Annotated in this window: 53 protein-coding genes (1 of these 53 running past the window's edge); 20 read left to right on the top strand and 33 right to left on the bottom strand. The window is 64.8% G+C overall.

Features of this window, described 5'->3' with window-relative positions:
- The 4 genes from ACPGXI_RS00265 to ctaD all read right to left on the bottom strand — a co-directional run.
- Window positions 1-821 carry the 5' portion of an NUDIX hydrolase gene (locus ACPGXI_RS00265; protein ID WP_526648609.1) on the bottom strand. It extends 118 nt beyond the left edge of the window, so only the first 821 of its 939 coding nucleotides appear in the window; its start codon is at window positions 819-821; its stop codon lies beyond the left edge, outside the window.
- 23 nt (window positions 822-844) lie between these two features.
- On the bottom strand, window positions 845-1,699 hold the full coding sequence (locus ACPGXI_RS00260; protein WP_526648607.1) for an ABC transporter ATP-binding protein: 855 nt from the start codon (window positions 1,697-1,699) through the stop codon (window positions 845-847).
- Between the two features lie 73 nt (window positions 1,700-1,772).
- Window positions 1,773-2,993 (bottom strand): phosphoserine phosphatase SerB, encoded by a 1,221-nt coding sequence (serB, locus tag ACPGXI_RS00255; RefSeq protein WP_526648808.1) that lies wholly within the window; start codon window positions 2,991-2,993, stop codon window positions 1,773-1,775.
- Window positions 2,994-3,026: 33 nt separating this feature from the next.
- Window positions 3,027-4,772 carry an aa3-type cytochrome oxidase subunit I gene (ctaD, locus tag ACPGXI_RS00250; RefSeq protein ID WP_526648806.1) on the bottom strand — a complete coding sequence of 582 codons (1,746 nt, stop codon included), beginning with the start codon at window positions 4,770-4,772 and terminating at the stop codon, window positions 3,027-3,029.
- Between the two features lie 221 nt (window positions 4,773-4,993).
- Between ctaD and ACPGXI_RS00245 the strand changes: the two genes are divergently transcribed.
- The 3 genes from ACPGXI_RS00245 (at window position 4,994) to ACPGXI_RS00235 (ending at window position 7,497) form a co-directional block, all read left to right on the top strand.
- The gene (locus ACPGXI_RS00245; protein WP_526648605.1) at window positions 4,994-6,136 is read left to right on the top strand and encodes an iron-siderophore ABC transporter substrate-binding protein; all 1,143 of its coding nucleotides are present in this window, start codon (window positions 4,994-4,996) and stop codon (window positions 6,134-6,136) included.
- Between the two features lie 62 nt (window positions 6,137-6,198).
- A complete protein-coding gene (locus ACPGXI_RS00240) occupies window positions 6,199-7,248 on the top strand; it encodes an NAD(P)-dependent alcohol dehydrogenase (protein WP_526648603.1) in 1,050 nt (349 codons plus the stop codon).
- Window positions 7,249-7,341: 93 nt separating this feature from the next.
- Window positions 7,342-7,497, top strand: coding sequence for a hypothetical protein (locus tag ACPGXI_RS00235; protein WP_526648830.1), 156 nt, complete (start codon window positions 7,342-7,344; stop codon window positions 7,495-7,497).
- Between the two features lie 453 nt (window positions 7,498-7,950).
- Here ACPGXI_RS00235 and ACPGXI_RS00230 read toward each other — a convergent pair whose 3' ends face one another.
- From ACPGXI_RS00230 to ACPGXI_RS00215, 4 genes are all read right to left on the bottom strand, one after another.
- Window positions 7,951-8,244 (bottom strand): putative quinol monooxygenase, encoded by a 294-nt coding sequence (locus tag ACPGXI_RS00230; protein ID WP_526648602.1) that lies wholly within the window; start codon window positions 8,242-8,244, stop codon window positions 7,951-7,953.
- Window positions 8,245-8,381: 137 nt separating this feature from the next.
- Entirely contained in the window at window positions 8,382-9,344 is a 963-nt protein-coding gene (gene nrdF, locus ACPGXI_RS00225; RefSeq protein WP_526648804.1) for a class 1b ribonucleoside-diphosphate reductase subunit beta, read from the bottom strand.
- 95 nt (window positions 9,345-9,439) lie between these two features.
- Window positions 9,440-11,026 carry a flavin-containing monooxygenase gene (locus tag ACPGXI_RS00220; protein WP_526648600.1) on the bottom strand — a complete coding sequence of 529 codons (1,587 nt, stop codon included), beginning with the start codon at window positions 11,024-11,026 and terminating at the stop codon, window positions 9,440-9,442.
- Window positions 11,027-11,084: 58 nt separating this feature from the next.
- A complete protein-coding gene (locus ACPGXI_RS00215) occupies window positions 11,085-11,825 on the bottom strand; it encodes a TetR/AcrR family transcriptional regulator (RefSeq protein ID WP_526648598.1) in 741 nt (246 codons plus the stop codon).
- Window positions 11,826-11,987: 162 nt separating this feature from the next.
- Here ACPGXI_RS00215 and ACPGXI_RS00210 point away from each other — a divergent pair, with 162 nt between their 5' ends.
- Complete coding sequence (locus tag ACPGXI_RS00210; RefSeq protein ID WP_526648596.1) at window positions 11,988-13,172, top strand: geranylgeranyl reductase family protein; 1,185 nt, start codon at window positions 11,988-11,990, stop codon at window positions 13,170-13,172.
- Between the two features lie 334 nt (window positions 13,173-13,506).
- Entirely contained in the window at window positions 13,507-14,103 is a 597-nt protein-coding gene (locus ACPGXI_RS00205) for a hypothetical protein (RefSeq protein WP_526648594.1), read from the top strand.
- Here ACPGXI_RS00205 and ACPGXI_RS00200 read toward each other — a convergent pair whose 3' ends face one another.
- A complete protein-coding gene (locus tag ACPGXI_RS00200) occupies window positions 14,104-14,808 on the bottom strand; it encodes a hypothetical protein (protein ID WP_526648592.1) in 705 nt (234 codons plus the stop codon).
- Between the two features lie 229 nt (window positions 14,809-15,037).
- Between ACPGXI_RS00200 and ACPGXI_RS00195 the strand changes: the two genes are divergently transcribed.
- The gene (locus tag ACPGXI_RS00195; protein ID WP_526648590.1) at window positions 15,038-15,460 is read left to right on the top strand and encodes a hypothetical protein; all 423 of its coding nucleotides are present in this window, start codon (window positions 15,038-15,040) and stop codon (window positions 15,458-15,460) included.
- A gap of 4 nt (window positions 15,461-15,464) precedes the next feature.
- Window positions 15,465-15,797 (top strand): hypothetical protein, encoded by a 333-nt coding sequence (locus ACPGXI_RS00190; protein ID WP_526648588.1) that lies wholly within the window; start codon window positions 15,465-15,467, stop codon window positions 15,795-15,797.
- Between the two features lie 87 nt (window positions 15,798-15,884).
- Here ACPGXI_RS00190 and nrdE read toward each other — a convergent pair whose 3' ends face one another.
- The 4 genes from nrdE to ACPGXI_RS00170 all read right to left on the bottom strand — a co-directional run bounded on the left by nrdE (window position 15,885) and on the right by ACPGXI_RS00170 (window position 19,925).
- Window positions 15,885-18,053 carry a class 1b ribonucleoside-diphosphate reductase subunit alpha gene (gene nrdE / locus ACPGXI_RS00185; RefSeq protein WP_526648586.1) on the bottom strand — a complete coding sequence of 723 codons (2,169 nt, stop codon included), beginning with the start codon at window positions 18,051-18,053 and terminating at the stop codon, window positions 15,885-15,887.
- A complete protein-coding gene (gene nrdI, locus ACPGXI_RS00180) occupies window positions 18,020-18,463 on the bottom strand; it encodes a class Ib ribonucleoside-diphosphate reductase assembly flavoprotein NrdI (RefSeq protein WP_526648584.1) in 444 nt (147 codons plus the stop codon). Before nrdI ends, nrdE begins: the two co-directional genes overlap by 34 nt.
- A 75-nt stretch (window positions 18,464-18,538) precedes the next feature.
- A complete protein-coding gene (gene nrdH / locus ACPGXI_RS00175; RefSeq protein ID WP_526648582.1) occupies window positions 18,539-18,799 on the bottom strand; it encodes a glutaredoxin-like protein NrdH in 261 nt (86 codons plus the stop codon).
- Between the two features lie 547 nt (window positions 18,800-19,346).
- Window positions 19,347-19,925 carry an NADPH-dependent FMN reductase gene (locus ACPGXI_RS00170; RefSeq protein WP_526648580.1) on the bottom strand — a complete coding sequence of 193 codons (579 nt, stop codon included), beginning with the start codon at window positions 19,923-19,925 and terminating at the stop codon, window positions 19,347-19,349.
- Between the two features lie 113 nt (window positions 19,926-20,038).
- On the opposite strand from ACPGXI_RS00170, the gene ACPGXI_RS00165 reads away from it, so the two are divergent.
- Window positions 20,039-21,205, top strand: coding sequence for an AAA family ATPase (locus ACPGXI_RS00165; RefSeq protein WP_526648578.1), 1,167 nt, complete (start codon window positions 20,039-20,041; stop codon window positions 21,203-21,205).
- Window positions 21,206-21,208: 3 nt separating this feature from the next.
- Here the strand turns inward: ACPGXI_RS00165 and ACPGXI_RS00160 are convergent, their stop codons facing one another.
- Together ACPGXI_RS00160 and ACPGXI_RS00155 are read right to left on the bottom strand one after the other, a co-directional pair.
- Window positions 21,209-22,084, bottom strand: coding sequence for an SDR family oxidoreductase (locus ACPGXI_RS00160; RefSeq protein ID WP_526648576.1), 876 nt, complete (start codon window positions 22,082-22,084; stop codon window positions 21,209-21,211).
- A gap of 10 nt (window positions 22,085-22,094) precedes the next feature.
- Window positions 22,095-22,730, bottom strand: a complete 636-nt coding sequence (locus tag ACPGXI_RS00155; RefSeq protein ID WP_526648574.1) for a TetR/AcrR family transcriptional regulator — start codon at window positions 22,728-22,730, stop codon at window positions 22,095-22,097.
- A 120-nt stretch (window positions 22,731-22,850) separates the two neighbouring features.
- Here ACPGXI_RS00155 and ACPGXI_RS00150 point away from each other — a divergent pair, with 120 nt between their 5' ends.
- The 4 genes from ACPGXI_RS00150 to ACPGXI_RS00135 all read left to right on the top strand — a co-directional run bounded on the left by ACPGXI_RS00150 (window position 22,851) and on the right by ACPGXI_RS00135 (window position 28,685).
- Entirely contained in the window at window positions 22,851-24,332 is a 1,482-nt protein-coding gene (locus tag ACPGXI_RS00150) for a cytochrome P450 (RefSeq protein ID WP_526648802.1), read from the top strand.
- A gap of 150 nt (window positions 24,333-24,482) precedes the next feature.
- Window positions 24,483-26,036: a molybdopterin-dependent oxidoreductase gene (locus ACPGXI_RS00145; RefSeq protein WP_526648572.1), complete on the top strand. Its 1,554-nt coding sequence runs from the start codon at window positions 24,483-24,485 to the stop codon at window positions 26,034-26,036.
- Between the two features lie 202 nt (window positions 26,037-26,238).
- Window positions 26,239-28,545: a carbon starvation CstA family protein gene (locus tag ACPGXI_RS00140; RefSeq protein WP_526648570.1), complete on the top strand. Its 2,307-nt coding sequence runs from the start codon at window positions 26,239-26,241 to the stop codon at window positions 28,543-28,545.
- The gene (locus ACPGXI_RS00135; RefSeq protein ID WP_526648568.1) at window positions 28,479-28,685 is read left to right on the top strand and encodes a YbdD/YjiX family protein; all 207 of its coding nucleotides are present in this window, start codon (window positions 28,479-28,481) and stop codon (window positions 28,683-28,685) included. Before ACPGXI_RS00140 ends, ACPGXI_RS00135 begins: the two co-directional genes overlap by 67 nt.
- A gap of 75 nt (window positions 28,686-28,760) precedes the next feature.
- On the opposite strand, the gene ACPGXI_RS00130 is transcribed toward ACPGXI_RS00135, so the two are convergent.
- Window positions 28,761-29,807 carry a TIGR03857 family LLM class F420-dependent oxidoreductase gene (locus ACPGXI_RS00130; RefSeq protein ID WP_526648800.1) on the bottom strand — a complete coding sequence of 349 codons (1,047 nt, stop codon included), beginning with the start codon at window positions 29,805-29,807 and terminating at the stop codon, window positions 28,761-28,763.
- 162 nt (window positions 29,808-29,969) lie between these two features.
- Between ACPGXI_RS00130 and mig the strand changes: the two genes are divergently transcribed.
- Window positions 29,970-31,622 carry a medium-chain acyl-CoA ligase Mig gene (mig, locus tag ACPGXI_RS00125; RefSeq protein WP_526648566.1) on the top strand — a complete coding sequence of 551 codons (1,653 nt, stop codon included), beginning with the start codon at window positions 29,970-29,972 and terminating at the stop codon, window positions 31,620-31,622.
- A gap of 16 nt (window positions 31,623-31,638) precedes the next feature.
- Here the strand turns inward: mig and ACPGXI_RS00120 are convergent, their stop codons facing one another.
- Entirely contained in the window at window positions 31,639-33,840 is a 2,202-nt protein-coding gene (locus ACPGXI_RS00120) for a molybdopterin-containing oxidoreductase family protein (RefSeq protein ID WP_526648564.1), read from the bottom strand.
- Between the two features lie 44 nt (window positions 33,841-33,884).
- On the opposite strand from ACPGXI_RS00120, the gene ACPGXI_RS00115 reads away from it, so the two are divergent.
- Complete coding sequence (locus ACPGXI_RS00115) at window positions 33,885-34,259, top strand: NYN domain-containing protein (protein WP_526648562.1); 375 nt, start codon at window positions 33,885-33,887, stop codon at window positions 34,257-34,259.
- Between the two features lie 29 nt (window positions 34,260-34,288).
- Here the strand turns inward: ACPGXI_RS00115 and ACPGXI_RS00110 are convergent, their stop codons facing one another.
- The 5 genes from ACPGXI_RS00110 to fabG form a co-directional block, all read right to left on the bottom strand.
- Window positions 34,289-35,050: an enoyl-CoA hydratase/isomerase family protein gene (locus tag ACPGXI_RS00110; protein ID WP_526648560.1), complete on the bottom strand. Its 762-nt coding sequence runs from the start codon at window positions 35,048-35,050 to the stop codon at window positions 34,289-34,291.
- A gap of 105 nt (window positions 35,051-35,155) precedes the next feature.
- Window positions 35,156-35,824, bottom strand: coding sequence for a GntR family transcriptional regulator (locus ACPGXI_RS00105; protein WP_526648558.1), 669 nt, complete (start codon window positions 35,822-35,824; stop codon window positions 35,156-35,158).
- Between the two features lie 4 nt (window positions 35,825-35,828).
- The gene (locus ACPGXI_RS00100; RefSeq protein ID WP_526648556.1) at window positions 35,829-37,022 is read right to left on the bottom strand and encodes an acyl-CoA dehydrogenase family protein; all 1,194 of its coding nucleotides are present in this window, start codon (window positions 37,020-37,022) and stop codon (window positions 35,829-35,831) included.
- A 31-nt stretch (window positions 37,023-37,053) separates the two neighbouring features.
- A complete protein-coding gene (locus tag ACPGXI_RS00095) occupies window positions 37,054-38,295 on the bottom strand; it encodes a thiolase family protein (RefSeq protein ID WP_526648554.1) in 1,242 nt (413 codons plus the stop codon).
- Entirely contained in the window at window positions 38,292-39,026 is a 735-nt protein-coding gene (gene fabG / locus ACPGXI_RS00090; RefSeq protein ID WP_526648552.1) for a 3-oxoacyl-ACP reductase FabG, read from the bottom strand. Before fabG ends, ACPGXI_RS00095 begins: the two co-directional genes overlap by 4 nt.
- Window positions 39,027-39,126: 100 nt before the next feature.
- On the opposite strand from fabG, the gene ACPGXI_RS00085 reads away from it, so the two are divergent.
- Both ACPGXI_RS00085 and ACPGXI_RS00080 read left to right on the top strand, forming a co-directional pair.
- Window positions 39,127-40,302, top strand: a complete 1,176-nt coding sequence (locus ACPGXI_RS00085) for an acyl-CoA dehydrogenase family protein (protein WP_526648550.1) — start codon at window positions 39,127-39,129, stop codon at window positions 40,300-40,302.
- Window positions 40,299-41,120 (top strand): mycofactocin-coupled SDR family oxidoreductase, encoded by an 822-nt coding sequence (locus tag ACPGXI_RS00080; RefSeq protein WP_526648548.1) that lies wholly within the window; start codon window positions 40,299-40,301, stop codon window positions 41,118-41,120. The genes ACPGXI_RS00085 and ACPGXI_RS00080 overlap by 4 nt, the downstream gene beginning before the upstream one ends.
- Before the next feature lie 51 nt (window positions 41,121-41,171).
- On the opposite strand, the gene ACPGXI_RS00075 is transcribed toward ACPGXI_RS00080, so the two are convergent.
- A complete protein-coding gene (locus ACPGXI_RS00075) occupies window positions 41,172-41,624 on the bottom strand; it encodes a MaoC family dehydratase (RefSeq protein ID WP_526648546.1) in 453 nt (150 codons plus the stop codon).
- A 186-nt stretch (window positions 41,625-41,810) separates the two neighbouring features.
- Complete coding sequence (locus ACPGXI_RS00070) at window positions 41,811-42,605, bottom strand: hypothetical protein (RefSeq protein WP_526648544.1); 795 nt, start codon at window positions 42,603-42,605, stop codon at window positions 41,811-41,813.
- A 213-nt stretch (window positions 42,606-42,818) separates the two neighbouring features.
- Between ACPGXI_RS00070 and ACPGXI_RS00065 the strand changes: the two genes are divergently transcribed.
- Complete coding sequence (locus ACPGXI_RS00065) at window positions 42,819-44,051, top strand: acyl-CoA dehydrogenase family protein (protein ID WP_526648542.1); 1,233 nt, start codon at window positions 42,819-42,821, stop codon at window positions 44,049-44,051.
- On the top strand, window positions 44,052-45,194 hold the full coding sequence (locus ACPGXI_RS00060; protein ID WP_526648540.1) for an acyl-CoA dehydrogenase family protein: 1,143 nt from the start codon (window positions 44,052-44,054) through the stop codon (window positions 45,192-45,194).
- A 28-nt stretch (window positions 45,195-45,222) separates the two neighbouring features.
- Here the strand turns inward: ACPGXI_RS00060 and ACPGXI_RS00055 are convergent, their stop codons facing one another.
- Entirely contained in the window at window positions 45,223-46,107 is an 885-nt protein-coding gene (locus ACPGXI_RS00055; RefSeq protein WP_526648538.1) for a universal stress protein, read from the bottom strand.
- 247 nt (window positions 46,108-46,354) lie between these two features.
- Here ACPGXI_RS00055 and idi point away from each other — a divergent pair, with 247 nt between their 5' ends.
- The gene (gene idi, locus ACPGXI_RS00050; protein WP_526648536.1) at window positions 46,355-46,915 is read left to right on the top strand and encodes an isopentenyl-diphosphate Delta-isomerase; all 561 of its coding nucleotides are present in this window, start codon (window positions 46,355-46,357) and stop codon (window positions 46,913-46,915) included.
- On the opposite strand, the gene ACPGXI_RS00045 is transcribed toward idi, so the two are convergent.
- From ACPGXI_RS00045 to ACPGXI_RS00010, 8 genes are all read right to left on the bottom strand, one after another.
- Entirely contained in the window at window positions 46,897-47,898 is a 1,002-nt protein-coding gene (locus ACPGXI_RS00045) for a DUF5914 domain-containing protein (RefSeq protein WP_526648535.1), read from the bottom strand. The genes idi and ACPGXI_RS00045 overlap by 19 nt on opposite strands.
- Complete coding sequence (locus tag ACPGXI_RS00040; RefSeq protein WP_526648533.1) at window positions 47,895-49,427, bottom strand: FAD-dependent oxidoreductase; 1,533 nt, start codon at window positions 49,425-49,427, stop codon at window positions 47,895-47,897. Before ACPGXI_RS00040 ends, ACPGXI_RS00045 begins: the two co-directional genes overlap by 4 nt.
- Window positions 49,424-49,771: a lycopene cyclase domain-containing protein gene (locus tag ACPGXI_RS00035; RefSeq protein WP_526648531.1), complete on the bottom strand. Its 348-nt coding sequence runs from the start codon at window positions 49,769-49,771 to the stop codon at window positions 49,424-49,426. Before ACPGXI_RS00035 ends, ACPGXI_RS00040 begins: the two co-directional genes overlap by 4 nt.
- Complete coding sequence (locus ACPGXI_RS00030) at window positions 49,768-50,112, bottom strand: lycopene cyclase domain-containing protein (RefSeq protein WP_526648529.1); 345 nt, start codon at window positions 50,110-50,112, stop codon at window positions 49,768-49,770. The genes ACPGXI_RS00035 and ACPGXI_RS00030 overlap by 4 nt, the downstream gene beginning before the upstream one ends.
- Before the next feature lie 2 nt (window positions 50,113-50,114).
- Window positions 50,115-51,059 carry a phytoene/squalene synthase family protein gene (locus tag ACPGXI_RS00025; protein ID WP_526648527.1) on the bottom strand — a complete coding sequence of 315 codons (945 nt, stop codon included), beginning with the start codon at window positions 51,057-51,059 and terminating at the stop codon, window positions 50,115-50,117.
- Complete coding sequence (gene crtI, locus ACPGXI_RS00020; protein ID WP_526648525.1) at window positions 51,056-52,564, bottom strand: phytoene desaturase family protein; 1,509 nt, start codon at window positions 52,562-52,564, stop codon at window positions 51,056-51,058. The genes ACPGXI_RS00025 and crtI overlap by 4 nt, the downstream gene beginning before the upstream one ends.
- Window positions 52,564-53,652: a polyprenyl synthetase family protein gene (locus ACPGXI_RS00015; protein ID WP_526648798.1), complete on the bottom strand. Its 1,089-nt coding sequence runs from the start codon at window positions 53,650-53,652 to the stop codon at window positions 52,564-52,566. The genes crtI and ACPGXI_RS00015 overlap by 1 nt, the downstream gene beginning before the upstream one ends.
- Window positions 53,653-53,893: 241 nt before the next feature.
- Window positions 53,894-56,161 carry an MMPL family transporter gene (locus tag ACPGXI_RS00010; RefSeq protein ID WP_526648523.1) on the bottom strand — a complete coding sequence of 756 codons (2,268 nt, stop codon included), beginning with the start codon at window positions 56,159-56,161 and terminating at the stop codon, window positions 53,894-53,896.
- A 221-nt stretch (window positions 56,162-56,382) separates the two neighbouring features.
- Here ACPGXI_RS00010 and ACPGXI_RS00005 point away from each other — a divergent pair, with 221 nt between their 5' ends.
- Complete coding sequence (locus ACPGXI_RS00005) at window positions 56,383-57,651, top strand: Tm-1-like ATP-binding domain-containing protein (RefSeq protein WP_526648521.1); 1,269 nt, start codon at window positions 56,383-56,385, stop codon at window positions 57,649-57,651.
- Window positions 57,652-57,671 lie beyond the last annotated feature (20 nt).

The following is a 57,671-nucleotide window of genomic DNA, read 5'->3' as shown; positions in this document are numbered from 1 at the left end:
TGCGGCTCGACTTTGGAGATCTTGCGCTCCACGGTCAGCACCTCGGACACCGTGTGACCGTTGAGCGAGTCGAGTTGGGTCCACGTCGGCGGTAGCAGGAAGCTACGGCCCTCGGCGAAATCATCGAGCCCGACCTGCGGGGTCACCCAGTCGGCCTTGTCGGTTTCGGTGTTGTCGCCGTCGGCGCGCTGCCCCAGCGGGAGTGCCCCAACGAAGAAGAATGTGTCGTAGCGGCGGGTGCGCTCTTCTTTCGGCGTCACCCAGTTGGCCCAGGGACGCAACAGGTCTGCGCGCAGCATCAGCTTCTCCGAGCGCAGGAACTCTCCGAACGACAGTGTGTTGTTCGCCAGGGCCGCGCGCTCGTCGCCGTACACCGAGGCATCATCAACAAGCAGGTCCGAGTCGTCGGCGGCGCCGGCGAACAGCACCCCTGACTCTTCGAACGTCTCCCGGGCCGCCGCGCACACCAACGCCTCGGCGAGTTCAGCCTCCACGCCGAGCCGGCCGGCCCACCACTGCCGGTCCGGCCCGTGCCAGGCGACGTCGGCGTTGCGGTCCCGGTCGTCGACGCCTCCGCCGGGGAACACCATTACACCGGCCACGAACTCCATGGCCGAGTGACGGCGCATCAGGAAAACTTCGAGGCTCTGGTCTTCATGTGGCTGGTCTTCATGTGGCTGGTCTTCATGTGCCTGGTCTTCATGTGCCTGAGCTTCATGTGCCTGGTCTTCGTGTGCCGTCTGTCCGTGTGCCTTGTCACGGATCAACATCACGGTCGCGGCCGGTCGCGGAGGCAAGGGCGGCGGCGTCGACTCTGTCATTTCCGTCTCCTATGTCGACTCGGTCATTTCCGTCTTCTGTGCGCAGCGCGACTGCGAGTGCGCCGGGCGAAGTAGCGCCCGTCGGTGACCTCCAGCGCGATCGACTGTCCGAATGCCTTGGACAGGTTTTCCCCGGTCAGCACGTCGGTCAGCAGACCAGAATCCAGCACGTTGCCCTCCGAGAGAATCAGGCAGTGCGAGAACCCCGGCGGGATCTCCTCGACGTGGTGGGTGACCAGCACCATCGCCGGGGAATCCGGATCGGCCGCCAGATCACCGAGCCGCGCGACGAGTTCTTCCCGGCCGCCCAGATCGAGTCCGGCAGCGGGCTCGTCGAGCAGCAGCAGTTCCGGGTCGGTCATCAGCGACCGCGCGATCAGCACCCGCTTGCGTTCACCTTCGGACAGAGTGCCGTAGACCCGCTCGGCGAGGTGCTCGGCCCCCACGCTTTCCAGCATGTCGAGTGCTTGGTTGTAGTCCATCTCGTCGTAGCGCTCGCGCCACCGGCCGAGCACGGCATAGCCCGCCGACACGACCAGGTCCCGCACCACCTCGTCGTCGGGCACCCGCTGCGAAAGCGCCGAACTGCTCAGCCCGACCCGCGCCCGCAGTTCGGCCATGTCCACCCGGCCCAGCTGCTCTCCAAGCACGTAGGCGGTGCCCGAGGACGGATGTTCCATTGCCGCCGCGATGCGCAGCAGTGACGTCTTACCCGCGCCGTTGGGCCCAATGACGACCCACCGCTCATCAAGTTCCACCGACCAGGTGACGGGCCCGACCAAGGTCCGGCCCCCGCGCTGCAGGGTGATCTTCGCGAAGTCGATCAGCAGGTCGGGATCGGCGGCTTCTACCTCTTCGTCGGACCTGTCCACTCGCACCCGCCCATCGTAGTCAGGTGGTTTCGGTGCAGTTCGTCACGCTCACCGTGACCAACTACTCCGAAATCGCCGATTAGTCGCGTATGTCAACCCGTCGCACCATGCCGTCGATGGCGTCGGCCGCCTCGATCTCGCCCCGGGTGACGCCCAGGATGAACAGCACCGTGTCGAGGTAGGGGTAGCTCAACGATGCGTCGGCCACCTCGCGCAGCGCAGGCTTGGCGTTGAACGCCACCCCGAGACCCGCTGCCGAGAGCATGTCGATGTCGTTGGCGCCGTCCCCGACCGCCACGGTCTGCTCCATCGGCACCCCGGCTTGTTCTGCGAAATCGCGCAAAGCCTTGGCTTTTCCCGGCCGGTCGACAACATTGCCGATGACCCTGCCGGTCAGCTTTCCGTCGACGATCTCCAATTCGTTGGCAGCCACGAAATCCATCATCAGGTCGTGCGCCAGAGGCTCGATAACCTGCCGGAATCCGCCGGACACGATGCCGCAGTGATAACCCAACCGGCGCAATGTGCGCAGGGTGGTACGGGCTCCCGGGGTGAGTTCGATCTGCTCGGCCACCTCGTCGAGCACCTTAGAGGGCAGACCTTCGAGTGTGGCGACCCGCCGGTGTAGCGACTCAGCGAAGTCGATCTCGCCACGCATGGCCGCCGCGGTGACCTCGGCCACCGCGGCCTGCGCGCCAGCGTGCGCGGCCAGCATCTCGATGACCTCTCCCTGAATCAGCGTGGAGTCGACGTCGAAGACGATCAGCCGTTTGGCGCGTCGCGACAGACTGTAATCCTCGATCGCGATGTCGACGCTTTCCTCGACGGCCACCCGGGCCAGCACCGTTTGCAACTGGTCGCATGTGCCCGGCGGCACCGACACGCGCAGTTCCAGGCCCGTCACTGGATAATCCGAAACCCCCCGGATGACGTCGATGTTCACCCCCAAGGTGGCCGCTTCCCGGGCCACCACGCCGAAGGCTTCGGCGGTGATCGGGCGGCCGAGCACCACGATGGTGTGCGTCGAGGGCTGCCGCATCACCGGAATACCGTCAGTACCCTCGATGCTCACATCGAGTCCCACCCCGTGGATGGCCGACTCGACCTCCGCGCGAAGTTTCGCTCCACCCGCGACCTCGGCCGGGCCGGCAACGAGCACGCCCAATGTCAACCGACCGCGGATGACCACCTGCTCGACGTTGAGAAGATCCACCCGGTTGCGGGACAGCACTTCGAACAGGGCCGAGGTGACACCTGGCTGATCACGGCCGGTGACCGTAATCAGCAGCGACGATCTGATGCGCTCACCCCCGGGTACCGCCCAACCGCACCGTCAGCTGCGGACGCTTCCGCCATCGAGCCGGGCCAGATCGCCGTCTTCATGCCCATGGGCACGGCCGACGTGCGCCTCGGAACGCATCCGTTCGACCATATGGGGATAGTGCAGCTCGAAGGCTGGACGCTCCGACCGGATCCTCGGCAGCTCGGTGAAGTTGTGCCGTGGCGGAGGGCAGCTCGTGGCCCACTCCAGCGAATTGCCGTAACCCCACGGATCATCGACGGTGACGACCTCGCCATAGCGCCAACTCTTGAAAACGTTCCACAGGAACGGCAGCGTCGACACGCCCAGAATGAACGCCCCGATCGTCGAGACGATGTTCAGCGTGGTGAAGCCGTCGCTGGGAAGGTAGTCCGCGTAGCGGCGAGGCATGCCTTCGTCGCCGAGCCAGTGCTGCACCAGGAAGGTGACGTGGAAGCCGATGAAAGTCAGCCAGAAGTGCAGCTTGCCCAAGCGTTCATCGAGCAGACGGCCGGTCATCTTCGGGAACCAGAAGTAGATGCCCGCGTAGGTGGCGAACACGATCGTGCCGAACAGCACGTAGTGGAAGTGCGCGACGACGAAGTAGCTTTCCGTCACGTGGAAGTCCAGCGGCGGGCTGGCCAGCAGCACACCCGACAACCCGCCGAGCAGGAACGTCGCGATGAACCCGACGGAGAACAACATCGGCGTCTCGAACGTCAACTGGCCCTTCCACATCGTGCCTATCCAGTTGAAGAACTTGATGCCGGTCGGAACGGCGATAAGGAACGTCATAAACGAGAAGAACGGCAGCAGAACGGCTCCGGTGGCGTACATGTGGTGCGCCCACACCGCCACCGACAGCGCCGCGATACCCAACGTGGCGTAGATCAGCGTGGTGTAGCCGAAGATCGGTTTTCGGCTGAACACCGGGAAGATCTCGCTGACGATGCCGAAGAACGGCAGCGCGATGACGTAGACCTCCGGGTGGCCGAAGAACCAGAACAGATGCTGCCACAGCAGCACACCGCCGTTGGCCGGGTCATAGATGTGCGCCCCAATATGCCGGTCGGCGGCCAGGCCGAACAGCGCCGCGGTCAGAATCGGGAAGATAAGCAGCACCAGGATTGACGTCACCAGAATGTTCCAGGTGAAGATCGGCATCCGGAACATCGTCATGCCGGGCGCGCGCATGCACACCACGGTGGTGACCATGTTGACGCCGCCGAGGATGGTGCCCAGGCCACCGATGCCGAGGCCCAAAATCCAGAGGTCACCACCGGCGCCGGGCGAGTGAATCGCGTCGGTCAGCGGCGAGTACGCCGTCCAGCCGAAGTCTGCAGCGCCGCCCGGGGTGATGAAGCCGCCGAGCGCGATCAACGCGCCGAACAGGAACAGCCAGAACGACAACGCGTTCAGCCGGGGGAACGCGACGTCGGGGGCGCCGATCTGCAAGGGCAGCACCAGGTTGGCGAAGCCGAACACAATCGGGGTCGCATAGAACAGCAGCATTGCCGTGCCGTGCATGGTGAACAGCTGGTTGTACTGCTCGTTGGACAGGAACTGCAGACCAGGCATGGCCAGCTCGGTCCTGATGAACAGCGCCATCAGGCCGCCGACGAGGAAGAATGCAAAGCAGACGACGACGTACATGATGCCGATCAGCTTGTGATCGGTGGTGGTCAAGAGCTTGTAGATCAGGTTGCCCTTGGGACCGAGCCGCTCCGGGAAAGGACGGCGGGCCTCGAGTTCTCCGATTGGGGGCGCTTCGGCTACCAACAGTCCTCCAACGTTCTCCGCAAACCCGGGCACGTACCGGGCTCTCCGAACACAGCTGAACTGTCGACTTGCCGACGGTTCTCCATGAATCCTAACTCCCGAACCCGCCTAAAGTCGGGGTGGTCCTACAAACTGTCGTAATCAGATCCACATCGGCACCGAATCTGGGTCGCGACGTCGACTGACCAGCGGCGAACTGCGCGGGTGTTACCGTCTGCGACGTGCTGTTCCAGCGAGTGCAGACTCACCGCGCGGTCTGCCGCACATCGGGCCTGGCCGCCCTGGCCGCCCTCCTCGGCGTGTCACTGCTCAGCGGCTGCGGATCCGCCGGGGACGAACCTGTCTCGTCCACCGGTGACGGCTCGCTCATCACGAGCACCACGCAGATAGCCGGTGCGGGCGTGCTCGGCAACAACCGCAGACCCGACGAATCCTGCGCGCCCGAGCCTGCCGCACTCGATGAGGGCCCCCCGAACCGCGAGGTCGGCAACGCGACCGGGCATGCCGTGACGCCGCCCCTGCCGGAGACGACCCGGGTGGCCGCCGACCCACAGCGGATCGTCGCGCTCGCCGGTGACCAATTGGACGCGCTGTGCGCACTCGGACTGCAATCACGGATCGTGGCCGCGGCACTGCCCGACGGGTCCGATGTTCAACCGTCTTACCTGGGCACTGTGATCCACGAGCTGCCCGGCGCCGGAAGTCGGAGCGACCCCGACATCGACGCCGTCGCGGCCGCGAAGCCGGACCTGATACTTGGCTCGGTGGCTCTGACCCCCACGGTCTTCCCGGCGTTGTCCGAGATCGCACCGACCGTGTTCAGCGGACCACCCGGCGCGGCGTGGCGGGACAGCCTGCGGACCGTGGGCGCGGCCACCGGTCGTCTCGAGGCGGCCAATGCGCTGATCGAGGGCTTCGATCGAGCGGCCGAAAAGACCGGCATCGACAACGACACCACCCATTTTCAGGCGTCGGTGGTGCAGTTCACCGACACCACGATGCGGGTCTTCGGCGCCGACAACTTTCCGGCCGGCGTTCTCGCCGATGCCGGAGTGGACCGTCCCGCGGCTCAACGGTTCACCGACAAGCCCTACGTCGAGATAGGTATCTCCAAAGCCGATTTGGGTAACGCACCGGACTTCTCGATGGCCGATGGCGACATCGTCTACCTTTCCTTCGCCACGGCAGAAGCCAGAGACCGCGCTCCCGAGGTGATGGACAGCGCGGCATGGAAACGGTTGTCCGCCAATCGCGACAACCGGGTGTTCGCGGTGAACAATGCGGTCTGGCAGAGCGGCGAAGGCATCGTCGCGGCCCGCGGCATCCTGGCCGATCTGCGTCTGGTCAACGCCCCGATAAACTGACCGTCATTCGGCGCGCACAGCCGCATCCGGCGCGCACAGCCGCCAGCAGGAATGAGGACGCGATGACCAGCACGGTTTCGGCCTATGCAGCCCCTTCTGCGGTGGATCCGCTGACCAGGACGACGATCGACCGCCGCGATGTCGGTCCCCACGACGTGGCCTTTGACATCCACTTCGCCGGAATCTGCGGTTCCGACATCCACACCGTTCGCGGTGAGTGGGGCGCCGTCAATTACCCGCTGGTGCCCGGCCACGAGATCACCGGCATCGTCACCGAGATCGGATCCGAGGTAGTAAGGGTCGCCGTCGGCGACCGGGTCGGAGTGGGCTGCTTCGTGGACTCGTGCCGCGAATGCGGGCAGTGCCGGGCCGGGGAGGAGCAGTACTGCGACAGCCCCGGCATGATCGCCACCTACAACGCCGTCGGGCGCGATGGGCAGCCCACGCAGGGTGGCTACAGCGGCGCGATCGTCGTGGACGAGAACTATGTGCTGACCATCCCCGACGCCCTGACGCTGGACAAGGCGGCTCCACTGTTGTGCGCCGGCATCACCACCTACTCGCCGTTGCGGCACTGGGGCGCGGGACCCGGAAAGCGGGTCGCGGTGGTCGGCCTCGGGGGACTCGGGCATGTGGCGGTGAAGCTGGCGGTGGCGATGGGCGCCGACGTGACCGTGCTCAGCCAATCGCTGAAGAAGATGGAGGACGGCCTGCGGCTCGGTGCGCGCGACTATCGTGCGACCAGCGACCCCGAGACCTTCAAGGAGCTGACGGCTAGCTTCGATCTGATCCTCAACACCGTCTCGGCCAACCTCAACCTCGCCGACTACCTGGGACTACTCAAGGTCGACGGCACCCTTGTCCAACTCGGCATGCCCGAGCATCCGATGGTGGTGCCCCCGGCGGCATTGATATTCGGACGTCGCAGCATCGCAGGATCGCTGATCGGGGGCATCGCCCAGACGCAGGAAATGCTGGACTTCTGCGCTGATCGCGGCGTGACGCCCGAGATTGAGGTGATCGCGCCGGAGTACGTCAACGACGCCTACGAGCGGGTGTTATCCAGCGACGTGCGCTACCGGTTCGTCATCGACACCCAGTCACTGCGGTAGCCGCCACCCCGCTTTAGAAGTTCCAGTCCTCGTCTTCGGTGGTGACGGCCTTGCCGATGACGTAGCTGGAACCCGAACCGAATCGGAAGCATTGTGACGAAGCGGCCCGTTTTCCTGATCTCCGGCGAAGGGAAGACGCCCGACGAGTTGAAGGCCGAGGCCCGCGCCGCGCTGGCACGGTTCACCCAAGCCGCCGAGAAAGCCGGGGCCGAAGCAGCAGAGGTTACGGACACTCCAGACCCGGGGTGAACGGCCGAGAGACTTCCGCGCCGACGGACGCGGCGGCGCTTCCTGCGAGCCGGTGCCCCCGCACAAGCGGTCACACGTCGAGTTATTCGCACCGAGGACGAAACCGTAGATCTCTTTCCCCGCACTGCTACCGACCGGCATCGGCCACGCAGCCGTCAGAACGGCCGGCGCGCCGAAGGTTGATATGCCCGCATCCGCTACTCCGCTAGGCGGAAATAAGGTTCAACCTTCCCGCAGGACCAGCAGTCCCACCAGTCAGGTGTCCACCATCAGGGGTCAACCCCACTGGTATCCCGCGACCTGCGGCTGATCACCACCACCCACAACCGCCATGAAGGCGACGAGGCCCGCGGAGACAAACTGCCCACTGCGCTGAGTTGACGGGCAACGCCTCTCTTTGTGCTCCGGGAACCCGGCCAGTGCTTCATCGGGCCGGGTCGGTGGGAACACGCTTTAGATGTCGGTAGTGGTGTAGCGCGTCTTGACAGGAGGAGCTGCGAGCAACGGAGGCAACTCAAGAAGTCGGCCTTCACCGGCCCGAAAGGCACGGTAGGCCTCGTCACGTTCGACGCTGTCCCAGAGTTCGTAAATGAGCCAGTGCCCCTCGTCGTCCTCATCTACGAGGACATCGGTGCGCAGGTTGCCGTCGAACTTCCGGGTATCTTGAAGCGCTCGGCCCATCACCTCGCGTGCCGCAGCCAGAGAATCCGGCTTAATCCTGAGTTCAAGAATCACCGTGACCGGCATCGTCGTCTCCTCACTTCGGGTCTCAAAGGTCAACCGTAGGTTTGAGGGACTGGTGTCCAGTGTTGACCCTCGCAAAACCGGGAAAAGTTGGGCGCGGGGCGGTCAGACGGACCGGCAGGGGCTTGCTGGAACGCGCTTTAGAAGTTCCAGTCCTCGTCTTCGGTGTTGACGGCCTTGCCGATGACGTAGCTGGAACCCGAACCGGAGAAGAAGTCGTGATTCTCGTCGGCATTGGGGCTTAGCGCAGACAGGATCGCCGGGTTGACATCGGTCTCATCGCGCGGGAACAGCGCCTCGTATCCCAAGTTCATCAACGCCTTGTTCGCGTTGTACCGCAGGAACTTTTTCACGTCCTCGGTCAGACCAACCTCGTCGTAGAGATCCTGGGTGTACTCGACCTCGTTGTCGTAGAGCTCGAAGAGCAGCTCATAGGTGTAGTCCTTGAGTTCGGCCTTGCGCGCCTCGTCCTCGAGCGCCAGACCCTTCTGGAACTTGTAGCCGATGTAGTAGCCGTGCACGGCCTCGTCGCGGATGATCAGCCGGATCATGTCGGCGGTGTTGGTGAGCTTGGCGCGGCTGCTCCAGTACATCGGCAGATAGAAGCCGGAGTAGAACAGGAAGCTCTCCAACAGCGTGGAGGCCACCTTGCGCTTCAACGGGTCGTCGCCCTTGTAGTAGTGCATGACGATCTCGGCTTTGCGCTGCAGGTTCGGATTCTCCTCCGACCAGCGGAAGGCCTCGTCGATCTCGCTCGTCGAGCACAGCGTGGAAAAGATATTGCTGTAGCTCTTGGCGTGCACGGACTCCATGAACGCGATGTTGGTGTAAACGGCTTCCTCGTGCGGGGTCAGCGCATCGGGGATGAGGCTGACCGCGCCGACGGTGCCCTGAATGGTGTCGAGCAGGGTCAAGCCGGTGAACACCCGCATCGTGAGCTGCTTCTCGTGGGCGTTGAGTGTTCCCCAGGATGGGATGTCGTTGGACACCGGCACCTTCTCGGGCAACCAGAAGTTGCCCGTCAGCCGCTCCCAGACCTCAGCGTCCTTTTCATCGTGCAGGCGGTTCCAGTTGATCGCAGCAACTCGGTCGATCAGCTTCAATCCTTCGGACACCAAGACCCCATTTCGCCAATGTTCGAGTTGCGCTCGCCTGGCTTTCGGGAGGCTTGAGCCCATTCCGCCAGCCGCTTCCGACACTACAACCTGTTGGGGCTCAGAACGTGTGACGCCGCAACATCTTGTGTTGGCGTGTCGCGCCGTCGCCCCATGAACGTGTACTCGGAGGCTTTGAACCGGCGGGTGGACAACCAGTACTGCCACGTCATCCCACTCCACAGGGTGCGGTTCACCCCGTGTTCGTCCAGGTACCAGCTTTGGCAGCCGCCGGTGCTCCAGACCGTGCCGGCCAGCGCGTCCTGCAGGTCGTTGTTGTATCGATCCTGCGCCGCCCGAGTCGGTGCGATGGCGCCGGCGCCGGCCTGATCGACCGCGACGATGGCCTGGGCGGCGTAGCGGATCTGCGACTCGATCATGAACACCACCGAGTTGTGCCCCAGCGCGGTATTCGGGCCGAGCAGGAAAAACAGGTTGGGCATGCCGGCAACCGTGATACCACGCAGTGCCGCGATGCCTTCTTTGTTCCATCGATCGACGAGGTCTTCGCCGCCTGGACCCTTGATATCGACGTAGGTGTAGGAGTCGGTGACGTGGAAACCGGTCGCGAACACCACGACGTCCACTTCGCGGACGGTTTCCTGCCCATCGGCGCCGGCGGTAACGATCCCCTCCGAGCTCAACCGCACGATACGGTCGGTGATCACTTCGGCTTTGGGGTCAGCGATGCCGCGATAGTAGCTGTCGGAGTTGAGGATTCGCTTGCAGCCGGCCCGATAGTCCGGGGTCAGCTTGCGGCGCAGCGCCCGGTCCTTGATCGACCGCCGGATGTTCCACTTGCCGAGCAGTTCGCCGATCTTGAGCAGCCTCGGCTGCCTGGTCATCGCAAAGCCCACCGATTCGTGCAACCAGTAGATGGCCGCGCGGGTGGCAGCGCGGGTGCCCGGCACGTTGGCGAAGACCCGTCGCATGCCTTCAGGGATCGGATTGTTCGGCCTGGGCATCACCCATGCCGGGGTGCGCTGATAGAGCTGCAGCGACGCGACGTCCTTGACGATTTCAGGCACGATCTGGATGGCGCTGGCACCGGTCCCGATCACCGCGACCCGCTTGCCCGCGAGATCGGCAGTGTGATCCCACTCTGCGGAGTGGAACGCCACGTGACCCGCGGCGAGGTAGTCGTCCAAACCTTCGAACTCCGGGATCAGCGGGATGTGCAGACCGCCGGCCCCTGAGATGAGGAACTGCGCAACGAACTCGCGTCCGTCCGTAGTGAATACATGCCAGAGCAGCTCATCTTCGTCCCACTGTGCACGGTCGACGTGCGCGCCGAAATGGATGTAGCGACGCAGCCCGTATTTGTCGGTGACGCCCAGCAGGTAGTTCTGGATCTCCGGCTGGAAGGACCACATGTGGGTCCAGTCGGCCTTCGGTTCGAACGAGAACGAGTACATGTGCGACGGGATGTCGCAGGCGCAGCCAGGGTAGGTGTTGTCGCGCCAGGTACCCCCGATTTCCTCGGCCTTTTCCAGAATCTCGAAGTCGACGCCCTTGCGTTGCAGTTCGATGGCCATCCCGAGCCCGGAGAACCCGGAGCCGATGATCAATGCGCGGGTACGCACCTGGGTGTGGTCGGCCGAGATGTTCTCGGGGTTTTCAACGACGGTCATGAAAACGACTGTACCTGGGAACGCTGGTACCGGATATGCCGACGGCGGGGCCCTTGCCTCAGGCGACCTGCTCGCGGCGCTGAACGCCTTCGTGCAACGGCACGTCCGGGTCGATGCGGATGCCGAGCACCTCACAGGTGCCGTTGATGGAACCCAGCATGATCGTGGTGAGGTACTCGATGAACTTCTCTGACGGCAGCCGTCGCGCGCTTTCCTCCCGGGCGCCCAGCCACCAGTCCGTGGCGGAGGTCGCTGCCCCGAAAGCCGCGAATCCGGCCAGTTCGAAGGCCGCACTGTCCAGTTCCATCTCGCGCAGTTCGTTGCTGAACATGTCGGCCATCGCCAGGGTGATCTCGCGACCTTCGCTCAACGCCCGCATGGTCGACTCGGTCTGCTCGGCAAACCGGCCCTGCATCAGGAATCGCATCACATTGGGATGTTCGTCGACGAGCCGCACGTACTGCTCCACGGCGCGGTGGATGATCGCGCGCGCCGGATCTTTCGAGATGTCGATCGACGGGAAAATCGCCGCCCACAGCATGTCCCTCATCCGCTGGCCGATCGACTGGAAGAGGTCTGACTTGTCAGTGAAATGCCGGTAGATCTTCGGCTTGGCGGTCCCGGCCTCCTCGGCGATCTCGCGCAGCGACACCTGCGGCCCCAGCCGGTCGATGGCACGGAAAGCAGCGTCGACGATCTCGGAGCGCACCTTCTTGCGGTGCTCGCGCCAGCGCTCACTGCGGGCGTCCACTTTGACACCCGGCTCGTCGCCCTCGCGTGTCCTCGACCCTCGTCGCACCTGATCACTGTACCCGGCCTGACGCCGCTGACCTGGCCAGAGCATCGCTCACCAAACCATCGGGGAATTCTTGCCGGCGCGGGGGCTCCTTGAAGCTGGCGCGGTGGCTCGCTGAAGCTTAGGTACTATCGCCTGCGACAGCCGATCGACGAGACGAGATTCATGACGCAGCGATACGACCTGGTCATCGCCGGTGGCGGGCCTTCGGGTTCGGCCGCCGCATGGCAGGCAGCGCAGACCGGCGCCAATGTCGTCGTCCTGGACAAAGCGCAGTTTCCCCGCGACAAGCCCTGTGGGGACGGACTGACCGCCCGGGCGGTCAGCTACCTGCAAAAGATGGGCCTGGCCGACGAGGTCGCCACCTTCCACCGAGTCAATCGGGTGACGGTGTTCAGTCCGAGCCGGTGGGAACTGTCGTTCCCGAAGCGTCCGGGTATGCCCGATCACGGCCACACCGTCAGCCGTACCCACCTGGACACGCTGCTGCTCAAGCACGCCGAGTCCGCCGGTGCCGAGGTACGCCAGGGCGCTGAGGTGTCCGGGCCGGAATTCGATGCCAGCGGCAAAGTGATCGGCGTGGTGCTCAAGGGCGGCGAGAAGGTCTACGGCGACGCGGTCATCGCTGCTGACGGCGCCTACTCACCCATCAAGCGGGCGCTGAAAATCGATTCGGAATACAACGGGTATTCGGCGATCGCTATCCGCTCGGAGATGCCCGCCAATCGCCCCGACTCCGACAGTCTCGACATCTATTTGAAGCTAGAGTTCGAGGGTGACCAATTACCCGGTTACGGCTGGGTGTTCCCGATGGGCAACGGTGTGTTCAACATCGGCCTGGGCTATGTGAACAGCTTCAAGAACTGGCAGTCGATCAACGCCACCAAGTTCCTCGGCGACTTCCTGAAGACACTTCCGCGCGACTGGGACCTGCCGCCCATCGAGGAACTCAAGAGGAACAAGAGTGTGCGGGCCTGGCGACTGCCGATGGGTTTCACGGCATGGCCACCATGGCGTCCGGGTGTGCTGTTCACCGGCGATTCGCTGGGCGCGGGCAAGCCAGCGTCAGGCGCCGGGATCTCCAAGGCGCTCGAATCCGGTTTGGCTGCAGGGGAATGCGCGATTGCGGCGCTCACCAACGGTGGTCCCGACGATTTCACCAACTACGCGCAGCGCATGGAGGCCGCGTGGGGGCGCGAGTACAAGCGGGGCCGTTACTTCCACAAGCTTGCGGGAATCCCCGCCGTGGCGAACGCCGGCATCAAGGTCATCGACAATGCCTTTGTCCGCGACCGGATGCTCAAGGCGCTGTACAAGAAGGAACAGGGCCCCCAGCACAGCCACAATTAGATCATTCCGAGTCAGGACCGTAACGCCAGATCATCCCGAGTCAGGACCGTAACGCCAGATCATCCCGAGTCAGGACCGTAACGCCAGATCATCCCGAGTCAGGACCGTAACGCCACGGCGATTTTGAGGCGGGATCCTCGCCACGGCGTTACGCAACGCGGCGTCGGCCACTCTCCACTCTCCGTCCGTTCCTGTTGTCCCACTGTCCATCTGTTCTTGAGCCATCTGTTCTTGAGCGCGCGGGCACGACGCCGACGTTCGAGTCCGACAGCGCTTCGCCGCCCAGAAGCCACAACATCGCCTCAATCCACGGATCGTGACCTAGCGTGAAGCGATGTCCCATCCCGGCGACGACCCGAGCCCACCGCAGTGGTGGCCGGTCAAGCGTCGGCTGGTTCAGGATCCGATCGCACTGGCCGCGCCGCTGCACACCGATCTCGGCGACCGCCCGCACAACCAATCCATCCTGCAGCCACGCGGGATCGACAGCTCCCAGAAGCTTCTGGGAGTCACCGTCGCGGTCGTGCTGGGTCTGTTCGTCGCAGTCGCGGTCGCCGAGCAGCTGTGGTCGCTGGCGTTGATCGGCGCAGCACTGGCTGGGCTCGCCGGCATCGCGGCGTGGGTGGCGTGGCTCCGGGCCACCATGTCGTGGTCGGCGACGTGGCATCGCGATCATGTCGTTGTGTGCGACGGCCGCTACGGTCCGGTGCGGACGTGGCGGGAACCGTTGTCGGCGTTCACCGGTGTCACCCGTCGGTGCGCCTACGTCTCGCGGGGAAACGAGCTGATGGCCGGCCAACAGGTCCACGGTGTGCTTCTCGAGCACCCCCACACGCACAAGTCGCTGCTGCTACACGCCCAGCGCGAACCAATCGGCGACGAGGTGCTCGCCGCCTATGCCCGTCACCTACGGACGAGGGAGATCACGTGATCACAGCTCGGGCAGTGGGTCACCGCTAATCTTGGGGAACTGGAACTCCTGACGTTTGGAATCCAGCGACACCCCGGACCCGTTGCGGCCGCGGATTCGCACGGGGTACTGCGCGTCCCAGCTGGGTGCCGTCCCCGACTTGATCCTGATTCGCAGTGCCCAATCGATACCGTGCGGTTTCTCGGCAACCGACGGGTGAATGTCGCTGGGCACGACGATGCTCAAGTGATCCAGCCGGGCCCCTTCGGCGGCCGCTGCGTCACCCAGGCATTCGCGGTACACCAGCCGGTCCTTGATCTTCAATCCACCGCCGGAGCCCGAAGCCACGTTCTTGGCCTGGTAGTCGCGGGTGTATTCGCGGCCTTCGAGATGCACGTCGACGTGTAGCGGGGCCCCGGGGTTGGCCCCAGTCTGGGCGCTCAGCGCTGCCGGCTCACCGATCGTCAAGAAAGGCCGGTCCAGCTGCACAGTCGCGAACCTCAGCGCGCGGTACTCGCGCAAGCCCCGGACGGCGACAACCACCAACAGAAGCAACCCGGCACCCATGGCGGCCAGCAGCGCCGGGTAGAGCCACAGCGGCTCCCAGCCGTCTTGTCGACCTTTCCAGGCTGCCCATCCGGTCAGAGCGCCCCACCCCAGCGCGGCGATCGGCATGGTGCGAGCGGTAGCGAGCTCGCTGTCTGGTTCCAGTGGGGTCGCTTCCACGGCTTGAGTCTCCTTTGCCGATGAATGGTTGCGTACAACGTGAAGTGTGCCCGGCCCAGCGGCGCTTGGCGGCTCCTCGCACGAAACATACTGGCCCCGAGTATTTCTCACCCAAGTGCTCACTACCTTCCGCACGGCCTTGCGCCCGGCCCCGAGCCGATTCCGCGGTCCAGACCGCCGAGGTTCTTCAGGTCCAACTGCCCAGACTTGACTGCTAGCCTAGATAGTCGTGCCTGCCGACGGCGTGGCGATCTTGCCAGTGGGATTCGAGCGGTTTCACCGGCAGCCATTCGTCAACTATCAACTGAACCGCACACATGCGTTGGGGTTCGCCGACCGCGATGAACTCACCGAAGTCGCGGGAGCGATCCGGACTCGCAGCGATTGCGTGGATGAATTCGAGGCCCTGTCGCGGCGAGCTGAGGGTGAGGGCCGGCTGAAGAACGCTACAAGCTACCTAAGGCTGGCAGAGTTCTTCACGCCGCATCGTTCGCCGCAGAAACTGGTCTGCTATCAGCGGTATCGGCAGTTGTTCGACGCTGGCTTCGCCGACACGCCCATCGCCAGGCAGGACGTGCCGTACGAAAACAACGTATGTGCACCCGGCCGCCGGGGCGCGGCGCGGTACGGTGCTGGTGCACGGCGGCTTTGACTCGTTGATCGAAGAGATCTTCGCGATCTGGCAGCGCATCGACCAGGCCCTCTACAACATCGACCGCGAAGACCCCATGGATGCCGTGGACTGGTTGCTCGGCATGAACGCTGAACATGTTGGCAGTGAACGTGTTACCCAGGACGTGCTGCTGATGAGCGGGCAGCACGATACGTTTCAGCCCCCGGTTCTCACCCAGGCACAAGCCGCCGCCCTTACCGCCGCCAGAACTCCAACGGGACGCACGTTCACGAAGGAGGAGCACGGCGACCAGCATTGTCAGATGGGCAATCTCAACCTCGCCTGCCGCGTGCTCACCGACTGGCTGGCGGCGTGAACTTCCGATGCGGCGCTCCCTGCCCCCTAGGACCAAACCGCAGACCACGGGAGCTTCCCCCTGGTCTGCGAGTTAGCTCGAACACCCCTAGAGCATGCAGGACACGCAACCCTCGACTTCAGTTCCCTCCAGGGCCATCTGGCGCAGCCGGATGTAGTACAGCGTCTTGATGCCTTGTCGCCAGGCGTAGATCTGCGCCTTGTTCACGTCGCGCGTGGTGGCGGTGTCCTTGAAGAACAGCGTGAGACTCAGCCCCTGGTCCACGTGCTGGCTCGCCGCGGCATAGGTGTCGATGATCTTCTCGTAACCGATCTCGTAGGCATCCTGGTAGTACTCGAGGTTGTCGTTGGTCAGATAGGGCGCCGGATAGTAGGCGCGCCCGATCTTGCCTTCCTTGCGGATCTCAATCTTGGAAGCCACCGGATGGATCGAACTGGTCGAGTGGTTGATGTAGCTGATCGACCCCGTCGGCGGAACGGCCTGCAGATTCTGGTTGTAGATGCCGTGCGTCTGCACCGACTCCTTCAACCGGACCCAATCCTCTTGTGTCGGAATGCGAATGCCCGCATCGGAGAAGAGGGTTCGCACAGTCTCCGTCTTGGGTTCCCACGCCCGGTCGGTGTACTTGTCGAAGAACTCGCCCGACTTGTACTTCGAACGCTCGAAGCCGGCGAAAGCTCTGCCCCGTTCGATCGCGATGCGGTTACTCGCCCGCAGTGCGTGGTACAGCACCGTGTAGAAGTACATGTTGGTGAAGTCCACGCCCTCTTCGGACCCGTAGTGAATCCGCTCCCGCGCCAGATAGCCGTGCAGGTTCATCTGCCCCAGGCCGATTGCGTGGGAATCGTTGTTGCCCTGCTCGATCGATGGCACCGACGTGATGTGGGTCTGATCCGACACCGCGGTCAGCGCACGGATAGCCACCTCGATGGTCTGCGCGAAGTCCGGCGAATCCATCGCCTTGGCGATGTTCAGCGAGCCGAGGTTGCACGAGATGTCCTTGCCCACCTTGGCATAGGACAGATCGTCGTTGAACACCGACGGGGTGGACACCTGCAGGATTTCCGAGCACAAGTTGGAATGGGTGATCTTGCCCTCGATAGGGTTGGCCCGATTCACCGTGTCCTCGTACATGATGTACGGGTAGCCCGACTCGAATTGCAACTCGGCGAGCGTCTGGAAGAACTCCCGCGCCTTGATCTTCGTCTTGCGGATCCGCGCATCGTCGACCATCGCGTAGTACTTCTCGGTGACCGAGATGTCAGCGAAGGGAACACCATAGACGCGCTCGACGTCGTATGGCGAGAACAGGTACATGTCCTCGTTCTTCTTGGCCAGCTCGAAGGTGATGTCCGGGATCACCACGCCCAGGCTCAGCGTCTTGATTCGGATCTTCTCGTCGGCATTCTCCCGCTTGGTGTCCAGGAATCGGTAGATGTCCGGGTGATGCGCGTGCAGATACACCGCACCGGCACCTTGGCGAGCCCCGAGCTGGTTGGCATAGGAGAACGAGTCCTCCAGCAGCTTCATGATCGGGATGACTCCCGAACTCTGGTTCTCGATGTTCTTGATCGGCGCACCGTGCTCACGAATATTGCTCAGCAACAATGCGACTCCGCCACCGCGTTTGGACAGCTGCAGTGCCGAGTTGATCGAGCGCCCGATGGACTCCATGTTGTCCTCGATGCGAAGCAAGAAACAACTAACCGGCTCGCCGCGCTGCTTCTTACCTGAGTTCAGGAACGTCGGGGTGGCCGGCTGGAACCGGCCGTCGATGATCTCGTCGACCAGCTTCTCGGCCAGTCCCGTGTCACCGGAGGCCAGCGTCAGTGCCACCATGACGACCCGGTCCTCGAAACGCTCGAGATAGCGCTTGCCGTCGAATGTCTTCAGTGTGTAGCTGGTGTAGTACTTGAACGCGCCCAGGAACGTCGGGAACCGGAACTTCTTGGCGTACGCACGATCCAGGAGCGTCTTGACGAAGTTGCGCGAATATTGGTCGAGCACCTCGCGCTCGTAGTAGTTCTTCTGAACGAGGTAGTCGAGCTTCTCGTCCTGATTGTGAAAGAACACCGTGTTCTGGTTGACGTGCTGCAGGAAGTACTGATTGGCAGCCTCCCGGTCCCTGTCGAACTGAATCTTGCCGTCGGCGTCGTACAGATTCAGCATCGCGTTCAGCGCGTGGTAGTCCGTCTCCCCCGGTAGCGCGTGAACTTCGGCGGCTACAGGCTCTGCAGCTGTGACGGTTGGTGGCACGTCTTTTCCTTCCAGAATTCTTGCAAACCCGCACGGACGGCGTCGACGTCCTCGGGGGTGCCCATCAGTTCAAAGCGGTACAGGTACGGAACATCGCACTTGCGGGAGATGACATCGCCCGCGTAGGCGAATTCCATACCGAAGTTGTTGTTGCCCGCGGCGATGACGCCGCGAATCAACGACCGGTTACGTTCGTTGTTGAGGAAGGCGATGACCTGCTTGGGGACATAGCCACCATCGTTGATGTCGGGTGTGGCCCGCCCACCCCCATAGGTGGGCAGCACCAGTACGTAGGGTTCATCGACCTCGATGCGCCCGCGCAGCGGAATCCTGATCGCGGACAGGCCGAGCTTCTCGACGAAACGGTGGGTGTTCTCGGACACGCTGGAGAAGTAGACGAGATTGCTCACCGTGACCACCTCTTAGCCTCCACCTCTTCAGCCCCCCGGTCCGCTCTGTCGAGCCCGATACCCGTCAGTCAGTCGTCAGGCCGTTACCGCGACCGCGCCGCCGAGCGACTTGATCCGGTCGGGACGGAAGCCCGACCAATGATCCCCACCGGCCACTACCACCGGGGCCTGCAGGTGGCCCAACGCCATGACGTAGTCGCGCGCCTCGGCGTCCAGGCTGATATCGACCGTCTCGTAGGCGACGCCCAGCTTGTCCAGGGCCCTATACGTGGCGGTGCACTGCACGCATGCGGGCTTGGTGTACACGGTGACGAGTGACTCGGCTGGCTGGGTCATCTGCGGTGCGGCTCCTTCACGGAAGTTTCGGAAAAGACTCGAAAGGGATTAGCGCTGGCAACTGCTCGGTTGGTGCAATTCACTCTGATTCAGCGGCCCGAAGACCTCCAAAATTCCGTGCCGCCCGGGCCACGTTCCGATGCGTCGAGAAACCGACTGCAGCGGATCTATTGGCTCCGGCCGACCTCCGATCCCTGGTGGCCTGTCGGTGTTCGAAACACTACACCTGGTGTCCGACAAACAGAGCAGATACAAGATGTTCTGAATAACATTCGTGAAACTCCCAGGTCGCAAGCATTCGAACGGTCACCCGCCCGGCGTGTCGCACATCACATTTTGCCGTGTCGCCCGCCACCGGCTGCCGGTACCGGTAGCCGCCGAGAACACCCCCACTCGGCGAGGGTGCTCGAGCCGCCGTCAGCAAACTACCGGCCGGTCCGCCAAGCCGTCAGCAAATGCGCTCTTTAGCGCTCAAGGGCCCGTGACCGCTGGGTAGAGCCTGGCGGGGCCGAGAGCTCGGCTTCAGCCGGCAACTGCGATGCTCGCCTCAGCCGACCCTGGTGATCAACTTTGTGACGACCTCACCGAGTCGCTCGGCGATATCCGGGTGCTCTCGCGGGTGATCACCCCCCAGCGGTGCCGCCGGGATGGACAGGTCGAGATCCTCGATGATCCGAGCGCCGGCGATCCCGAAAGATTTTCTCGTCTCGTCGTGGGCCCAGACTCCTCCGTACCGGCCGAGGGCGGCGCCAACGACAGCAAGCGGCTTGCCTTTCAGCCCGCCGTTACCAAATGGCCGGGACAGCCAGTCGATCGCGTTCTTCAGCACGCCCGGAATGCTGCCGTTGTACTCGGGTGTCACCACCAGGGCCGCATCGGCGCGAGCGGCGGCATCACGCAGGGCCGCGACGGCATCGGCGACACCGCCGTGGTCGGCACCATCGCCTGCGGGGTCACCGTCGATGTCCTCGTTGTAGAACGGCAGCTCCCCCAACCGGTCGAACAGCTCGAGGGTCGCGCCCGCAGGGCTCATCTCGACTGCCAGTTCGGCGAGTTGGCGGTTGATCGAGCCCGCACGCAGACTTCCCACCAGAACCATCACCCGCACGCCTGAGTCGTCAGACATTCTTGATCCCCCCGATTCTTCCCCGGTCCCGCCGATTCCTCCCGACCGCTTCGCCCATACCGGAGACACTAACCGGCGAGGCCTGTCACCGCCGCCCGCTAGCATCCCCATTCATGCTCCGCACCGTCGCGATCCGCGGTTACCGCTCGCTGCGGGAGCTCGTGCTGCCGCTGCGCCGGCTCACCGTCGTGACCGGGGCCAACGGCACCGGCAAATCGTCGCTGTACCGCTCGCTGCGGCTGCTGGCCGACTGCGGCCGCGGGGAGGTGATCGGGTCCTTCGCCCGCGAAGGCGGAGTCGAGTCGGCGTTGTGGGCCGGCCCGGAGCACCTGGGGGGTGCCCGCCGTACCGGCGCCGCGCAGGGCGGGCCGCGTACCAGACCGGTTTCCATCGAACTCGGTTATGCTGCTGACGATTTCGGATACCTGATCGACCTGGGCCTGCCACAGGCCACCGGGACAGCATTCGAACACGACCCAGAAGTCAAGCGCGAGATGATCTTCGCTGGACCGGTAGCCCGTCCCAGCGCCACCCTGTTGCGCCGGGTGCGCGGTTTCGTCGAGGTGTCCAGCGAGGCTGGACACGGCTTCGATGAGTTAGCCCGTAACCTGCCGGCGCACCGCAGCGTACTGACCGACTGGGCCGGCGCGGCGCCCGAACTGGTCGCGGTCCGGGAAAGACTGCGTGACTGGAGGTTCTACGACGGATTTCGGGCCGACAGCGGCGCTGCCTCACGCCGCCCGCAGGTGGGCACCAGGACGCCAGTTCTCGCCGACGACGGCGCTGACCTGGCCGCAGCCGTGCAGACCATTCTCGAGACCGGCACCGACGACCTCGCCCGCGCGGTGGCGGCCGCATTCGACGGCGCATCCGTATCGGTCTCGGTCACCGACGGACTATTCGACGTCCAGTTGCACCAGCGGGGAATGCTGCGTCCACTGCGCAGCGCCGAAATATCAGACGGCACTTTGCGTTTCCTGCTCTGGGCCGCGGCGCTGCTCAGCCCTGAGCCACCGTCTCTGATGGTGCTCAACGAGCCGGAAACATCTCTGCACCCTGATCTCGTGCGCCCATTGGCAGCGCTGATCGAGGGGGCTGCGACACGGACCCAGGTGGTCGTGGTCACGCATTCACAGACGCTGCGCGAATGCCTCGGCACCGCACCTCTGGGCAGCAGCGGAGATACCTGGGAGATAGAGCTTTTCAAGGACTGGGGTGAGACCAAGGTGGCAGACCAGGGCCTGCTGACCACCCCCGCCTGGGACTGGGGAAGGCGCTGAACCTCAGCGCCGCTTGGGATGCGGTCGCAGCGCCCGGGTGAACAGCACGTTCACCTGCTTCATCGTCACGCTGTAGGGCAACCACAGAACGCGCTTGAACAGGTAGAGCGCGCGAATGTCCGACGAGGTGTAGATCAGGAACCGATTTCGGACCACACCGCGCAAAATCTTGTCCGCGGCGACCTCTGGAGACACCGCGTGCCCGCCGAAACGGTTCGTCCAGAACTGCACGCGCGGATGCTCGCGGTCCACACCCGCGATATGAAGCGATTCCACCAGAGGCGTTTTCACTGCTCCGGGCACCGCCACCGAAACACCGATGCTGTGCCGGTGTAAGTCGAAGCGCAACACCTCAGACAATCCGATCAGACCGTACTTGCTGGCCGAGTATGCAGCGTGCCAGGGCAAGGCCACCAGGCCGGCCGCCGACGAGACGTTCACCAAATGCCCGCCGCGACCTGCCGCCATCATCGGCGGCATGAACGTCTCGATGACGTGGATCGGGCCCATCAGGTTGATGTCGATCATGGACTTCCAATGGTGATGGGTGAGCTGGTCCACGGTGCCCCATGCCGACACTCCGGCGATGTTCATCACCAAATCCATCGGATGTTGGTTGGTGTGGATGTCGGCGGCGAAACCGGCGACCTCGTGATAGTCGGCGATGTCCAGGGCTCGATGCGCGACGACGACGCCACCGAGCGAGCGCGCGTCGGCCACCGTCAGCTCGAGTCCTTCGGCGTCTCGATCGGTCAGGTAGAGCTCAGCGCCCTGGGCAGCCAGCTTCAGCGCGACCGCGCGCCCAATTCCGCTGGCGGCACCGGTGAGCAGGCACCGCTTGCCGGCAAAACCTCCATCGAAAACACCCTGCCGCGCCATGACGGCGACACTACTGGTCGCAGTCGGCCCCGCCCCACAGGGCACACAGCCACAGCCGCTCGACGATCTCGACGGCACCGGCGGGATCCTGATCGCGGCCCACGAACGCACTGTCCTGCGCGAGCGTCATGGACGTCACTGCGGTCAACGTGCGCACCAGCGCAGCGACATCGCCGGACACCGGGTGCGAGCCAGAGTCGTCCTTGACCAGTCCGACGATCTTGGCGATCACGGTGTCCTGAAAGTCGTCCATGATCTCGCGGATCTGGGCGTCGGTGTTTCGGGCCAGATTGCACGCGCTCATGATCGGGTCGTGCGAGGAGAACACGATGGCGGCATAGCCGACCATCCGTTTGGCGAAATCCGATGGCGACTCCCCCGACTCACGCGGCGCGAAGTCGTGGGTGAGCTTGTCGAGTTCGGCCATGGCCTCGGCGAGAATCACCGCGAGCACCGCGTATTTGGAGTCGAAGTAGAAGTAGAAGCCGGATCGCGCGACTCCGGCGCGCTCGCTGATGGTGCTGACAGAAATGTCGGAAAACGAGCGTTCCTGCAGTAATTCACGGACCGCACCGATGATCGCCTCGCGTTGCCGGTCACCGCGACTGCGGCGCTCCGCGGGAGGACGTGATGGTTCGGCGGTCATGGCAGTAGACCTTCGCATCGCGACTCGCTCCAATCAAAACTTGACATGCGTCAAGTTCGGCGATCAGGATAACGAGTAGGGGTGACATCCACCACAGCTTTCCTTTCCCAGGAGCGTTCGATGGCGACGATCAACACCAAGGATTATTTGCTTGACCAAGCTAAACGGCGCTTGAGGCCGACGCCGGTCACCATCCCGGGTATGGGCGCGCTGGAGAAGCGGCTGCTCGAGCACCAATGGAAGGAGATCGTCCTGGCCGAGCCACCTGCGGGCAGCGGGCTCAAGGCCGTGAAGGGCGACAACGGACTACCGGTGTTCGGGCACATGATCGAGCTGTTCCGCGGCGGTCCCGACTATGTCCTCCAGCTGTACCGCCAGCACGGGCCGATCCACTTTGCCGACTCGCCAGTGCTACCGGCGGTCATTGCGCTCGGCCCCGATGCCACCCAGGCGGTGTTCTCCAACCGCAACAAGGAGTTCTCCCAGAAGGCGTGGGATCCCGTCATCGGACCGTTCTTCGAGGGCGGCCTGATGCTGCGCGACTTCGACGATCACATGTACCACCGCCGGATCATGCAGGAGGCATTCACCCGCAGCAGATTGACCGGATACGTCGAGCACATCGATACCGTCGCCTCGGCGGTGATCGCCAATGACTGGGTGGCCGACGATCCTCGATTCCTGTTCCATCCGGCGGTCAAGGAGCTGACCCTCGACATCGCGTCGGTCGTGTTCATGGGCCACGAGGCCGGCACCGACAAGGAACTGGTTACCACCGTCAACAAGGCGTTCACCACCACCACGCGAGCTGGAAATGCGATCGTTCGCAAGCCGGTGCCTCCGCTGCAATGGTGGCGTGGCATCCGTGCACGCAAGACGCTCGAGAACTACTTCAACGCCCGCATCGCCGAGAAGCGGCGTTCCGAGAGCACCGATATGTTCAGCGTGCTGTGTCATTCGCAGGATGAGGACGGCCAGAGTTTCACCGACCAGGACGTGGTCAGCCACATGATCTTCCTGATGATGGCCGCGCACGACACGTCGACGTCCACGCTGACGACGATGGCCTACCATCTGGCGGCCAACCCGCAGTGGCAGAACCGCTGCCGTGAAGAGTCCGAGCGGATCGGCGACGGCCCGCTCGATATCGAAGCCCTGGAGAAGCTTGAGACTTACGACCTGGTGATCAACGAAGCCCTGCGGATGGTGACCCCGCTGCCGTTCAACTTTCGGCAGACGGTCCGAGACACCGAGTTGATGGGATTCCACATCCCCGCCGACACCGCGATCATGACCTGGCCGTCGATCAACCATCGGTTGCCCGAGCTGTGGACCGATCCCGAGAAGTTCGATCCAGCGCGGTTCGCCGAACCTCGCAACGAGCACAAAAGGCATCGCTACGCGTTCGCCCCATTCGGCGGCGGCGCACATAAGTGCATCGGCATGGTGTTCGGTCAGCTGGAGATCAAGACCGTGATGCACCGACTGCTGCGCAAGTACCGGCTCGAACTGGTCCGCCCGGGCTACCAGCCGCACTATGACCACGGCGGCATGGCGGTTCCGATCGATGGCATGCCGATCGTGTTGCGTCCTCTGCACTGACGCCTTGCCGCCGAAACGGTCCGGCGGACCCGGATCCGGGCACGGATTGCTGTCGCGGCGCTTCTAGCCGGGGCCGGCTACCACCCGAGGTTCGTGAGTGACATCTTTCGGTAAGGGTTCGGGGTTGCCCGCGCAGGTAGTTTGGTCACTATGACCCCCCCGGGCACCAAAGCGTTGGGCGGCATCGCAGCGGCTGCTGTCTCGGTCGGCGTAGCGCAATTGGTCAGCGCCGTGTTCGGACGACAGGCCGACGTCCGCACCGCAGCCGGGTCTGCGGTGATCGACTTGACCCCCGGTCCGGTCAAGGAATGGGCGATCCAGACCTTCGGTACCGCCGACAAGCTGGTGCTGAGCGTGCTCGTGCTGGTGGTGATCGCGGTGGTCGCCGCAGTCGCGGGCCTCGCCGAGTCTGTCCGCAGACCGCTGGGCAGTGCCATGATCGCGGCCACCGGGGTCGCCGGTTGCGCCGCGGTCCTGTCCCGCACAGGGGCGACGTTGGTCGACATCGTGCCGACGGTGGTGGGCACTGCGTGCGGAGTGCTGGTGCTCCGACTGTTGGTCTCGGGCCGATTCAGCGACGCTCGAGAGAGCCATGTTCGAGACGGTCCGGCCGCCGGCGAAGCCGGCGACGAACCCGACCGCGGCAGACGGCTGTCCTTGCTGACGCTGGGGTTCCTTGCCGCCGGGGCCGCCAGCGGTGTCGCGGGTGCGGTGATCTCCAGGCTCACCTCATCGGTCTCGGGCGATCGACAGGCGTTCGCGCTGCCCCGCGTCGATGTCCCCGCACCTCCGATACCCGCGTCGGTGCAGCCCAAAGGTGTTGCCCTGCCATCTTTCATCACCGATAACTCCGACTTTTACCGCATTGATACCGCGCTGCGAGTGCCCCAGCTCAGCCGCACCGATTGGCAGCTGCGGATTCACGGCATGGTGGACCGCGAAATCACCTATAACTTCGAGGATCTCGACCGTTTCGATGCCGTAGCAGAAGTGGTGACGCTGACCTGCGTTTCCAATCCCGTCGGCGGGGAACTCATTTCGAACGCGACATGGACCGGCTACCGGGTCCGGGACCTGCTTGCCGAAGCCGGTGTGCAGTCCGACGCAGACATGGTGCTGTCGAAATCCACCGACGGGTGGACGGCCGGTACTCCCGTCGAGGCACTCACCGCAGACGACGCGATGCTCGCCATCGGCATGAACGGCGAGCCGCTGCCCGTTGAGCACGGATATCCGGCCCGACTGGTCGTTCCCGGCCTGTACGGCTACGTATCGGCCACCAAGTGGGTGGTCGACCTGGAACTGACCCGCTTCGACCGGGCGCAGGCGTACTGGACGCGGCGCGGTTGGTCGGCGCGGGGGCCGATCAAGACCGAGTCCCGCATCGATGTGCCGCGAGCCGGACAGGACGTGCCCACCGGGCCGGTGAAGTTCGGCGGAGTCGCCTGGGCCCAGGACCGCGGGGTGCGCGACGTCGAAGTCCAGATCGATGACGGCGACTGGCAGCCGACTCAGTTGGGCGAAAGCTACTCAGACGCCACCTGGCGACTGTGGAGCTTCGACTGGGAAGCCCGTGAGCCCGGGGTTCACAAGATCACCGTGCGCGCCACCGACAACACGGGATACACCCAGACGTCCGAGCGGGCCGCCCCGGCGCCCGACGGCGCGACCGGCTGGCACTCGATTTCGTTCGCTGTTCGCTGAGCTTCTTCGACCTCTTCACCGAATCAGCAGTTGAGCGGGCCCACGGTCGCGCTGTCGTTCCGCGCGAGCAGTGTCGGCGAAGTCGGTACTGGGTTCTCATGAAAGCGGGTTTCGCCACATCCCCGGCCGGTCCGGTGCAAGGATCAGCGAGCGCAGTTCATCAAGGGCTGAACGCACAGTCGAGCCAACCAGGGAGAGACCCGTGGCCACACCCACCGCCACACCGTCGGACCACATCGAGGACCGTCAGGGCGACATCACCTACATCCGCACCGACAAAGATCTACCTCCCGTGGCGATCATCGACCGGTCACCGATCACGACCAGGCACAAGATCGTCTTCGCGGCCATTGCGTTGATCGGGGCGTTCGCCTGGGCAGTGATCGCATTCTTCCGGGGTGAGACGGTCAACGCGGTCTGGTTCGTCCTTGCCGCGATCTGCACCTACGTCATCGGCTTCCGTTTCTATGCCCGCCTCATCGAGATGAAGGTGGTCCATCCGCGCGACGACAAGGCAACCCCGGCAGAGGCTTTCGAAAACGGCACCGACTACATGCCGACCGACCGCCGCGTCCTGTTCGGTCACCACTTCGCCGCCATCGCCGGCGCGGGGCCGCTCGTCGGGCCGGTGCTGGCCATGCAGATGGGCTACCTGCCGGGCACGATCTGGATCATCATCGGCGCGGTGGTCGCCGGATGCGTGCAGGACTACCTGGTGCTGTCGATCTCGGTGCGCCGGCGCGGCCGCTCGTTGGGACAGATGGCACGCGACGAACTCGGAACCGTCGGTGGTGCTGCCGCCATCGTCGGCGTGCTCGTCATCATGGTGATCCTGCTCGCGGTGCTGGCACTGGTTGTGGTCAACGCACTGGCCGAGAGTCCGTGGGGCGTGTTTTCGATCGCGATGACGATTCCGATCGCCATATTCATGGGTCTATACCTGCGCTTCCTGCGGCCGGGAAAGGTGTCGGAAGTCTCGCTGATCGGGGTGGCCCTGCTCCTTCTCGCCGTCGCCTCGGGTGGCTGGGTCGCCGAAACAGCTTGGGGAACGGAGTGGTTCACCCTATCGAAGGTGACGCTGTCGTGGTGCATCATCATCTACGGCCTGGCCGCGTCAGTGTTGCCGGTGTGGTTGCTGCTCGCCCCTCGTGACTACCTGTCGACGTTCATGAAGGTCGGCACGATCGCGCTGCTGGCCGTCGGCATCGTGATCGCCCGGCCGGTCATGGAGGCACCGGCGGTCTCGTCGTTCGCCACCAGTGGCGACGGCCCCGTGTTCGCCGGCTCGCTGTTCCCCTTCCTGTTCATCACCATCGCGTGCGGAGCACTGTCCGGCTTTCACGCGCTGATCTCGTCGGGCACCACGCCAAAGCTGCTGGAGAAGGAAAGCCAGATGCGGCTGATCGGCTACGGCGGAATGCTGACCGAGTCGTTCGTCGCGATCATGGCTCTGATCACCGCGGCCATCATCAATCAGCATCTCTACTTCACCATGAATGCACCGGCCGCCTCGACGGGCACCACCCCGCAGACCGCGGCCGACTACGTCAACGGATTGGGCCTGTCGGGAGCCCCGATCACCGCCGAGGAAATCAGCGACGCCGCCGAGAGCGTCGGCGAGGAGACCATCGTGGCGCGGACCGGCGGCGCGCCCACGCTGGCCTTCGGCATGTCGGAAGTCCTGCACCAGGTCTTCGGGGGCGCGAGCCTCAAGGCTTTCTGGTATCACTTCGCCATCATGTTCGAGGCGTTGTTCATCCTGACCACGGTCGACGCCGGCACCCGGGTCGCACGCTTCATGCTCTCCGACGGCCTGGCCAACCTCGGTGGTCCACTCAAGAAGCTGAGCAACCCGAGCTGGCGAGTCGGTGCCTGGGCGTGCAGCATCATCGTTGTCGCAGCCTGGGGAGGGATTCTGCTGATGGGCGTCACGGATCCGCTGGGCGGCATCAACACGCTGTTCCCGCTCTTCGGCATCGCCAACCAATTGCTCGCCGCCATCGCACTGACCGTCGTGACGGTGGTGATCATCAAACGCGGTCTGCTCAAATGGGCGTGGATTCCCGGAGTACCGCTGCTATGGGACCTCACGGTCACGATGACGGCGTCGTGGCAGAAGATCTTCTCCGGCGATCCCCGAGTCGGTTACTGGACCCAGCACTTTCAGTACCGCAACGCCAGGGAGGCCGGCGAAACCAGCTTTGGTGCAGCCGAAGACGCCGGACAGCTCGACGCGGTGATCCGCAACACCTTCATCCAGGGCACCCTGTCGATCATCTTCGCGGTGGTGGTGATCATCGTGGTGACAGCTGGGGCAACCATGGCGTACCAAGCGATTCGCGGCCAGGCAGCGCCGCTGACCGAGGATGACCCGGAGCCGTCGCGACATTTCGCACCATCGGGCATGTTCGCCACGACAGCCGAGAAGGAGGTACAGAAGCAATGGGACGCACTACCCAGCGGGCACGGGCGATCGTCGGCCAGATCGGCTGGTACTGGAAGTCATTGATGGGAGACAACCACTACCAGCGCTACCTGGCGCACCGGGCACGAACGCATGCCGACGAGTCGCCGGTCATCTCCGAACGCGAATACTGGCGGCGGCGCCATGCGCTCGCCGATGCCAATCCCGACGCCCGCTGCTGCTGAACCCCGGCGATTTCGGCGTGGTTATCGACGCTGAGCGACGGCCAGCACGCCGAAATCACCGGTACGGCAAGTGTGTCAGCCTACGGAAGTGCGGTATTCCGTGATGATCGGCTCGAGTTCGTCAGGCGTCGCCCCGTGCATGATCACCGCATCCGCGCCGTAGCCGAACTCCTTGCGCACGCGGTCCACACACTGGTGTGCCGACCCGGTGGCCGCTGGTTCGAGCCATTCGTCGGGAATCAGGGTGGCGATATGCTCGATCTGCTCTGCGGTGGCCTTGTGATCGATCCCTCCGGCAATGGACTGCACTATCGTATCGTCCCGGAAACGTTGCAGCACTGAGGAATCCCAGCGATTAGTGTTGACCAGCAGATCGCCATAGCCCTGCAGATAGGTGGCCAACCGGCCGACAGTCTTCTTCAGCCGCAGTTCCTCGGGCAGGTGATCGCCGACGGTGGCCAAGCACGACCAGACGCGGACGTCGTCGGGGTCGCGGCCGGCCTGCTCGGCCGCGTCCTTGACGGTCTTGACCGCGCGCTGCAGTGTCTCGGGTGTGAAGTAGGTGTGCAGGATGACGTCATCGAACTCGCGTCCCCCCAGGGCCAGGGTCTGGGGACCGAATGCCACGATCGCCAACCGGATGTCCTCGTCGAAGTCCGAATCGAGGAAGAGCACAGGGTACTTGCCGATGGGCCCGTCGTGATTGAAGACCACCTCGCCGTGCCACAGCCGACGCATGACCTGTGCGAAGTCCTCCATCTGCGCGGTCGTCGCCGCGGGCACGCCGAATGCGCTGTAGATCGCTGCGATGCCCCGCCCGATCCCGAGGGTGAAGCGGCCTCCGGACAACCGATGCATGGTGGTAGCCCATGACCCGGTGATGAGCGGATGGCGGGTGTTGTGATTCGTTGCCGCCGTGGCGATCTGCATTCGGGTGGTAACCGCGCACGCAGCGCCGACCAGGGAGGAGGCCTCCTTGATGTTCCACCGCTCGGAGATGAAACCGGTGCCGAAGCCCAGTTCCTCTCCCCGGCGGGCCTCCTCCATCAGCGCGGCCGGACCTTCATCACCGGCACCCGCCAGCAGGTAGTAGCCGAGCTCATCGAGTTCTCGCTGTGCCATCCCCATGTCCATAGTGTTCACCTTCCACATCGCGGCCTATCACCGAGTCACCGATCACCTCGTGAGCGAGTGCAAAGTGCCGGTGATTCCGGACGCCGCGGGCTGACTTTTCGCGGCCGGATAGAGTCCATAGCTGCCACCACACCAGCTATGGGAGGCCCTATGCCCGAACCGATCCAGTTCACCGTCCCAGCCGCCGCGGATGCCGTCGCAGCGGTCATCGGCGATCGTGATTTCATCATCCAGGGCGAGCGCCGGGTAACTTACGGCCAGCTCGTCGAGAGGTCCAATCGTCTGGCGGCCTACCTGCACGCCCGTGGCTTGGGGTGTCATACCGAGCGCTCGCTGTTGCCCGGCCACGAAGTCGGGCAGGACCTGCTGGGCATCTACGCCCACAACGGTCCCGAGTACGTCGAGGGCATGTTGGGCGCCTGGCGGGCCCGCGTCGCTCCGTTCAACGTCAACTACCGGTACGTGAAGAGCGAATTGCAATATCTGCTCGCCGACTCCGGCGCAACCGCGTTGCTGTACCACGCCGCCTTCGCGCCACGCCTGGCCGAGGTGCTGGCCGATCTGCCGCAGCTCAAGGTGCTGATCCAGATCGCCGACGATTCGGCCAACCCGCTGCTGCCCGGCGCCGTCGACTACGAGTCGATCGTGGCCGCCGGATCCGCTGAGGGCCCGCCGGTCGAGCCATCACCCGATGACCTGTATGTGCTGTACACCGGTGGGACGACCGGTATGCCCAAGGGCGTGCTGTGGCGGCAGCACGACATCTTCATGACTTCCTTCGGCGGCCGCAGCCTCTACACCGGCGAACTGGCCACGAGCTACGAGGATATCGCCGGCCGCTGCGCCGGAACGCCCGGCACCAGGCTCATGGTGCTGCCGCCGCTGATGCACGGCGCCGCGCAGTGGGCGGTGTTGACGGCCATGACAACAGGCCAGTCCGTGGTGTTTTCACCGGTCACCAGCCACCTCGACGTCGATGACGTGGTGCGAACCATCGAACGGGAGAAGGTCCTGGCGGTGACGCTGGTCGGGGATGCCATGGCCCGCCCGCTAGCGGACGCGTTCGAACGCACGAACGCGGATCTGTCGTCGCTGGCGGTGGTGGCCAACGGCGGCGCCCAGCTGACCCCGACCGCCAAGCAGCGGCTCATCGACAGCAAGACCAACCTGATGGTCGTCGACGGCGTGGGTTCGTCGGAGACCGGCGCCCAGATGACGCACATGTCGGCATCCGGAACCGTGTCCACCGGAAAGTTCACCGCGGGACCGGACACCTCCGTCGCCGCAGAGGACCTCCATTCCATCCTGGAACCCGGCCACGACGGCATGGGCTGGCTGGCCCAGCGCGGCTACGTCCCGCTGGGCTACAAGGGTGACGCGGTCAAGACGGCGGCGACATTCCCGGTCATCGGCGGCGTCCGGTACTCGGTGCCCGGCGACCGCGCCCGGCATCTGCCTGACGGTTCGATCGAACTACTCGGCCGGGACTCGGTGACGATCAACTCCGGGGGCGAGAAGATCTTCGCCGAGGAGGTGGAGTCGGCGATCGCTGGGCACCCGGCCGTGGCCGATGTGGTCGTCGCGGGTCGGCCCAGCGAACGGTGGGGCCAGGAGGTGGTGGCCGTGGTCGCGCTCGCCGATGGCGCTCGCGCTGAAGCGCGGGAGATCGTCGACCATGCCGCCGCGGTGATCGCCCGCTACAAACTGCCCAAGGCAGTGGTGTTCCGGCCAACCATCCAGCGCAGCCCGGCCGGCAAAGCCGACTACCGGTGGGCCCGCGAACAAGCGATCACCGGATCCTGAGCCGGCACAGCGTCGGTCAGAGCGCCTCGATGCGGACGGGCACTCCGGTCAACCACGCCATACCAGAAACGGCCTCGACGTCACCCGGGTCGCTTGAGGTCAGCTGATTGACGTTGGCGCCACCGGCTTGATTGGCAACGCGCCAGCCGCCGGTGCCTTTGTGACCCCACCCGTGGGGCACGGCGATCACACCGGTCATCACATCCTTGGTCACCCTCACCGGAAGGCGGATCCGTCCGTAGGGCGAGCTGACGGCGACCTCCTCTCCATCGCTGACATGAAGTTCGGCCGCGTCATCGACGTTGATCAGCGCGTGTTGGCCGCGATCGCCGCGCATCAGCAAGGGAGAGTTGTGCAGCCATGAGTTCTCCGACCGCGAGTCGCGCATCCCGACCATCCGCAATGGGTAGTCAGCGGGATGACCCGGTCCCGACAGGAGGGCGATCTGCGCGGCGATGTCACTGTGCTCCAACTGAATTCGGCCACGCAGATACGCGATGCTCTCCTTCAGCACACCGGTACGAAGATGGGGTTCGATCACCTTCCCGTGCGGAGAGGAACCGGTGAGTCGGTCGAAGGTGAGACCGCCGCGCCGCAGACCGAATAGGTCACCTCCGGCGGTCAACCGGATCAGCCCGTCAGCCAACATCCGGGGGGTGAAGTGAACACCGAGCAGCTTGAGAACCCTGTGCGACCGAGAGAGTGCGGCGAAAAGCGGCGCAGAACCAGACACCCGCCGGATCAGTTCCGCGATGATCTCCCATTCCTGCCGCGACTGCCCGGCAGGCGCGACCACCGCTTCGGTGGCTTGTCGGAACGGGGTTGCCTGGAAGGCCTGAAACGCCAACGGGAAGTCATCACGTTCGTACATCGTCGTCACCGGCAGGATGTAGTCACAGTGTGAGGTTGTCTCGGTGCGATAGAAGTCCAGCGCCACCGAGAGCTGCAGCGATTCGAGTGCGGGCTCTAATTCCTCGCCGTTGGGCACAGACAGCACGGGGTTGCCCGCACTGATGAACAACGCCCGGATCTGGCGGTCCCCCGGGGCGAGAATCTCCTTGGCCATGAGTGCAGCGGGCTCGGCGCCGATCACCGACCCGATTCCGCCGATACGGGACCGTCGTCGCCGGTATGACCGGCGCAGCACCGCGCCCACAGCGAAGTTCACCCATCGCTGGCCGGGCAATCCGAAGCCGACGAAGACCGATCCCCCCGGCCGGTCGAGGTTGCCTGCGACAAGGTTGACGACATCGATCAGGTAGGACGTGAGAGTCCCGTACCGGCCCACACAGGTGCCCAGCCGCCCGTAGATCGCCGCCCTCGGCGTGGCGGCGAGGTCGCGAGCCAGTTCGCGCACCACCTCAGGCTCGATTCCTGTGTGAGCCGACGTCGCATCGGGCGTGAAGGGTGCCACCAACAAGCGCAGCCAATCGAGACCCTCGGCATGCAAGTCGATCTGGTCCGCGTCGGCGAGGCCCTCGGCGAACATCACCTGGAGCAGCGACAGCAACAGCTGTGAATCCGTGTCGGGGACGATCCCCAACCATTCGAACTGCGCGGCCGTCTCGGATCTTCGCGGGTCGATCACGACGACCCGACCGCCGCGTTTGACGATGTCATGCATGCGGTCCCTGATGCGCGGTGCGGTGAGCAAGCTCCCGTGCGACACCACGGGATTGGCTCCCATCACCACAAGGAGGTCCGTGCGTTTCAGGTCCGGAATCGGCACCGAGGTCGGCGTTCCATACAGCAGCTGGCTCGCCATCAACCGGCTGCTGATGTCCTGCGACGAGGCCGTGAAGAAATGGCTTTGCCTGCCCAGCCCCTTGATGAAAGCCAGCACCGAGAGGACGTGGGCATAGCTGAAGGCACCGGGGTTACCGAAATACCAACCGACAGAACCTGACCCGTGCTGCCCAACGATGGCAGAGAGCCGGGTCGAGATGTCAGCCATCGCCTGATCCCACGTCACCTTCTCGAAACCGGTGGCGGTCCTGCGCAACGGAACGGTGACTCGGTCGGGGTCGTTGACCACCTCGGTGAAGGCGATACCTTTCTGACAGGCGAACCCACTCGACAGCGGGTGCTCTGTGTCCGGACGCAGCTTGACGAGCCGGCCATCCTCGACGGTGGCGACCATGCCGCACAGTGGCTCACAGATTCGGCAGAAGGTGGTTTTTTGGGTAGCGCCGGTCTGCAGTTCGGTGCTCTCAGCCATGTCATCTCCCTTTCGCCGAGGCTTACCCCGATAGTGTCGAACGGATGCCCTGGATTGTCGATGGTATGAACGTGATCGGGTGTCGCCCGGATGGCTGGTGGCGCGACCGCCACCACGCGATGGCTGCGCTTGTCGGCCGATTGGAGCGGTGGGCGCGCCGAGAGGGCGCGGACGTGACCGTGGTCTTCGAGCGGCCGCCGTCGCCGCCAATCGAGTCGGCCGACGTCACTGTGGCGTATGCCCCCGCGGCAGCACCGAACTCAGCGGACGACGAGATAATCAGGATGATCCGCGCGGACGCGCATCCTGAACAGATCTGGGTTGCCACGTCGGACCGCGGCCTGGCCGAGCGGGCGCGATCGGCGCAGGCGACCGTTGTGCCGGCAGCAACGCTCCGCGACATGATCGACCCGCGCTGAACGTCATTCCGGCCAGACCCGCGAGTCCGTCAGGACCCGGTCCAGTTCGGCTTGCGCTTCTCGGCGAACGCCGTCGCACCCTCCATCGCGTCCTTGGACGCAAAGACCGGTGAAATCAGCTCACGCTGCTTCTTCCACATCTCCTCCTCGCTCCAGTCCACGGACTTGGCGATAACCTGCTTGGTGACCGCCACCGCCAGCGGCCCGTTCGCGGTGATGCGCTCGGCCAGGGCCAATGCACCTTCCAGCGCCTGATCCGGCTCGGTCAATACGTTGACGAAGCCCCATTGCGCCGCCTCGGCAGCCGTGAAGCTGTCACCGGTCAGCGCGAGCTCGAGCGCCTTCTGGTACGGGATTCGGTGTGGGAGCCGCAATAACCCGCCACCTGCGGCGACGAGTCCGCGCTTGACCTCGGGGATGCCGAACTTCGCATTCTTGGCCGCCACCACCAGGTCGGTGGCCAGCACGATCTCGGTACCGCCGGCCAGCGCATACCCTTCGACGGCCGCGATCACAGGCTTGCGCGGCGGGCGCTCGGTGAAGCCGATGCCACGGCCACGGATCGCGGGCACCTCGCCTGCCATGAACGCTTTCAAATCCATGCCCGCGCAGAAATTACCGCCGGCCCCGGTCACGATCGCGACCGATAGCTCCGCGGTGTCGTCGAGTTCGTCCATCGCGGCAGCCAGGCCCTTGGCGACCGCGAGGTTGAACGCGTTGCGTACTTCCGGCCGATTGATGGTGATGACCAGAACCCGACCGTGCCGTTCTACGAGAACTTCGTCCGACACATTGTCTCCCTTCGACTTTCGTGCGGTACCAACCTAGGTTGCTCAAGCGACCTCCGCTATGCCTTACAGTAACGCCTTCCTGGGCAACCCGATCCCGACACGACTTCAGCCGACCACGCCGCGGCGGGTCAGATGCTCGATCAGCGGCGCCGCGCCGGCGGCCAGGTGCTCGGACATCGCGATTCGGGCAAGGGTTTGGTCGCGTCCGGCCAGGGCATCGAGTAGGCGCCGATGATGGCGATTGGACTCCTCGGGCCAGCCATCGATCGTGGGGAACACCGACTCGGGTACGTAGCGGGTGATCTGCGACATCAGTTGCGCCAGCTTGGGTGAGTCCGCGGCGACGTTGATTGCGCGATGGAACTCGTGGTTGAGCCGCACTGCCTGGTCGGCATCATCGGCGGTGTAGGCGGCCTCCAGATCGTTCTGGATCGTGTTCAGCTCGTCCCACTGGGCATCGCTGATACCGGCGGCCGCCCGAGCGGCAAGCTCCCCCCCGAGATAGGCCTGCACGTTCGATACGTCGGCGATGTCGCGAACGGTCACCGGTCGCACCACGAAACCGCGCCGCGGCTGCTGCTCGAGCAGTCCTTCGGCCTTGAGTTCGAACAGTGCTTCCCTGACCGGGGTGACGCTGATGCCCAACCCGGCGGCCAGTTGATCGAGACGCACATACGTTCCAGCGGCATAGGTCCCATCGAAGATCCGTCGCCGAACGATGCGCGCCACATCCTCGGCCAGTTGGGGCCGAGCGGAGAAATCAGGGACGCTCACCGGATCAGACCCGGTAGTCCGTCAGCAGCCGCTTGCTGATGATGTTCTTCTGGATCTCGCTGGTGCCCTCCCCGATGAGCAGGAACGGAGCATCACGCATCAGCCGCTCGATCTCGTACTCCTTCGAGTACCCGTACCCGCCATGAATCCGGAAACTCTGCTGGGTCACCTCGGCACACACCTCACTGGCGAAGTACTTCGCCATCCCGGCCGCCACGTCGTTGCGGTCGCCAGAGTCCTTGAGCCGTGCCGCATTGACCATCATCAGGTGTGCAGCCTCCACCTTGGTCGCCATCTCGGCCAATTGGAAAGCGATGGCCTGATGCTCGGCGATGGGCTTGCCGAAGGTGCTGCGCTGCTGGGCGTACCGCACCGCCAGCTCGAAGGCCCTGATGCCGACTCCACAAGCCCTGGCGGACACGTTGACACGTCCGACTTCGACACCGTCCATCATCTGGAAGAAGCCCTGTCCGGGAGCCGCGCCGACGATGTCGGTGGCCCTGGCGAGGTAGCCGTCGAACACCAGCTCAGTGGTGTCGATGCCCTTGTAACCGAGCTTGTCGAGCTTGCCGGGAATGGTTAGCCCCGGCGCGACTTCACCGAAACCCGAGGGCTTTTCGATCAGGAACGCGGTCAGGTTGCGATGCGGCTTGTCGGCACCCTCGTTGGTGCGCACCAGCGCGGCCACCAAAGTCGAGCTGGCACCGTTGGTCAGCCACATCTTCTGCCCGTTGATGGTGTAGGTGCCGTCACCGTTGTCTGTTGCCCTGGTGCGAATCGCGGCCACGTCCGAACCGAGTTCAGGCTCCGACATCGAGAAGGCGCCCCGGGTCTCGCCGGTTACCATTCTCGGCAGATAGTGGCGCTTCTGCTCCTCGGTCCCGTGCTGCCCGATGATGTGCGCGACGATGAAATGCGTGTTGATCACCCCTGACACACTCATCCACCCACGCGCGAGTTCTTCGACACAGAGCGCATAGGTGAGTAGTGACTCACCCAGACCGCCATACTCCTGCGGGATCATCAGCCCGAAGAGACCCATCTCCCGCATCGCATCGACGATCTCCTGGGGATAGGTGTCGCCGTGTTCAAGCTCCTGCGCGTGCGGAATCACCTCTTTGTCGACGAACTGCCTTACAGTCGAGATGATTTCGGTCTGGAACTCGGTGAGCCCGAGTGTCTGCGCCAGCCGGGTCATCGCGCGATCCTGATTCGCTTCTCGCTGTCGGTCACACGACTGTCCCTTTCGATGAGAAGGTCTCGAATACTGCGGCCAGCCCCTGGCCGCCACCGATACACATGGTCTCCAAGCCATAGCGCAGGCCGCGGCGGTCAAGTTCGCGCGCCAGCGTTGCGAGCATCCGTCCGCCGGTCGCCCCGACCGGGTGGCCGAGGGAGATCCCCGATCCGCGCACATTGGTGCGCTCCAGATCTGTTGCCGAGAAATTCCATTCGCGCATGCACGCCAACGCCTGGGCGGCGAACGCCTCATTGAGCTCGATGAGGTCCATATCGACGAGCTCGAGTCCAGCTTTCCTCAGAGCGGCCGCAGTGGCGGGCACCGGACCGATGCCCATGACATCGGGGGCCACACCCGCCAGCCCCCAGGACACCAGTCGGACCAGCGGTCTGAGTCCGAGCTCAGCGGCCTTCTGGGCAGTGGTCACCAGACACATCGACGCGGCATCGTTCTGCCCGCTGGAGTTCCCCGCCGTCACGGTGGCGCCTGGATCATCCTTTCGCAGAACCGGTTTGAGCGTGGCGAGGGACTCCGCCGAGGTGTCGGCGCGCGGGTGTTCATCAGTGTCGATGATGTTCGGGGCTTCTTTGCGCCCGCGCGGTGGCACCGTCACCGGAATGATCTCCTCATTCAGGAGCCCATCTTTCTGAGCGGCTACCGCCCGGCGGTGCGACAGGGCCGCCAACTCATCCTGCTCCTCGCGCGGAATCTCGTAACTCCGGCGCAGGTTCTCCGCGGTCTCCAGCATTCCGCCGGGCACCGGGTAGTCCCGGCCGCCCGCGGTAGTTCTCCCACGAGCCAGCGCATCGTGCACCGTGATGCCGCCACGAGCGCCGCCCCAGCGCATATCGGTCGAATGGAAGACCACGTTGGTCATGGATTCGGCGCCGCCGGCGACCACCAGATCGTTATTGCCGCTCGCCACTTGCATGCACGCCTGAATCACCGCCTGCAGGCCGGATCCACAGCGCCGATCGATCTGCATTCCCGGCACCGTCACCGGCAGTCCGGCGTCGAGGGCGATCACCCTCCCGATGGCGGGCGCTTCCATGCTCGGATAGCAGTGACCGACGATCACGTCCTCCACCGAATCCGGGGCGATGCCGGTTCGTTCGAGCAGTCCTCTGAGCGCGGCAACCCCGAGGTCTACCGCCGTCAGCGATGAAAATGCGCCATGGTAGCGGCCGATCGCCGTGCGTACCGGCTCACATATGACAGCCTCGCGTGTCACAGGTGCCGGCCGCCGGTAACTTCCATGACCGTACCGGTCATGTACGACGACAGGTCAGATGCCAGGAACAGCGCCACCTTGGCGACCTCATCGGGTTCGCCGGCACGACCCATCGGCACCTCGGCAACCTTGGAATCCCAGATGCGTTGCGGCATAGCCTCGGTCATCGCTGATCGAATGAGTCCCGGCTGGATGGCGTTTACCCGTACCCCCAGGTAGGCCAGTTCCTTGGCGGCGGCCTTGGTCATCCCGACGATGCCGGCCTTGGCCGCCGAGTAGTTGGTCTGGCCGACCATGCCGACTTTCCCGGAGATCGACGACATGTTGACGATCGCGCCACTCTTGTTTTCCCGCATGATCGCTGCCGCCGCCCGCAAGCCATTCCAGGTACCTTTCAGGTGCACTGCGATCACCTCGTCGAATTGGTCCTCGGTCATCTTGCGCATCGTCGCGTCGCGGGTGATGCCGGCATTGTTGACCATGATGTCCAGTCCGCCGAATCCGTCCACCGCTGCCGTGACCAATGCAGCAACGTCCGCGGAACTGGTCACGTCGCAACGCACCGCGCGCACCACGCTTTCGCCGCCCAATGTCTCGGCGGCGGCCCGAGTCGCAGCCAGGTTCACGTCGCCCAGCACGACGCGCGCGCCTTCGGCGATAAAGCACTGCGCGATCGCGAAACCCAGACCCTGGGCACCACCGGTGATCACCGCCGTCCGACCAGTCAGCATCGACACCTTGTCCACCAATCCTCGCCTCGGTCGCGCTTTATAGCCATGATCATATTTAATATACGATATTTGAAAGCATATCTGTCGAGGAGCTCAGCCTATGACCAGCGCCGAAGTCAGCGACGACGACTTCCAGCAGATCCTGGCCCAGACTCGCCACTTCGTCCGCAGCACCGTGGTCCCGCGTGAGCAAGAGATTCTCGCCGAGGACCGGGTGCCCGACGACCTGCGGGAGCAAGCCAAGAAGATGGGCTTGTTCGGCTACGCGATCCCCCAGCAGTTCGGCGGTCTTGGCCTGAACCTCGCCCAGGATGTCGAGCTCGCCATGGAACTGGGCTACACGTCTTTGGCGCTGCGATCGATGTTCGGAACCAACAACGGGATCGCCGGTCAAGTGCTCGTCGGCTACGGCACCGACGAACAGAAGTCGACGTGGCTGGAAGGAATCGCCTCGGGTGACGTCGTCGCGTCGTTCGCGCTCACCGAGCCGGGTGCGGGGTCCAACCCGTCAGGGTTACGAACCAGGGCCGTGCGCGACGGCGACTCACCTGACGCGTCCTGGGTCATCAACGGCCAGAAGCGGTTCATCACCAACGCCCCCACCGCCGAGGTGTTCGTGACATTCGCCCGGACCAGGCCGGCCGACGACAAGGGAGCCGGGATCGCAGTTTTTCTGGTGCCCGCCGACGCGCCAGGAGTCGAAGTCGGCACCCACGACAAGAAGATGGGCCAGGAGGGCGCGTGGACCGCCGACGTCAGCTTCAACGAGGTGTGCGTATCCAACGGCGCCCTGGTCGGCGGTAGCGAGGACATCGGCTACCGCGCGGCGCTGACCTCGCTGGCACGCGGCCGGGTGCACATCGCCGCGATCGCGGTGGGGACGGCGCAGCGCGCTCTCGACGAGTCGGTGAACTACGCCGCAACTGCGACGCAGGGCGGCACCGCGATCGGGCAATTCCAGTTGGTGCAGGCGATGCTCGCCGACCAGCAGACTGGAGTGCTGGCCGGGCGCGCCCTGGTGCGTGACACCGCTCAGAAATGGATCACCAACGAGGATCGGAGAATCGCACCGTCGGCCGCGAAGCTCTTCTGCACCGAAATGGCCGGCACAGTAGCTGACCTCGCCGTGCAGGTCCACGGCGGAAGTGGCTACATGCGCGAGGTTCCGGTGGAACGGATTTACCGCGATGTCCGGCTGCTCCGACTCTACGAGGGCACCAGCGAGATTCAGCGGCTGATCATTGGCGGCGGACTGGTGAAGGCAGCGAAGCGATGAACGGTCGGCTTCCGGGACGGGTCGCGTTTATCACGGGAGCCGCCCGCGGGCAGGGTCGTGCGCACGCCGTGCGGATGGCGAACGAAGGTGCGGACATCATCGCCGTCGACATCGCGGGTCCCCTCCCGGGCTGCGTGCCCTACCACCCCGCAACCCCCGATGACCTCGACGAAACGATCAGGCTCGTGCGGGAAACCGGCCGCCGAATCGTCGCATCGGTGGTGGACACCCGCGACCACGAGGCGCTCAATGCCGCGGTTACCGCCGGGGTTTCCGAGTTCGGCAGGCTCGACATCATCGTCGCCAACGCCGGTATCAGCGCACCGCAGGTGTGGGATCGCATTCGCCCCAAAGACTTTCGCGATGTCATGGACATCAACGTGACCGGCACCTGGAACACCGTCATGGCAGGTGCCCACCAGATGATCGACGGCGGGCGCGGCGGATCGATCATCCTGATCAGCTCCGCCGCGGGGGTCAAGATGCAACCGTTCATGGTGCACTACACCGCGAGTAAGCACGCGGTCACCGGAATGGCACGCGCCCTGGCCGCCGAACTCGGTAAACATTCGATACGGGTGAACAGCGTGCACCCCGGACCGGTCACGACCGAGATGGGCACCGGCGACATGGTCACCGCGCTGACCGCGGCGGTGGACACCAACCCGCAGTTGGCCCACATGTTGACACCGTTCCTGCCGACCTGGGTGGTCGAACCTGAGGACATCGCCGATGCGGTGTGCTGGCTGGCCGGCGATGAGTCGAAATATGTTACTGCGAGTGCGATCTCGGTCGATCAGGGTTCAACTCACTACTGAGTCCCCGACGGACGTACAGAAGCGCCGCCTGAATCATCGGCTGTCCGTCAGTCAGCCGATGAATCGCACAATCGACTCTGCCACGGCGGCCGGCTTCTCAGATCCCTCGATCTCGACGGTCGTGTTGAGGGTCGCCTGCACTGCGCCGTCGAGCTGGGCGACCGAGGCGATTTCAGCCCTAGCCCGGAGCCTGGCGCCGACCCGGACGGGGGTGATGAAGCGAACCCTGTTGTATCCGTAGTTGATCGCCATCGCGACGTTGCCGACGCGGTAGAGCTGCTGGGTGAAGTGTGGGATCAGCGACAACGTCAGCAGTCCGTGGGCGATCGTTCCGCCGAAGGGCCCACCGGCCGCCCGTTCCGGGTCGACGTGGATCCATTGATGGTCGTCGGTGGCATCAGCGAACAGGTCGACTCGATCCTGGGTGATGTCGAGCCACTCCGTGGGGCCCAGTTGTTCGCCTTCGGCGGCGATCAATTCAGCCAGCCCGTTGAACTTCTTCACACCTGTCTCCTTTGACCTGGGACCGCATCGACGGACAGCCACTCGATACGCCGAGAATCGATGACGCTTTCCTCACAGTGCCACAGCGGTGCGGGCGCAGTCGCGGCACCATCCCGCTGCTTTCGCGCCCGACCGTCCCAGCATCCACGGAGTCGCGCCGGCCGAAGGGCGGATTCGGCTGGAAATCTAGGCTTCACCGGGCATCAGCAGCTCGACCCGGCCGAACCGGCTGGCCAGCTTGCCCACCAGCGCGACCCGTAAGACGGTATCGCCGATGCCGGGCGGACAAGTAGCTCGGCCCAGCGGAAATCCGTTTCGGCAGAACAGGACTCCATGGCGAGCATGAACTGTCCAAGGGCCGTCCGTGGTCGCGAAGACAGCCCCGATCACCTCGCCCTCATCGAACACTAGGCGCTCGAATCGCTGTACCGGATACGCCCTGACGCCCCGTTCGTTCGCCTCGGTCTCCAGCCACTCGAGCACTGCGCCCACGATATCGCCGGGGCCTGCGGGCAGGGATCCGATCTCGGCAACCTCGACTCCCTCCCCGTCGCCGGACTCCAGCGCCGCGCAGTTCCAATCGGTGACGCGGGTGTACAGGTAGCCCGACGGCGAGGAGATGCACCGCGCGGTCCAATCCCGCAACTGCGCACCGACGAACGGGGCAATCCGCCGATCCGGCGCCGCGGCGACTACGGCAGCCGTGCGGATCGGCAGAACTTCGTCGAGTTGCGGGAGTCCCGCTGGGTCCAGATCATCCAGAAGCTCAGCAAGGTAGGCAGCTGTCTCGGCGTCACCGAAGTCGAGGGGGAACCAGCCTGGTTGGCCGTCCGGAGCGGCGCCTGCCTCCGGGGCCGGCGCGCATGCAACCAGAACCTCGGCGCCCTCGTCGACGGCAGAGATCGCACCCGCGAGCCCCGCAACCCCGGCGTCGGTACACACGACGTCGACCTCGTCGTCCCAGTGCAGATCCGACGTCACGGTTGTCCACTCCATATTCGCCGGCCCTGGCTGCAGACCCGCAACGTACCACTGAACGGGTGGCGAACACCGGTGCCCGCACCCCGGTCGTGACCGCGCCCCGGTATGAGGACAGGCCGCGATCCCGAATACTCGGTTGTGCAGTCCCAGCGGACCTACTTGGCTGACCAGGTTTACCGTGTCTCTAGCTTCACAACGAAAAGGGGACCTTTGATGGACCTGCAGTGGTCGGCGGCCGACCTCGCGTTCCGCGACGAGGTACGCGCTTTCCTCGACGAGAAGTTGACGCCCGAATTGCGTCGCGCCGGTCGCCTGATGACCAGCGTCTACGCCGACCATGACGCCAGCATGGAATGGCAGCGGATTCTGCACGAACGCGGTTGGGCAGCGCCGGCGTGGCCGACGGCTCATGGCGGCTGCGACTGGAGCCTCACCCAGCACTACATCTTCAGCCGCGAGTCGGCGTTGGTCGGCGCACCGTCACTATCGCCGATGGGGATCAAGATGGTCGCCCACGCGATCATCAAGTTCGGCACTGACGAGCAGAAGAACTACTTCCTGCCGCGGATCCTGACCGGCGAGGTGTTCTTCTGCCAGGGCTACTCCGAACCGGAGGCGGGTTCGGATCTGGCGGCGTTGTCCATGACCGCCCGCGACGACGGTGAGAACCTGGTCTGCACGGGCAGCAAGATCTGGACCACCCACGCCCAGGAAGCGAACTGGATGTTCGCGCTGGTGCGCACCGCCCGCACCGACAAGAAACAGCGCGGCATCACCTTCGTCCTCTGTGAGATGTCCGCACCCGGCATCGAGATCCGCCCCCTGGTGATGACCTCGGGCGAAGAAGTGCAGAACCAGGTGTTCTTCGACGAGGTGCGGGTGCCCAAGGCCAACGTCATCGGCGAAATCAACGACGGCTGGACCGTCGCGAAATACCTATTGGAGTTCGAGCGCGGCGGCGGCGCGTCCGCCCCGCCACTGCAGGTGATGGCCGACGAGATCGCGACAGCGGCCGCCGGACAACCCGGGCCCGGCGGAGGTCCGCTGCTCGACGATTCCGCCTTCGCGCGCAAGCTGGCAGATGTTCGGATTCGCACCGAAGTCCTCGAGATCCTCGAATACCACGTGCTGACTGTCGTGGCGCAGGGCGGCAATCCGGGAGCCAAGTCGTCGATGCTCAAGATACTCAGCACCGAATTGAGCCAGTCGATCACCGAACTCGCAATGGAGGCGGCCGGTCCGCGGGGACGGGTGTACCAACCCCACGCAACATGTCCGGGCGGACCCATCGCCGACTTCGAACCGCCCACGGGTGGGTACGTGAGCGGAGAGGCCTGGCAGGCGGTGGCACCGCTGCGCTACTTCAATGACCGCGCCGGCTCGATCTACGCCGGCAGCAACGAGATTCAGCGAAACATTCTGGCCAAGGCTGCATTGGGGCTGTAGATGGACTTCACACTCACCGAAGAACAGGAACTGCTGCGCAACGGACTCGGCAGGTTCCTCGCGACCCGCTACGACCTCGACACGAGCCGGCGCGCCGCCAAGACCGGGCAGGGCTGGCAGCCCGATATCTGGCAGGCCTTCGCCGTCGAGCTCGGGATTCTCGGCGCCGCGCTACCGCAGGAGTGCGGCGGCGACGGCGGCGGCCCGGTGGAGATGATGCTGATCGCCGAGGCGCTGGGGCACGCTCTGGTAGTCGAGCCTTTCATCGACACCGCAGTGGTGGCAGCGGGTTTGCTACGCCGCGCAACCGGCGGAATCGGCGCAGAGCTGGTGAAGAGGATCGTCTCGGGTTCGGCAATCGTCACCTTGGCAGCCACCGAACCGACCTCGGGTGAGCACTGGCAGGACGTCTCGACCCTCGCCCGGCGCGACGGCGACCAGTGGGTACTGACCGGGTCGAAAATCGTCTCGGCCAGCACGCCGCTGGCCAGCCACGTGCTGATCACCGCGCGAACATCAGGCGAGGGTGGTGACACCGACGGCATATCACTGTTCGTCGTCGAGATCGACTCGGCCACATCGGGTATGGAGCTGAAGAACTACCCCACGATCGATGACCGGAGGGCTTCTGACATCGTGTTGGACGGCCTTCGGCTACCTGCCGACGCACTGCTGGGCGACGAAGGCGGCGCGTGGGCGTCCCTTGCGCAGGCGCGCGATGAAGGCGCCGCGGCGATCTGCGCCGAAGCGGTGGGGTGCATGCGCAAGGTGCTGGCCGACACCGTCGAGTACTGCAAGCAACGACAACAGTTCGGACAGCCGATCGGCAGCTTCCAGGTGCTCCAGCACCGCATGGTGGACATGTATATGCAGGTCGAACAGTCAACCGCAGCTGTGCATCTGGCGATCCTCAACCTACAGACTGATGACGCCAGGCGCGCCCGCGCCGTCTCGGTGGCCAAGGCGACGGTGGGCCGGGCGGCTCAGTTCGTCGGGCAGCAGGCGGTCCAACTGCACGGTGGCATGGGAATGACCGAGGAACTGGCCATCGGGCACTACTTCAAGCGGCTGACCGCCCTACAGTTCGAATTCGGGTCGACCGATCACCATGTGACCCGCTATGCGCGGCTCACTTCGCGCTAGTCAGCGTTCGCGTCCGGCCCCCATGGGGTCATTGCCTGGTGACGATGACCGGCTGCCGGGCTGAGTGCACCACCTGCGAGCCCACCGAGCCGAGCAGCATTCCGGCGAAACCGCCTCGGCCGTGGCTGCCCACCACCAGCAGCTGCCCCTGCTCAGCTTCCTCGAGCAGTGCGCGACCCGGTTGATCTCGATGCACCACGCGGCGCACGGTCACGTCGGGGTAGCGCTCCTGCCAGCCCGCCAACCGCTCGGCCAGCAGCATGTCCTCCTCGGTTTGAGTCTCGCTCCAGCCGACGCCGGGCAGCTCATAGCCGGCGTCGCTCCAGGTGTGGACCGCGACCAGGTCGACACCGCGGCGCGATGCCTCATCGAACGCGATCGCGGTGGCCTGCTCGGATGCCGGTGAGCCGTCGATACCCACCACGACAGGCGCCTGGGCCGGATGCGGGATCAGCGGATCCTCGTCGTAGATCACCGCGACCGGGCAGTGCGCGTGCTGCACCAGCCCGGAACTGACCGAACCGAGCAGGCGACGTTCCCACTTCCCCAGTCCACGACTGCCGACGACGATGAGGTCGGCGCCCTTGCTGAGGTCGGCCAGCGCCTGTACCGGCTGCCCCTCGACCACCTTCTCTTCGATCCGGACCCCGTCGACTCCTGCGGTGACGGCCTCCACGACACCCCGTGCGTCGGCCAGTGCCCGGCGCGCCGCCTCTTGTTCGTCCTCGAAGAATGTGGATGGCAGCGGAACCTGAATCCACGACTGCACGGTCGCGCCGGGAAGCACGTAGACCAATGTCAACGGCGCGCGCCGCAGCGCGGCACTACGAGCGGCCCAGTCGGTGGCGACTCTCGACGGAGCCGAACCGTCGACTCCCACGACGATCCCGCGAGATCCTGGTTGGGTGGACATCCGGCGTGCCTCCTCGTTTATGGCCGACGACGGTGCCGCCGGTACTGCAACGCTATCGCCGCCCGGTGCCGCACGTAAGGGGCATCGCGCATAAGGGGACGACGGTCACCGCGACTATGGGACGAAAGTCCCCGTGTCGGTCGAGGTCGGCCCGAAGACCCATCCACCTCGCGGCCGGCAACGAATGTAACAAGCGCGGTCAATAAGATGCCGTTCACGTCCGTACGAGCGAATGCCGGTGGTGCCCATGAACTCAGTCCAGAGCCAGGAGCTTGTCGTTCTCCTCGACGACGCGGGCCGTCGCATCGGCACCGCACCCAAATCGGAGGTCCATCACGGCGCGACGCCGCTGCATCTGGCTTTCTCCTGCTACCTGTTCAACGACGCCGACAACGTGCTGCTGACCCGTCGGGCGCTGGGCAAGTCGGCCTTCCCCGGCATCTGGACCAACTCGGTCTGCGGACACCCCGGGCCCGACGAACCGATGGAGGACGCGGTGATCCGCCGGGCATCCGAAGAGCTCGGCCTGGACATCGTGGAACTGCGTTGTGTTCTTCCCGACTTTCGCTATCACGCGATCGATTCCGGCGGTGTCGCCGAGTACGAGGTCTGTCCGGTCTTCTGCGCTCGCGTGGCCGGCTCCGTGAACGCCGACCCCGCTGAGGTCATGGACATCGCCTGGGTGACGTGGGATCAGCTACAGCTGGCCACGCAGCTGCCGTGGGCAATCAGCCCCTGGGCCATCGAGCAACTCCCGCTGCTCGCCGATGCGGGTATCGGGCGGCCCGATCAGGACCGCAGCTCGTAGAGCCGCTCGGCGTAGGCGAGATCGTCCCGCCACAGCCGGGTCGCCGCGATCCCCATCAGTGATCTGAGCACCGGAGCCACCAGAAGTGCCCTGTCGAACTGGCGCCTGTCCGAGTGGGCGATAGTGGCTTCCACGACTGCGGTGCGCGGCAAGCCGTCCCGGCCGGGACCCAGCGGCGTCGCGTGTGTCTCCACCACGCTGCCCTGCCCTTCGCCGTCGATGATGCGCATGACGACAGTACGCGGACCCGGTGTGGTGAACTCCGCGATGACCGGCACTCCGAGCCGGCCGATTCGGAAGGCGACCGCGACGACGAAGCGATCGCATTCCTCGGGCAGGTCGGCATCAGCAGTCGGCGAGCTGAGCACCTCGAGCCCCGCGAACGAGTACGGGTGAAACCATGCTCCGTGCCACGGATCCAGCCTGTTGGCGACCACATCGCAGGGCTCGCAGACCCCTTCGAGTCGGACGACTGCGGCCAGTCGAGGACTCGGTGGGCGTTGCGGAACCATCGGGGCATCGGTGGGTGACTCGGCGCCCACGGCGTCGAGGCGAACCCAACACAACACGCCATCGTCGTGGGCCGGGAGGGGCCGCCACGCACCGTGGCGACGGTCCGAGAGTCGCAGGCCATGCCAGGGGCACACCAGCACACCGCACTCGACAGGTGCGGTGGCCAGGTCTGCGCCCAGATGCGGACACGCGCGCGGCCCCACCCGCAGAGTTCCGTCGGCTGCGCGCCAGGCCACGATCTGCACGCCGCCGACGGTGGTGCCCCAGGCTTTGGTGGCGATCTGTGAGCTCGCAGCGAAGGCGAACCAGTTGCCGCTCGGGCGGCGCTGCGCACGTGAGAGCGCCGCCTGGATCAGCGCTGGATTGGCTTCTGCGTAGGTGGGCTTCTGCGTTGACCAGTCGGATGCCGGCAGTCGTTCGAAGGGCCAAGATTTGGCCGCTCTGAGTCGCAGATCAGACAACTTGCTCATCGCCGAGAACTTACCCCGCGCTCCGCCAGCCTGCGCAGCAGCGCCGATCGGCCGTGATTGGGCACGGTATGCAGGACGTGGCCCGCCAGGCCGAAGCCCTCGAGGAGATGATTTGCCGCAACCCCTCCGGTGGTCGCCGCCCGCTCCATCAGAGCAACCGGCAGGTCCACCCGAATTCCGTCCCCCGCCAACATCACCCGCGGATCAGGGGTCTGCACTCCGGGCCGCCGGGCGAAATCGCCCGGCGCCAGGCGGGGACAGTCGTCTCTGCGCAACAATCGTTCTTCGACGATGGATGCACCGACGGTCTCGGGGTAAAGCTCATGCATGCGTGCCACCAGGGCGCGGCGCACCTGCTCGTCGGTGTCGACCACCGAGTAGGCGTGCAGTTCGACCACCGAACCACCGGTCCGCGCGGCCCACTGGGCCGCTTCGCGTTCGTACCGTTCCAGCACGCTGACATTGTCCAACGGCGGGCGCCCGCCGGTACCCATGAAGGGTGCCCGATCGCTACGGACCGGGCGATCCAACCACAACCGCAGCACCACGAATGGTGGCGCGTTGCGCAGATCGTCGACCCGACGTCGCCAGTCTTCGTCACCGAGTCCCGGCGATGCCGCCACGATGCGCCGCAAGCCGGTGACGTCGGTTGCCAACACCGCCGCATCGGCGGTGAACCCGTCACCACTTGCGCAGGCCACCTGCATATCGGAGGCCGCCGTGAGGCTCTCCACTGCCAGCCCGGTGTGGAAACGCACACCCACCGATTCGAGATATTGCCGCAGCGGGTTCCACAGTGCGACATCGAAGTTCGCGTTCGCCACGTCGAACAACAGACCTTCGCTCGAACCGAGGAAGTATATGTGGAACATGGTGACCAACTCGGCCGCCGACAGCTTCTCCGGCCGGGCGAAGAAACTGCGAGCGAACACCTCGAAGGCCAGATGCCGTGCTGCAGTGGGAAAGTTGATATCGCGGAGGAACGTACCGGCATCGATGTCATCAAGCTCGTCATACGTGCGCGGCACCGACACCATCGCCAGCGGCGCTGCTGCTTTGGCGTCGAGTCGAATCATATCGCGTAGCCGGAATGTCGGACTGCGTAGCGAAAAGGCCAGCGCGTTCACCAGCGGTGTGTTCGGCAGCCCGCGAAAGGTATCGCTGCGTCCGGTCGCGTCGATCAACGGATAGTCGTCGACCGGCGTGAGCGCCGTCAGGTGTGGATCCGCGCGGCGCAGAAGAGATCTCAAGTTGTAGTACTGGCGGAAGAACGCGTGGAAACCCCGATTCATCGCGGTCGGCGAACCATCCGAGAGGGTGTCGGTCCAGCCCCCTACCCGCCCGCCGAGGTAGTCGTTCGCCTCGATGACATCGACGCTGACGCCGCGCTCGCTGAGCCCGGCCGCGGCGGCAAGACCGGCGATTCCGGCGCCGACGACAACAACGCGGGGCACCCGGTCACGTGATCCGGCATCGCTTCGGCCCGGTCGGGCAGGCAGCGTTTGACGCAATCTATCTGGCTGGCTCATCGCTGCTCGGCCACCTCGGAGACCTCCGACGACCGAGACTGCGGGCGCCGGCGCTCCCAGAGCAGCAGTACCGCAGTCACCAACGCGAAGCCGAACAGGAAGTCCTCGATCGGTATGTCGAGCGGGAAACGGATCCCGGTCATGTGCTGTTCGTTGTACAGGACGATGGGAGCACTCAGTTTGGTCAACCAGCCGTCGACCGGAATCTGGAAGCCCAACACGATCGCCATCGAAATCCAGTATGCGGGCCGACGGAACAGTCCGGTGCGCCACACCCGAGTTTCGAGGACGCAGACCACAATCACCGCAAGGACCGCCGGAAGCGTATAGCCGAGCCCGTTCATCGGTTCGCCCTCCTCTCCGTACGCCAACGGCTGAGCATCGTGAGGATGTGATCGACCGCCGAGTAGGTGAGCAGACCGCACAGCGGAATGACCACGAAGAACAGCACTTCCTCCAACGGCAGATCACCGGGCGCGATCAGGCCCAGAATGTAACTGGGGTTGTACCACCACACGCCGGCGGCAACCGCGATGACGTCCCAGACCAGGAACACCGCGGCCACCGGGAGCAGGGCTGCGAGCAGCCGCCGCGGCTGACGGTAGACACCGCGACCGAACAACTCCAGTGGAGCGGTGATCAGCAGGCACGCGCCCAGAACGATCAGGTACTGCCAGCGATCCACACTCACCTGCTTCCGTGTCGTAGACGTGCACCCCACGACCGCACGATTCCGCTGCTGGCGACGCTGAGCCGTCGGGCCTTACCGACTGTGGCACGCTCGCTGAAGATCTGGAAATCGATCTCCTCGATGCGCTCCAGGATTTCTGAGTACAGCGTCAGCGCCGCACCGACGCAGGGTCGCGATACCGGAGCCAGCTGACCGATGCCCGGCTGGGCCTCGGCGTATACCTGGCGCGCCGCGGCGTGTTGATCCATCAGCGCGCGCCGCACCCGGGGGTCGGTGCGCTTGCTGCTCTGACACCAGAGCAGCAGCTCTCGGTCGACGCCGTGGGCAGCCAGTTCATCGGCGGGCAGGTAGATCCTGCCGCGGCGCAGATCCTCGTCGACATCCCTGATGAAGTTGGTGAGCTGAAATGCCTTTCCCAGTGCTGCCGCAGGTGGTGCGGCGTCTTCCCGCGAACCGACGGTGCCGAGAATCGGCAGTAGCTGCAGCCCGATCACCTCCGCCGACCCGTACATGTAGCGGTCCAACGCCGCGCGATCCGGATAGTCGGTGACCGTCAAATCCATCCGCATCGATGTCAGGAAGTCGTCAAAGAGATTCCATCCGATGTCGTACTTGCGCGCGGTGTGCACTACCGCCGTCAAGGCCGGATCATCATCGCACGGTTGGTTCTCCACCAGGGAGTTGAACAGCCGGGTGGACAGCGCCTGGAGCTGATCGGCGCGCAATTCGCTTCCGCGGGAGTCGAAGTCGTCGAGGATATCGTCGGCGCGCCGGGCGAACCCGTAGAGCGCGTGCACGGCCGGACGCTGGCTGGGCGCCAGCAGTCGGGTAGCCAGGAAGAAGGTCTTGCCGTGCCGCGCGTTGATCTTGCGGCACTGCCGGTAGGCCTCCCGCAACGACGGGTCGCGCAGCCCGGCCGCGTCTAGCTCGGATCCGATCATCGTTGGTACACCTCTCGGTCAGGGCGGCTTGTGACTACTCCGGTGACGCGGTCCGCGGCCAGCCGTCCCGACATGACCGCGGTGGGCACGCCCACGCCCGGCACCGTCGAGGAGCCGGCCAGCACCACGTTCTCGACGCCGCGGACGGTGTTGGCGGGCCGGAACGGTCCGGTCTGGCTGAAGGTGTGGGCCAGCGCGAACGGGGTGCCGGCGGCCATGCCCTGGCGGCCCCAGTCGGCGGGGTTCACCGTGTGCAACAACTCCACATCGTCACCAAACATGGGCAGGCGCTCGTTGATCACGCCAAGCATGTCTTCGACGTAGGCCGACCCGGTGGCGTCCCAATCAACCTGCCCGACTTCAGTGTTGGGTGCCGGGGCCAACACGTAGAGCAGGTCGCGGCCCGGCGGAGCCAGGCTCGGATCACTGGCCGTGGGCCGGGTCACCAGCAGTGACGGGTCCCGCATGACGCGGCCGTGGTCGATGATGTCGCCGAACGTCTGCTTCCAGGCGTCGCCGAACACGATGGTGTGGTGCCCGACGTCGTTGCCGACCGCGCGGCAGCCGATGTGAGCGACCACGGCCGAGGGTGCCGGGCGCAGCTTCGACAGCCGGCGCGGTGTCCGGTTCAGCAGCCGGTAGGTGTCGGGAAGCTCGGTGGTGAGCACGACAGCGTCCGCGGCGATGCGCTCGTCGGTCTGCGTGCGCACCCCGGTGACCCGCGACCCGCTCCACTCCAGCCCAGAAACCTTTGAGTCGTAGACGAACTCGACCCCGGCGTCGGCGGCGGCGGCGGCCATCGCGTCGGGCAACGCGCGCATCCCGCCGCGCGGAAAATACACTCCGGCAATGGTGTCCATGTAGGCGATGACCGCGTACACCGCCAACGCGCTCTGCGGCGGCACCCCGGCGTAGAGGGCCTGGAAGGTGAACACTCGAAGCAGGCGTTCGTCTGACAGGAACCGGCCGATCACCTTCTCCCAGCGCCGGAAGCCGCCCAGCGCGATCAGGCGAGCCAGTTGCGGAGTCAACAGCGACAACGGTGAGTCGAAATTGGCGCCGATGAATCCGTCGAACTCGGTGTCGTACAGCTTGGTCAGCCACGCGCGCAGGTCGAGGTAGCCCTCGGCTTCCCGGCGTCCGGCAAAGCGTTCGACCTCGGCGAACATCGCATCCGGCTCGGTGTGGACTGCCAAGGAGCTGCCGTCGGCGAACATGGCCTGGTAGGCCGGGTGCACCGGTAGCAGTTCGAGACGGTCGGTCAGGCTGTCCCCGACCGCGGCCATGGCCTCGTCGATGATGTCGGGCATGGTCAACACCGTCGGGCCGGTGTCGATGCGATAACCGGACACGTCGGCCCGCCCGACTCGGCCGCCAGGGACGCCGCCGCGTTCGACGACGGTGACTTTGCGTCCGCGCCCGGCGAGATACAGTGCCGCCGACAATCCGGACAGCCCGGCTCCGACCACAACGACCCGGTCGGTTTTTCCCTCGATAGTGCGCATCAGGCAGCCCTTTCAGTACAGATGACGGCCATGTCGTCGAGTGCGACACGGGCAGTTTCGGGAATCTTCACGGCATCCAGAGAACTCATGGCGCTGTTCAGCCGCTCCCCGATGAGCTCTTCAATCCATTGAGCCGCGCCGCTGGCGTTGATCAATGTTCGCCAGCGTTCGGTGTCGGCGGGGCGCAAGTTGGGGGTGCTCATCAGCTCGGAGAGTTGGCGTCGCAGCGCACTGTCGGCCAGCTGGTGCGCGGCCACCACGACGCTGGTCGCCTTCTGCGCCGCCAGGTCCGTGCTTACCGACTTCCCGGTCAGCGTGGGTGACCCGAACACACCGAGCAGGTCATCGCGTAATTGGAAGGCTTCGCCGATAGCAGCACCGTAATCGCCGAGCGCGCGGATGACCTCGGGCGGGCACCCGGACATGGCCCCGCCGATCTCCAACGGTCGGCGCACGGTGTAGTTGCCGGATTTCCGCCGTAGCACGTCCAATACCTCGTCGAGCGTCGGGAAAGCTTGCGCATCGTTGACCAGATCGGCGAACTGTCCGATGGCCAATTCGATCCGCATGTCGTCGTAGCGGGGCCACACTCGCGCGAGTGCATCGGCACCGATACCGCTCTCGCGCAACATTTTGCCCGCCCACACCAAACACAGATCGCCGAGCAGCACAGCTGCGGACTCACCGAAGCGGTCCGAGGCGCCTGTCAGCGCGCGGTCACGATGCCAGCGGCTGAACACAACGTGCGCCGCGGGCCGGCCGCGACGCAGCGCGGATTCGTCCATCACATCGTCTTGCATGAGGGCGAACGCGTGGAAAAGCTCGAGGCTCGCCGACGCGCGCAGCGCCGAGTCATCGTGTCCGGCACCACACAACCAGCCCAGATACATGAAGGTGGACCGCACGCATTTGCCGCCGTCGACGAAGCCCGACATTATCTGTCCGGCGACGTCGACCCGAGCCGCGCCCAGGTCGGCACGACACTCTCCGGCAACGAACTCGCTGAGGTGTGCCCGCACGGCCACGCGTACGTCGTCGCGCCAGTGCACCGGGACACCGGCGACGGGGTGGCGGCGGTATTCACCGATGTGCTGTTGCGGCGGAGCCAGCACGCGGATTCCCGCCTCACCGCTGTTCACCGCCGCGCCTTCGCGCGGTGTCCAACCTTGGGTCTTGGTAGAAGTCGATCTCGTGTATTCGGCAACTCAGCGATTCCTATTCCACGGCGATATGTCAGTCACACCGAATCCGCTCCATTGCGTACCGGGCATGTGTAGATGATTCGGAGCCGGGCTGGGTTTGGTTGGGTCAGCGGGATAGGAATTTCTATCAAACCTTTGACCAGCCTTTTTGGTCCGCAGACCCGGTCTCGCTGACACCGATACGGCTGTGCAGCCGCGCCAGCGGTGCAGGAGCCCACCAATTCCATCGACCCATGATCCGCATGTAAGCCGGCACCAGAATCAGCCGTACCAAGGTCGCGTCAACCAGAATCGCGACTGTCAGACCCACCCCGAACATCCGCATGAACGAGACCTCCGCGGCGATGAGAGCGGCGAACGAGATCGACATGACCAGTGCGGCGGCGGTGATCACCCGCCCGGTGCGGGCCAGGCCGAGGGCCACGCTGTCATCCATGTCGGCGCGGGTGCGTTGACTGGCCAGCCAGTACTCGCGGATCCGCGCGATCAGGAAGACCTCGTAGTCCATCGACAGTCCGAATGCTATGCAGAACAGCAGGATTGGCATGGTGGCGACCAGCGTGCCGGTGGGTGTGGTGCCGAACGCGCCCAGATGGCCGTCCTGAAAGATCCACACCAGAGCGCCGAACGCGGCGGTCAGCGAAAGAACGTTGAGGACAAGCGCTTTGACCGGCAACACAACGCTGCCAGTCAGCAGAAACAGCAGTGCGAACGTGACGATGGCGATGACGCCCAACACCAGCGGCACCCGCGAGGTAATCGAGGCGACGCTGTCCCGGTTGATCTGAGCCAACCCGGTGAACTCGACGGGGCGCTCCCCGGGCGTGGCTACCTCCCGCAGCCGGTCGAGCTGGGTATCGGAGGCCGATGAGAACAGCGGCACGCCGGTGCTCACCGTCAGCAAGGCGCTGCCGTCGGAGACCCCGGCAGCGGCACCGGGGGGGCCCACCTTGGTTCCTTCGTTGAAGCTGCCGGTCGGTGCGCTGACCGAACCTACGTCACCCACCGTCGACAGTCGCGCGGCGTACTGCTCTATTTCGGGTGCGGTCAGGCCTGTTGCGTCGGGAATCACGATGGATACCGCATTGGCCGAGTCGTCGGCAAAACCCTCGCGCATCCGGTCACCGACCTGATGGGCCGACGCTGTACCGGGAAGAACCCGGTCGTCGGGGAAACCCCACGAGATTCCCAGAAACGGCAGTCCGGCCACGATCAACACCGCCGAGCCCGCCAGAGCAATGGGCACGGCGCGCCGCATCACCGATTTGGTCCACCGGTACCAGAACATTTGCCGTACCGGCGTGGCGGACGGTTCGCCACGGCCGCGCAGTCGGCGGATGGCGCGGCGCACGTCGTAGGCGTCCAGGCGACCCCCGAGCACCACGATGGCCGCCGGGGTGACGACCAGCGCCGCTAGCGCGCACAGCGCCACCGTCGCGATGCCCGCGTAGGCGAACGACTTGAGAAAGTACATCGGGAAGAGAACCATCGCGGACAACGACAGGGCCACCGTGGTCGCTGAGAATGCCACGGTCCGGCCAGCGGTCAGCATCGTCTGGATCAACGCCTGGTCTGGCTGCGCGCCCCCGGCGATCTCATCGCGGTAGCGGCTGACGATCAGCAGGGTGTAATCGATCGCCAACGCCAGGCCCAGAGCCGTCGACAGGTTGAGCGCGAAAATCGAGACGTCGGTGCCCAGCGCGATCAGTCGCAGGAGCGCCAACGAGCCTACGATCGCCAGCCCCCCCACCGCCACTGGCAGCGCCGCTGCCAGCAGACCGCCGAAGATCCATACCAGTACTGCGAAACTGAGCGGGAGGGCGATCGCCTCCATCACCAGGACATCACGACCGGTCTGGGAAGTGATCTGCGCAAACACCATCGCGGTTCCACCCGCCTGCACAGTCACCTCGGGGTGCTGACGCTCGACCAACTCGGTCACACCGTCCGCCAGTGCTTGCGCCCGCTGCGGCGCCTCTTTCTCACCCCCCGAAATGCCGGCAATAACCAACCCCGACTTAGCGTCGACGCTGATGAGGCTGTCCGCAGCCGCCGGCGGTGCGGTCCAGGCCGAGACCACCCCCAGCACCCCGAGCTCCTGGGGCGCGTTGCTGAGGTAGCCGGCGATGTCTGCGCCGGCGGCACGGGCCGCTGGGCTGGACATCCCGTCGGGCGCGGTCACCAGGAAAATCAGCTGCATCTCTGATTGATCGAACTTGTCGGCGAGCAATTGGGTCGCCCGGGAGGATTCGGCGGACGGATCCTGAAAACCGCCCGCCGACAGACTCTTGGTCACCGGAACGGCGAACACGCCCGCAATGACCATCAGCAGTGCGGTGATAACCAGTATCCGGCGCGGCGAGGCGATGGCGAGCGCCGCGATCCGATACAGCATGGGCGGCCCAGAACGTGTGTCGCGGTGACGGCCAGACCCCATGTCATGCATTCGGCGCGGAGGGCTGTTCGGTTCTGTGTCGGAAACACATTCTCAACACCGCTGCCCATCGCCGCTGTTCAATCTGACCATCGCCACCGGCGACAACCGTATCCTGCGTGCGTGACCGACTCATCCTGATGAGTTACTGACTTCAACTGTGAAGAAGTAGGTGCAGAGCCTTGCAGGACCGTGCAACCCCTGGAGACGCCGGCGAAGACGCTTTCGCGGTGGTGGTCGGAACCTGCGACACCAAGTTCGAAGATCTCGAGTACGTCCGTGATTTGATCGACGCCGCCGGTGTGCGCGTGAAGCTGGTCGACGTCAGTCCCAACGGCTCCAATGCCCCGGCAGATGTCTCCTCAGCGCAGCTAAAGGCCGGTTTCGCCGGCGCTGAATCGAAACTCGCCGGCACATCCGATCGGGGCACCGCTATAGCGGCGATGTCGGAGGTCTTCTCGGATTGGGTGAAGAGAAACGGAGATCGCATCTCCGGCATGATCGGCCTGGGCGGGTCGGGAAACACCGCACTCATCACCCCGGGTATGGGTCATCTTCGGCTCGGAACGCCCAAAATAATGGTCTCGACGGTGGCGTCGGGCAATGTGGCTCCCTACGTGGGACCCAACGACATCGCCATGCTGTACTCGGTGGTCGATGTTGCCGGACTGAATTCGATCTCCCGGATGGTGCTGGGGAACGCGGCCCACATGCTGGCCGGCGCGGTGGCCAGGGTTGTTCCGGCAGCAGACCAACCAACTCGACCGGCCATTGGTCTGAGCATGTTCGGCGTGACGACTCCATGCGTCGACTCCGTCGTGGCCAAATTGAGCGAGGACTTCGAGTGCCTCGTCTTCCACGCCACCGGTACCGGCGGACGGACGATGGAAAAGCTCGCCGATGACGGGCTACTCGCCGGGATGATCGATAGCACGACCACCGAGATCGCCGATCTACTGGTCGGCGGCGTGATGAGCGCCGGGCAAGACCGTCTGGGTGCGCCGATTCGTACCGGTCTGCCCTACGTAGGTTCATGTGGCGCGCTGGACATGGTGAACTTCGGGGAGATGGACAGCGTCCCGGAGAAGTACCGAGATCGCCGGCTATTGGTACACAATCCCCAGGTGACGCTGATGCGAACCACGCCCGATGAGAACCGTCGGTTCGGCGAGTGGATCGCAGCGAAGTTGAACCAGATGAACGGGGAGGTTCGCTTTCTGATTCCGGAAAAGGGCTTATCGATCATCGATGTGGATGGCGGGCCGTTCCGGGATGCCGATGCCGACGAAGCCTTGTTCTCCGCGCTCCAGGCCGGTGTCCACCCGACCGCGAGACGACAGCTGATTCGGGTACCCCATGCGATCAACGATCCCGAATTCGCCGACGCACTGGCCGATAACTTCCTTGACATCGCGGGGGCTGCCAGCTGTTGCGGGTTGAGTGGTCGGTAGTTGTCGGTGGTGTGCTGTAG

The organism is Mycobacterium sp., from assembly GCF_049608025.1.
In the GTDB taxonomy this organism is placed as follows: Bacteria; Actinomycetota; Actinomycetes; order Mycobacteriales; family Mycobacteriaceae; genus Mycobacterium.
Note: the sequence above shows the minus strand (reverse complement) of the source record. Positions and strands in the feature narration are given on the sequence as shown.

Bases quoted from the DNA above. Each gene is read 5' to 3' on its own strand.
- ACPGXI_RS00240 (WP_526648603.1), top strand. From the start codon at position 6,199: ATGACCAGCACGGTTTCGGCCTATGCAGCCCCTTCTGCGGTGGATCCG.
- ACPGXI_RS00230 (WP_526648602.1), bottom strand. From the start codon at position 8,244: ATGCCGGTCACGGTGATTCTTGAACTCAGGATTAAGCCGGATTCTCTG.
- ACPGXI_RS00220 (WP_526648600.1), bottom strand. From the start codon at position 11,026: ATGACCGTCGTTGAAAACCCCGAGAACATCTCGGCCGACCACACCCAG.
- ACPGXI_RS00210 (WP_526648596.1), top strand. From the start codon at position 11,988: ATGACGCAGCGATACGACCTGGTCATCGCCGGTGGCGGGCCTTCGGGT.
- ACPGXI_RS00205 (WP_526648594.1), top strand. From the start codon at position 13,507: ATGTCCCATCCCGGCGACGACCCGAGCCCACCGCAGTGGTGGCCGGTC.
- nrdH (WP_526648582.1), bottom strand. From the start codon at position 18,799: ATGACCCAGCCAGCCGAGTCACTCGTCACCGTGTACACCAAGCCCGCA.
- ACPGXI_RS00170 (WP_526648580.1), bottom strand. From the start codon at position 19,925: ATGTCTGACGACTCAGGCGTGCGGGTGATGGTTCTGGTGGGAAGTCTG.
- ACPGXI_RS00165 (WP_526648578.1), top strand. From the start codon at position 20,039: ATGCTCCGCACCGTCGCGATCCGCGGTTACCGCTCGCTGCGGGAGCTC.
- ACPGXI_RS00160 (WP_526648576.1), bottom strand. From the start codon at position 22,084: ATGGCGCGGCAGGGTGTTTTCGATGGAGGTTTTGCCGGCAAGCGGTGC.
- ACPGXI_RS00155 (WP_526648574.1), bottom strand. From the start codon at position 22,730: ATGACCGCCGAACCATCACGTCCTCCCGCGGAGCGCCGCAGTCGCGGT.
- ACPGXI_RS00150 (WP_526648802.1), top strand. From the start codon at position 22,851: ATGGCGACGATCAACACCAAGGATTATTTGCTTGACCAAGCTAAACGG.
- ACPGXI_RS00145 (WP_526648572.1), top strand. From the start codon at position 24,483: ATGACCCCCCCGGGCACCAAAGCGTTGGGCGGCATCGCAGCGGCTGCT.
- ACPGXI_RS00135 (WP_526648568.1), top strand. From the start codon at position 28,479: ATGGGACGCACTACCCAGCGGGCACGGGCGATCGTCGGCCAGATCGGC.
- ACPGXI_RS00130 (WP_526648800.1), bottom strand. From the start codon at position 29,807: ATGGCACAGCGAGAACTCGATGAGCTCGGCTACTACCTGCTGGCGGGT.
- mig (WP_526648566.1), top strand. From the start codon at position 29,970: ATGCCCGAACCGATCCAGTTCACCGTCCCAGCCGCCGCGGATGCCGTC.
- ACPGXI_RS00120 (WP_526648564.1), bottom strand. From the start codon at position 33,840: ATGGCTGAGAGCACCGAACTGCAGACCGGCGCTACCCAAAAAACCACC.
- ACPGXI_RS00115 (WP_526648562.1), top strand. From the start codon at position 33,885: ATGCCCTGGATTGTCGATGGTATGAACGTGATCGGGTGTCGCCCGGAT.
- ACPGXI_RS00100 (WP_526648556.1), bottom strand. From the start codon at position 37,022: ATGACCCGGCTGGCGCAGACACTCGGGCTCACCGAGTTCCAGACCGAA.
- fabG (WP_526648552.1), bottom strand. From the start codon at position 39,026: ATGCTGACTGGTCGGACGGCGGTGATCACCGGTGGTGCCCAGGGTCTG.
- ACPGXI_RS00085 (WP_526648550.1), top strand. From the start codon at position 39,127: ATGACCAGCGCCGAAGTCAGCGACGACGACTTCCAGCAGATCCTGGCC.
- ACPGXI_RS00080 (WP_526648548.1), top strand. From the start codon at position 40,299: ATGAACGGTCGGCTTCCGGGACGGGTCGCGTTTATCACGGGAGCCGCC.
- ACPGXI_RS00065 (WP_526648542.1), top strand. From the start codon at position 42,819: ATGGACCTGCAGTGGTCGGCGGCCGACCTCGCGTTCCGCGACGAGGTA.
- ACPGXI_RS00060 (WP_526648540.1), top strand. From the start codon at position 44,052: ATGGACTTCACACTCACCGAAGAACAGGAACTGCTGCGCAACGGACTC.
- ACPGXI_RS00055 (WP_526648538.1), bottom strand. From the start codon at position 46,107: ATGTCCACCCAACCAGGATCTCGCGGGATCGTCGTGGGAGTCGACGGT.
- idi (WP_526648536.1), top strand. From the start codon at position 46,355: ATGAACTCAGTCCAGAGCCAGGAGCTTGTCGTTCTCCTCGACGACGCG.
- ACPGXI_RS00045 (WP_526648535.1), bottom strand. From the start codon at position 47,898: ATGAGCAAGTTGTCTGATCTGCGACTCAGAGCGGCCAAATCTTGGCCC.
- ACPGXI_RS00040 (WP_526648533.1), bottom strand. From the start codon at position 49,427: ATGAGCCAGCCAGATAGATTGCGTCAAACGCTGCCTGCCCGACCGGGC.
- ACPGXI_RS00035 (WP_526648531.1), bottom strand. From the start codon at position 49,771: ATGAACGGGCTCGGCTATACGCTTCCGGCGGTCCTTGCGGTGATTGTG.
- ACPGXI_RS00025 (WP_526648527.1), bottom strand. From the start codon at position 51,059: ATGATCGGATCCGAGCTAGACGCGGCCGGGCTGCGCGACCCGTCGTTG.
- crtI (WP_526648525.1), bottom strand. From the start codon at position 52,564: ATGCGCACTATCGAGGGAAAAACCGACCGGGTCGTTGTGGTCGGAGCC.
- ACPGXI_RS00010 (WP_526648523.1), bottom strand. From the start codon at position 56,161: ATGCTGTATCGGATCGCGGCGCTCGCCATCGCCTCGCCGCGCCGGATA.